General features: G+C 69.0%; 54 protein-coding genes (2 of these 54 cut by a window edge). 28 read left to right on the forward strand and 26 right to left on the reverse strand.

The window, feature by feature from the left end; genetic code table 11:
- A protein-coding gene (locus IT072_RS10805; RefSeq protein WP_223356368.1) for an NAD-dependent epimerase/dehydratase family protein crosses the window boundary here: on the reverse strand, window positions 1-802 show its 5' portion. The gene continues 230 nt to the left of window position 1, outside the view; the window shows 802 of its 1,032 coding nt (coding positions 1-802); it begins with the start codon at window positions 800-802; the stop codon falls past the left edge of the window.
- Between the two features lie 144 nt (window positions 803-946).
- Here IT072_RS10805 and IT072_RS10810 point away from each other — a divergent pair, with 144 nt between their 5' ends.
- Window positions 947-1,831 (forward strand): helix-turn-helix transcriptional regulator, encoded by an 885-nt coding sequence (locus IT072_RS10810; protein WP_223356371.1) that lies wholly within the window; start codon window positions 947-949, stop codon window positions 1,829-1,831.
- Window positions 1,832-1,834: 3 nt separating this feature from the next.
- On the opposite strand, the gene IT072_RS10815 is transcribed toward IT072_RS10810, so the two are convergent.
- A complete protein-coding gene (locus IT072_RS10815; RefSeq protein WP_223356373.1) occupies window positions 1,835-2,827 on the reverse strand; it encodes a LacI family DNA-binding transcriptional regulator in 993 nt (330 codons plus the stop codon).
- A 155-nt stretch (window positions 2,828-2,982) separates the two neighbouring features.
- On the opposite strand from IT072_RS10815, the gene IT072_RS10820 reads away from it, so the two are divergent.
- The 8 genes from IT072_RS10820 (at window position 2,983) to IT072_RS10855 (ending at window position 11,510) form a co-directional block, all read left to right on the forward strand.
- Window positions 2,983-4,869 carry a glycoside hydrolase family 2 protein gene (locus IT072_RS10820; protein WP_327058903.1) on the forward strand — a complete coding sequence of 629 codons (1,887 nt, stop codon included), beginning with the start codon at window positions 2,983-2,985 and terminating at the stop codon, window positions 4,867-4,869.
- Window positions 4,870-4,967: 98 nt separating this feature from the next.
- Window positions 4,968-6,272, forward strand: coding sequence for an ABC transporter substrate-binding protein (locus IT072_RS10825; RefSeq protein WP_223356376.1), 1,305 nt, complete (start codon window positions 4,968-4,970; stop codon window positions 6,270-6,272).
- Window positions 6,269-7,213 carry a carbohydrate ABC transporter permease gene (locus IT072_RS10830; protein WP_223356378.1) on the forward strand — a complete coding sequence of 315 codons (945 nt, stop codon included), beginning with the start codon at window positions 6,269-6,271 and terminating at the stop codon, window positions 7,211-7,213. The genes IT072_RS10825 and IT072_RS10830 overlap by 4 nt, the downstream gene beginning before the upstream one ends.
- Window positions 7,210-8,139 carry a carbohydrate ABC transporter permease gene (locus IT072_RS10835; protein ID WP_223356380.1) on the forward strand — a complete coding sequence of 310 codons (930 nt, stop codon included), beginning with the start codon at window positions 7,210-7,212 and terminating at the stop codon, window positions 8,137-8,139. The genes IT072_RS10830 and IT072_RS10835 overlap by 4 nt, the downstream gene beginning before the upstream one ends.
- Entirely contained in the window at window positions 8,136-8,738 is a 603-nt protein-coding gene (locus IT072_RS10840; RefSeq protein WP_223356383.1) for a hypothetical protein, read from the forward strand. Before IT072_RS10835 ends, IT072_RS10840 begins: the two co-directional genes overlap by 4 nt.
- Window positions 8,735-9,871, forward strand: coding sequence for a Gfo/Idh/MocA family protein (locus IT072_RS10845; protein ID WP_223356385.1), 1,137 nt, complete (start codon window positions 8,735-8,737; stop codon window positions 9,869-9,871). Before IT072_RS10840 ends, IT072_RS10845 begins: the two co-directional genes overlap by 4 nt.
- Window positions 9,868-10,779, forward strand: coding sequence for a PmoA family protein (locus IT072_RS10850; RefSeq protein ID WP_223356387.1), 912 nt, complete (start codon window positions 9,868-9,870; stop codon window positions 10,777-10,779). The genes IT072_RS10845 and IT072_RS10850 overlap by 4 nt, the downstream gene beginning before the upstream one ends.
- Window positions 10,776-11,510, forward strand: a complete 735-nt coding sequence (locus IT072_RS10855; protein WP_223356389.1) for a cupin domain-containing protein — start codon at window positions 10,776-10,778, stop codon at window positions 11,508-11,510. The genes IT072_RS10850 and IT072_RS10855 overlap by 4 nt, the downstream gene beginning before the upstream one ends.
- 125 nt (window positions 11,511-11,635) lie before the next feature.
- Here IT072_RS10855 and IT072_RS10860 read toward each other — a convergent pair whose 3' ends face one another.
- Window positions 11,636-12,484 carry a methyltransferase family protein gene (locus IT072_RS10860; protein WP_327058904.1) on the reverse strand — a complete coding sequence of 283 codons (849 nt, stop codon included), beginning with the start codon at window positions 12,482-12,484 and terminating at the stop codon, window positions 11,636-11,638.
- A gap of 89 nt (window positions 12,485-12,573) precedes the next feature.
- Between IT072_RS10860 and IT072_RS10865 the strand changes: the two genes are divergently transcribed.
- On the forward strand, window positions 12,574-13,098 hold the full coding sequence (locus IT072_RS10865; RefSeq protein WP_223361035.1) for a hypothetical protein: 525 nt from the start codon (window positions 12,574-12,576) through the stop codon (window positions 13,096-13,098).
- Between the two features lie 21 nt (window positions 13,099-13,119).
- Here the strand turns inward: IT072_RS10865 and IT072_RS10870 are convergent, their stop codons facing one another.
- The 3 genes from IT072_RS10870 to IT072_RS10880 form a co-directional block, all read right to left on the reverse strand.
- Window positions 13,120-13,689 (reverse strand): YbhB/YbcL family Raf kinase inhibitor-like protein, encoded by a 570-nt coding sequence (locus IT072_RS10870; protein ID WP_223356391.1) that lies wholly within the window; start codon window positions 13,687-13,689, stop codon window positions 13,120-13,122.
- Window positions 13,690-13,748: 59 nt separating this feature from the next.
- Entirely contained in the window at window positions 13,749-14,174 is a 426-nt protein-coding gene (locus IT072_RS10875) for a MarR family transcriptional regulator (protein ID WP_223356393.1), read from the reverse strand.
- A 62-nt stretch (window positions 14,175-14,236) separates the two neighbouring features.
- Complete coding sequence (locus tag IT072_RS10880) at window positions 14,237-14,983, reverse strand: phosphotransferase (RefSeq protein WP_223356395.1); 747 nt, start codon at window positions 14,981-14,983, stop codon at window positions 14,237-14,239.
- Between the two features lie 155 nt (window positions 14,984-15,138).
- Here IT072_RS10880 and IT072_RS10885 point away from each other — a divergent pair, with 155 nt between their 5' ends.
- Window positions 15,139-16,041, forward strand: a complete 903-nt coding sequence (locus IT072_RS10885) for a patatin-like phospholipase family protein (RefSeq protein WP_223356397.1) — start codon at window positions 15,139-15,141, stop codon at window positions 16,039-16,041.
- Between the two features lie 161 nt (window positions 16,042-16,202).
- Here IT072_RS10885 and IT072_RS10890 read toward each other — a convergent pair whose 3' ends face one another.
- From IT072_RS10890 to IT072_RS10900, 3 genes are all read right to left on the reverse strand, one after another.
- A complete protein-coding gene (locus tag IT072_RS10890) occupies window positions 16,203-17,801 on the reverse strand; it encodes a DUF2142 domain-containing protein (protein WP_223356399.1) in 1,599 nt (532 codons plus the stop codon).
- 364 nt (window positions 17,802-18,165) lie between these two features.
- The gene (locus tag IT072_RS10895) at window positions 18,166-18,579 is read right to left on the reverse strand and encodes an arsenate reductase ArsC (protein WP_442786757.1); all 414 of its coding nucleotides are present in this window, start codon (window positions 18,577-18,579) and stop codon (window positions 18,166-18,168) included.
- A gap of 17 nt (window positions 18,580-18,596) precedes the next feature.
- Entirely contained in the window at window positions 18,597-19,526 is a 930-nt protein-coding gene (locus IT072_RS10900) for a metalloregulator ArsR/SmtB family transcription factor (protein WP_223356403.1), read from the reverse strand.
- Between the two features lie 374 nt (window positions 19,527-19,900).
- Here IT072_RS10900 and IT072_RS10905 point away from each other — a divergent pair, with 374 nt between their 5' ends.
- The 3 genes from IT072_RS10905 to IT072_RS10915 are packed head-to-tail and all read left to right on the forward strand — an operon-like array spanning window position 19,901 to window position 28,274.
- Window positions 19,901-27,532 carry a PA14 domain-containing protein gene (locus IT072_RS10905; protein ID WP_223356406.1) on the forward strand — a complete coding sequence of 2,544 codons (7,632 nt, stop codon included), beginning with the start codon at window positions 19,901-19,903 and terminating at the stop codon, window positions 27,530-27,532.
- Window positions 27,533-27,562: 30 nt separating this feature from the next.
- On the forward strand, window positions 27,563-27,979 hold the full coding sequence (locus IT072_RS10910; RefSeq protein ID WP_263282075.1) for a barstar family protein: 417 nt from the start codon (window positions 27,563-27,565) through the stop codon (window positions 27,977-27,979).
- Window positions 27,972-28,274 carry a hypothetical protein gene (locus IT072_RS10915; protein WP_223356410.1) on the forward strand — a complete coding sequence of 101 codons (303 nt, stop codon included), beginning with the start codon at window positions 27,972-27,974 and terminating at the stop codon, window positions 28,272-28,274. Before IT072_RS10910 ends, IT072_RS10915 begins: the two co-directional genes overlap by 8 nt.
- A gap of 339 nt (window positions 28,275-28,613) precedes the next feature.
- Here the strand turns inward: IT072_RS10915 and IT072_RS10920 are convergent, their stop codons facing one another.
- The 4 genes from IT072_RS10920 to IT072_RS10935 form a co-directional block, all read right to left on the reverse strand.
- Window positions 28,614-30,074: a hypothetical protein gene (locus IT072_RS10920; RefSeq protein ID WP_223356412.1), complete on the reverse strand. Its 1,461-nt coding sequence runs from the start codon at window positions 30,072-30,074 to the stop codon at window positions 28,614-28,616.
- Window positions 30,071-30,409 carry a helix-turn-helix domain-containing protein gene (locus IT072_RS10925; protein ID WP_223356415.1) on the reverse strand — a complete coding sequence of 113 codons (339 nt, stop codon included), beginning with the start codon at window positions 30,407-30,409 and terminating at the stop codon, window positions 30,071-30,073. The genes IT072_RS10920 and IT072_RS10925 overlap by 4 nt, the downstream gene beginning before the upstream one ends.
- Entirely contained in the window at window positions 30,406-31,443 is a 1,038-nt protein-coding gene (locus IT072_RS10930; protein ID WP_223360953.1) for a tyrosine-type recombinase/integrase, read from the reverse strand. Before IT072_RS10930 ends, IT072_RS10925 begins: the two co-directional genes overlap by 4 nt.
- A 357-nt stretch (window positions 31,444-31,800) precedes the next feature.
- The gene (locus IT072_RS10935; protein ID WP_223356418.1) at window positions 31,801-32,394 is read right to left on the reverse strand and encodes a YdcF family protein; all 594 of its coding nucleotides are present in this window, start codon (window positions 32,392-32,394) and stop codon (window positions 31,801-31,803) included.
- 42 nt (window positions 32,395-32,436) lie between these two features.
- Here IT072_RS10935 and IT072_RS10940 point away from each other — a divergent pair, with 42 nt between their 5' ends.
- Window positions 32,437-33,120 carry an NADPH-dependent FMN reductase gene (locus IT072_RS10940; protein WP_327058905.1) on the forward strand — a complete coding sequence of 228 codons (684 nt, stop codon included), beginning with the start codon at window positions 32,437-32,439 and terminating at the stop codon, window positions 33,118-33,120.
- 44 nt (window positions 33,121-33,164) lie between these two features.
- Window positions 33,165-33,701, forward strand: coding sequence for a TetR/AcrR family transcriptional regulator (locus tag IT072_RS10945; RefSeq protein WP_223360955.1), 537 nt, complete (start codon window positions 33,165-33,167; stop codon window positions 33,699-33,701).
- A 247-nt stretch (window positions 33,702-33,948) separates the two neighbouring features.
- Here the strand turns inward: IT072_RS10945 and mgtA are convergent, their stop codons facing one another.
- Genes mgtA through IT072_RS10970 form a run of 5 tightly spaced genes read right to left on the reverse strand, consistent with a single transcriptional unit; the run spans window position 33,949 to window position 39,283 of the window.
- Window positions 33,949-36,582 (reverse strand): magnesium-translocating P-type ATPase, encoded by a 2,634-nt coding sequence (gene mgtA / locus IT072_RS10950; RefSeq protein ID WP_223356421.1) that lies wholly within the window; start codon window positions 36,580-36,582, stop codon window positions 33,949-33,951.
- Window positions 36,579-37,415, reverse strand: coding sequence for a universal stress protein (locus tag IT072_RS10955; RefSeq protein WP_223356423.1), 837 nt, complete (start codon window positions 37,413-37,415; stop codon window positions 36,579-36,581). The genes mgtA and IT072_RS10955 overlap by 4 nt, the downstream gene beginning before the upstream one ends.
- A 16-nt stretch (window positions 37,416-37,431) precedes the next feature.
- Window positions 37,432-37,884 carry a universal stress protein gene (locus IT072_RS10960; RefSeq protein WP_223356425.1) on the reverse strand — a complete coding sequence of 151 codons (453 nt, stop codon included), beginning with the start codon at window positions 37,882-37,884 and terminating at the stop codon, window positions 37,432-37,434.
- 54 nt (window positions 37,885-37,938) lie between these two features.
- Window positions 37,939-38,358, reverse strand: coding sequence for a pyridoxamine 5'-phosphate oxidase family protein (locus IT072_RS10965; protein WP_223356428.1), 420 nt, complete (start codon window positions 38,356-38,358; stop codon window positions 37,939-37,941).
- On the reverse strand, window positions 38,345-39,283 hold the full coding sequence (locus IT072_RS10970) for a universal stress protein (protein WP_223356429.1): 939 nt from the start codon (window positions 39,281-39,283) through the stop codon (window positions 38,345-38,347). The genes IT072_RS10965 and IT072_RS10970 overlap by 14 nt, the downstream gene beginning before the upstream one ends.
- A 131-nt stretch (window positions 39,284-39,414) precedes the next feature.
- Here IT072_RS10970 and IT072_RS10975 point away from each other — a divergent pair, with 131 nt between their 5' ends.
- The 4 genes from IT072_RS10975 (at window position 39,415) to IT072_RS10990 (ending at window position 42,764) form a co-directional block, all read left to right on the forward strand.
- Complete coding sequence (locus tag IT072_RS10975) at window positions 39,415-39,744, forward strand: alcohol dehydrogenase catalytic domain-containing protein (RefSeq protein ID WP_223360956.1); 330 nt, start codon at window positions 39,415-39,417, stop codon at window positions 39,742-39,744.
- Window positions 39,745-39,945: 201 nt separating this feature from the next.
- A complete protein-coding gene (locus IT072_RS10980) occupies window positions 39,946-40,407 on the forward strand; it encodes a zinc-binding dehydrogenase (protein WP_223356431.1) in 462 nt (153 codons plus the stop codon).
- A gap of 84 nt (window positions 40,408-40,491) precedes the next feature.
- On the forward strand, window positions 40,492-42,123 hold the full coding sequence (locus IT072_RS10985; RefSeq protein ID WP_223356433.1) for a GAF domain-containing sensor histidine kinase: 1,632 nt from the start codon (window positions 40,492-40,494) through the stop codon (window positions 42,121-42,123).
- The gene (locus IT072_RS10990) at window positions 42,120-42,764 is read left to right on the forward strand and encodes a response regulator (protein WP_223356435.1); all 645 of its coding nucleotides are present in this window, start codon (window positions 42,120-42,122) and stop codon (window positions 42,762-42,764) included. The genes IT072_RS10985 and IT072_RS10990 overlap by 4 nt, the downstream gene beginning before the upstream one ends.
- A gap of 70 nt (window positions 42,765-42,834) precedes the next feature.
- On the opposite strand, the gene IT072_RS10995 is transcribed toward IT072_RS10990, so the two are convergent.
- Window positions 42,835-43,170 carry a hypothetical protein gene (locus IT072_RS10995; RefSeq protein WP_223356436.1) on the reverse strand — a complete coding sequence of 112 codons (336 nt, stop codon included), beginning with the start codon at window positions 43,168-43,170 and terminating at the stop codon, window positions 42,835-42,837.
- 123 nt (window positions 43,171-43,293) lie between these two features.
- Between IT072_RS10995 and IT072_RS11000 the strand changes: the two genes are divergently transcribed.
- Window positions 43,294-43,854 (forward strand): flavodoxin family protein, encoded by a 561-nt coding sequence (locus tag IT072_RS11000; protein WP_223356437.1) that lies wholly within the window; start codon window positions 43,294-43,296, stop codon window positions 43,852-43,854.
- Entirely contained in the window at window positions 43,851-44,729 is an 879-nt protein-coding gene (locus IT072_RS11005; RefSeq protein WP_223356438.1) for a universal stress protein, read from the forward strand. The genes IT072_RS11000 and IT072_RS11005 overlap by 4 nt, the downstream gene beginning before the upstream one ends.
- A 72-nt stretch (window positions 44,730-44,801) precedes the next feature.
- On the opposite strand, the gene IT072_RS11010 is transcribed toward IT072_RS11005, so the two are convergent.
- Window positions 44,802-44,948 carry a hypothetical protein gene (locus IT072_RS11010; RefSeq protein WP_223356440.1) on the reverse strand — a complete coding sequence of 49 codons (147 nt, stop codon included), beginning with the start codon at window positions 44,946-44,948 and terminating at the stop codon, window positions 44,802-44,804.
- 23 nt (window positions 44,949-44,971) lie between these two features.
- Window positions 44,972-45,892, reverse strand: a complete 921-nt coding sequence (locus tag IT072_RS11015; RefSeq protein WP_223356441.1) for a universal stress protein — start codon at window positions 45,890-45,892, stop codon at window positions 44,972-44,974.
- A gap of 224 nt (window positions 45,893-46,116) precedes the next feature.
- Here IT072_RS11015 and IT072_RS11020 point away from each other — a divergent pair, with 224 nt between their 5' ends.
- The gene (locus IT072_RS11020; protein WP_223356442.1) at window positions 46,117-46,362 is read left to right on the forward strand and encodes a DUF5652 family protein; all 246 of its coding nucleotides are present in this window, start codon (window positions 46,117-46,119) and stop codon (window positions 46,360-46,362) included.
- A 253-nt stretch (window positions 46,363-46,615) separates the two neighbouring features.
- Window positions 46,616-47,230 carry an HdeD family acid-resistance protein gene (locus tag IT072_RS11025; RefSeq protein WP_223356444.1) on the forward strand — a complete coding sequence of 205 codons (615 nt, stop codon included), beginning with the start codon at window positions 46,616-46,618 and terminating at the stop codon, window positions 47,228-47,230.
- Between the two features lie 86 nt (window positions 47,231-47,316).
- On the opposite strand, the gene IT072_RS11030 is transcribed toward IT072_RS11025, so the two are convergent.
- Window positions 47,317-49,314, reverse strand: coding sequence for a S9 family peptidase (locus tag IT072_RS11030; protein WP_223356446.1), 1,998 nt, complete (start codon window positions 49,312-49,314; stop codon window positions 47,317-47,319).
- 10 nt (window positions 49,315-49,324) lie between these two features.
- Window positions 49,325-50,095 carry an SDR family oxidoreductase gene (locus tag IT072_RS11035; RefSeq protein ID WP_223356448.1) on the reverse strand — a complete coding sequence of 257 codons (771 nt, stop codon included), beginning with the start codon at window positions 50,093-50,095 and terminating at the stop codon, window positions 49,325-49,327.
- Between the two features lie 117 nt (window positions 50,096-50,212).
- On the opposite strand from IT072_RS11035, the gene IT072_RS11040 reads away from it, so the two are divergent.
- The 4 genes from IT072_RS11040 to IT072_RS11055 all read left to right on the forward strand — a co-directional run bounded on the left by IT072_RS11040 (window position 50,213) and on the right by IT072_RS11055 (window position 52,934).
- Window positions 50,213-50,728, forward strand: a complete 516-nt coding sequence (locus IT072_RS11040) for an NfeD family protein (protein ID WP_223356450.1) — start codon at window positions 50,213-50,215, stop codon at window positions 50,726-50,728.
- The gene (locus IT072_RS11045; protein WP_223356452.1) at window positions 50,725-51,705 is read left to right on the forward strand and encodes an SPFH domain-containing protein; all 981 of its coding nucleotides are present in this window, start codon (window positions 50,725-50,727) and stop codon (window positions 51,703-51,705) included. Before IT072_RS11040 ends, IT072_RS11045 begins: the two co-directional genes overlap by 4 nt.
- Entirely contained in the window at window positions 51,702-52,454 is a 753-nt protein-coding gene (locus IT072_RS11050) for a glycerophosphodiester phosphodiesterase (protein WP_223356454.1), read from the forward strand. Before IT072_RS11045 ends, IT072_RS11050 begins: the two co-directional genes overlap by 4 nt.
- A 108-nt stretch (window positions 52,455-52,562) precedes the next feature.
- On the forward strand, window positions 52,563-52,934 hold the full coding sequence (locus IT072_RS11055) for an RNA polymerase-binding protein RbpA (RefSeq protein WP_223356456.1): 372 nt from the start codon (window positions 52,563-52,565) through the stop codon (window positions 52,932-52,934).
- Between the two features lie 26 nt (window positions 52,935-52,960).
- Here the strand turns inward: IT072_RS11055 and lnt are convergent, their stop codons facing one another.
- The 3 genes in view from lnt to tatC are tightly spaced (at most 37 nt apart) and all read right to left on the reverse strand, a layout consistent with a single transcriptional unit that may run on beyond the window.
- Complete coding sequence (lnt, locus tag IT072_RS11060; RefSeq protein WP_223356458.1) at window positions 52,961-54,511, reverse strand: apolipoprotein N-acyltransferase; 1,551 nt, start codon at window positions 54,509-54,511, stop codon at window positions 52,961-52,963.
- A gap of 37 nt (window positions 54,512-54,548) precedes the next feature.
- On the reverse strand, window positions 54,549-56,981 hold the full coding sequence (locus IT072_RS11065; RefSeq protein ID WP_223356459.1) for a DEAD/DEAH box helicase: 2,433 nt from the start codon (window positions 56,979-56,981) through the stop codon (window positions 54,549-54,551).
- Window positions 56,982-56,990: 9 nt separating this feature from the next.
- On the reverse strand, window positions 56,991-57,318 hold the final stretch of the coding sequence (gene tatC, locus IT072_RS11070; protein ID WP_223360957.1) for a twin-arginine translocase subunit TatC. 425 nt of this gene lie beyond the right edge of the window; the window shows 328 of its 753 coding nt (coding positions 426-753); its start codon lies beyond the right edge, outside the window — the gene reads right to left on this strand; it ends in the stop codon at window positions 56,991-56,993.

The raw sequence follows: 57,318 nt of genomic DNA on the forward strand, positions 1-57,318 counted from the left end.
TGCTGCGGAGCGCGGCGCCCACGTCGGCCAGGGGCACTGCATCCTCCTGGCTGGTGAGCAGGAGACGTTCGCCTGCTGCGCCGTCCGCCGTGAGCGCGGCGATATGCGCCGCGGCGACATCCCGCACGTCGACGAGCGGCACGGCGACGTCGGGGTAGCCGGGCAGCGCGCCGGTGAGCACGCGGTGCACCAGGTTGTTGGCGCCGGAGAGTCCGTCACCGATCAGGGGGCCGACGACGGCGACGGGGAGGATGGTGGTGAGCTCGATACCCGCCCCCGCCCCGGCGGCGAACTCCCACGCGGCGCGCTCCGCGAGCACCTTGCTGCGCCCGTACGCGTCCATCCCGGGGCCGTCGAGCACGGACCAGTCGTCCTCGGTGAAGGCGCGGTCGAGCGGAGGGTGGCCGAAGCCGACCGCGTGGAAGGCCGAGGTGACGACGGCGCGGCCGATCCCCGCGTCGCGGGCGGCCCGCAACACGCGAAGCGTGCCCTCGCGAGCGGGAGCGATGACCTGCTTCTCGTCGGTCACCGGGCCGAGGTGCACGGGCGATGCGACGTGAAGGACGCCGTCGACCCCCTCCATCGCCCTCGCCCATCCCGCGTCATCCAGCAGATCGGCCGCGGTGAACGCGAGGGCATCGTCCCTCGTCATTCCGGCGTCTCGTAGGGCGGTGCGCACCGCCGGCTCGCGGTCGAGGGAGCGCAGGGTGGCGCGCACCTCCGCCCCGCTGTCGAGCAGTTGCAGGATGAGGTGGCCGGCGATGAAGCCGGAGCCTCCGGTGACGAGGACGCGTCGCGTCATGGGCAGTCCCTTCGTGGGCCGCCCGGCACGGGCGGGTCGGATGTCCCGATCGTCCTGCGTGCGGCCCGGCGCATCCAGGGCTCCCGCGACACTGGTACCCGCGGGGACAGGCACGGCGCACCCGACGATGAGTACCGTGGGGGAATGGACGGCGACACGGACCGCGGCGAGCAGAACCTGCTGGGGCAGTTCCTCCGTGCGCGCCGCGAGCTCGTGGCGCCGGAGACCCTCGGCATCCCTGTGCACGGCACCCGCCGCGTCGCCGGGCTGCGGCGCGAGGAGGTCGCCCTGCTCGCGGGGATCAGCGCCGAGTACTACCTCCGGCTGGAGCAGGGCCGCGACCGGCACCCGTCCGGGCAGGTGCTGCGCTCGATCGCGCGCGTCCTGCAGCTCGACGACGAGGGCACCGCCCACCTGCTGGGACTCGTGCGCGACGACGACCGGCCGCGGCGCCCGCGGCGGGCGCGCCCCGAGTCCGTCCCCCCGAGCCTGGCCGCCCTCGTACCGCAGCTGCCGTTCCCGGCGTTCGTCGAAGGGCGGTATCTCGACGTGCTGTGCGCCAATCCGCTCGCCACGGCGCTGTCACCCCGCCTCGTCGCGGGCCGCAACCGGCTGCGCGACGTGTTCCTCGATCCCGCCGAGCAGGCGCTCTTCCCGCAGTGGGAGGCCGCCTCCGCCGCACTGATCGCCGGATTCCGCCGGTCGGTGGGGGCCGACGCGGGCGACGCGCGCGTGGTCGAGCTCGTGGGGGAGCTGTCGATAGCGAGCCCGACCTTCCGGCGGCTGTGGAGCCGGCACGACGTCCGCGAACGGCAGGGCGGGACGCTGACCTTCCAGCATCCCGTTGTCGGCGCCCTCGCCGTGCACCGCGAGAAGCTCCTGGTCACCGGGACCGATGGGATCGTGCTGGTGCTCTACCACCCCGCCGGCGCAGACGGGGCCGAGCGGCTGGCGCTGCTGGGCGCCCTCGCCGCGGAGCCGGGACCCGTCGCCGATCCGCCCGTCCGAGTGGAGGGCATCCACCGCTGACGCTCAGCGGGCGATGATCGCGTACGGCACACTGTGGTGCGCGCCCGGCGGCAGAGCAGGCGCGCCCAACAGATCCAGGATCGTACCCGCCGCGTCCTCGACGCCCGGATTGACGGTGGAGAACGTCGGGATGTGGAAGCGGCCCTCTTCGATGCCATCGAACCCCATGACCGCCACCCTCTCGGGCACCGCGATGCCCGCCGAGCCGAGCGTGTAGAGCGCGCCGAGCGCGAGACTGTCGCTGAAGCAGAACAGCGCGTCGAAGTCGACGCCGTCGTCCAGGAGTCGCTGCACCGCGCGGGAGCCCTCGGCGCGGTTGAAGTGCTCCACCGTGGCGAACAAGGCGGGATCGAGCGGGATGCCGGCGGTGTCGAGGGCCCGCCTGTACCCGTCGAAGCGGAGTCGGGAGGTCGCGCTCGGTCCGGCCTCCTGCACACCGACGGCGGCGATGCGTCGACGGCCCGCGTCGAGCAGGTGGGCCGTCGCGGCGGCGGCGGCGGTGACGTTGTCGATGCCCACGTGATGCACTCCCGGCCCGACCAGCGCCTCCGCCTGCTCGCCGATCACGATGAGTGGCGGGGATGGGGGGCGGTCGGCGACGTCCGCAGCGGTCAGCTGCAGAGGGCTCAGCACGATGCCGTCGAGCGCCGGGAATCCGACGCCGGACATCATGTCGAGCTCGGCGGCGTGCTCGCCGCCGGTCTGGGCGACGAGCACGGTGAGCGCACGCTGCTGGGCGCGCGCGACGAAGCGGGACGCGAACTCCGCGAAGTACGGCTCGCGCAGGTCGGGGACGACGAGGGCGATCAGACCGCTGCGCCCGTTGCGCAGTTGCCGGGCCGCGAGGTTGGGGCGGTAGCCGAGCTCGTCGATCGCCGCCAGGATGCGCTCGCGCACGGCATCGCTCACCCAGCCGGTCCCGTTGACCACATTCGAGACAGACTTGGCGCTCACGCCCACGCGCTCCGCCACATCGGCGAGCGTCACTCTCGGCATCGAGCCCCTCCCTTCACGTGCCGACGGCTTCTCGACGCGCCTTCCGACGACAACCATTTGACTCTAGTTTATCGTTGAACTATCGTCATGGTTCAACGTGGAACCATTGATTCGGTCCCGCGACGAACACAGCAGCGGACGAAGGAGTCAGACGGGTGTCAGGAACGGTCGACGGGTCAGGGACGGCAGCGCTGCGCGCGAGCCGGATGGAGACAGCGCGTCCGCGCCCCCAGCTGCTGCGCGCCTCCTTCCGGGGGATCGACGGCGACTGGGGATTCGGGTTCGACGACGACGATCGCGGGCTCGTCGACGGCTGGGCGGACGGCCGGGCCCTCCCGCGGACGATCACCGTCCCCTTCCCGCCGGAATCGGTCGACTCGGGCATCAACGACACCGGCTACCACCCGATCGTCTGGTACCGCAGGGAGCTCGCCGCGTCCGACCTCACGGCAGCAGGGCACGTCGCGGGGAATCGACTTCTCGTCCACTTCGGCGCCGTCGATCACCAGGCGCGCGTGTGGGTGGACGGGCAGGAGGTCGGCCGTCACACGGGTGGGCACACGCCGTTCACGGTGGACGTCACCGACGCACTCGACGGCGATTCCGACACGCACGCCCTCGTCGTCCGCGCCGAAGACGACCCGCACGACATCGCGCAGCCTCGCGGCAAGCAGGACTGGCGGGAGTCGCCGCACAGCATCTGGTACCACCGCACCACGGGCATCTGGCAGCCGGTCTGGCTCGAATCGGTACGGCCGCAGCATGTGACCGCCCTCTGGTGGACGAGCGACCAGAGCGTCGGCACCGTCACGGTGGAGGTCGAGCTGAGCCGGCGGGCGGAGGCGGCCATACGGGTGGTCGTCGCCCACGGCGACCGCATCCTGGGCTCCACACGCGCCGTCGTGAACGACACCATCGCGACCGTCACCCTCCCGCTCGCCGGTCAAGGGAACGGTCAGGAGTTCGAGCGGCTGCTGTGGTCGCCCGCGTCTCCCACGCTGCTCGACGCCTGGGTCCACGTCGATGTCGACGGTGTCGAGCAGGATGTGGTGGCGAGCTACCTCGGACTGCGCTCGGTACGCTGCGCGGACGGGGCCTTCCTGCTGAACGAGCGTCCCCTCGTCCTCCGCTCCGTGCTCAGCCAGGGATACTGGCCGGACTCGCACCTGGCCGCTCCCTCGGGCGACGCCCTCCGCCGTGAGGCGGAGCTGATCGGCGAGCTCGGCTTCAACGCCGTGCGCGTGCACCAGAAGGTGGAGGACGATCGATTCCTGTACTGGGCCGACCGGCTCGGACTGCTGGTCTGGGGCGAGATGCCGGCGACCTACGCGTTCGACAGCCGCTCGGTGCGACGGACCATCGCCGAGTGGGGGGAGGCGGTCCTGAGGGACCGCAGCCACCCCAGCATCGTGACCTGGGTGCCTCTCAACGAGAGCTGGGGAGTGCAGCACATCGCAACGCGTCCCGATCAGCGCGCGTTCGCGGAGGCGCTCTACCAGCTGACTCGGGCACTGGACCCCACCCGGCCGGTCATCTCGAACGACGGCTGGGAGCTCGGCACGTCCGACCTGTGGACGCTGCACGACTACGAGCCCGATGGCGACGTGCTGCGGCGCCGCTACGCCGTCGACGACGACGCGCTCCGCACGTACATCGCCGGCATCGGTCCGGCGGGCCGGCGGATCCGCCTCCCCGGGACGGTCGACGACGGCCAGCCGATCATGCTGACCGAGTTCGGCGGCGTCGCCTGGGCGGCCGATGAGAGCCCGGCGGACTCCTGGGGCTACTCCGAGGCGGTCGGCGCGGCCGACTACGCCGAACGCGTCACCGCGATCCTCACGGCCGTGCAGGCATCCACCCGCGGGCACCGGGGACGTCCGGACGGCCTCGCCGGCTGGTGCTGGACGCAGCTCACGGACACGATGCAGGAGCGCAACGGCCTGCTCACGGAGCGGCGGGAGCCGAAGCTCCCCCTGGGCCGCCTCCGCGCCCTGATCTCCGGTGAGGAGAGGACGGCGGCCGGCGTCGTCGCAGGCGGCTGAGCCGCGGCGGCCATCCACAGACCACGACACCGGATGCGTGCGGCGATCCGCCCGCATCCACCAGGGCGGACCCGCCCGACTCGATGAGGAGGAAACACATGTCACGAAGGATCGCAGCGAGCCTCGCGATCGCCGCCGCGGCCGCGCTCGCCCTTGCCGGTTGCGGCGGCGGGGGCGCCGCGAAGCCCGCGGACGTCACATTCGACAAGGACACGAAGGCCGAGATCTCGTTCTCCTGGTGGGGCAACGACGACCGCGCCGCCCGGTTCGAGCAGGCCATCGCGGGATTCAACAAGGAGTATCCGAACGTCAAGGTCGTGCGGAACTTCAACGCGTGGGGCGACTACTGGACCGCCCGCAACACCGAGGCCGCCGGACACGCGCTGCCGGATGTCGTGATGATGGACGCCGGCTACCTGGGGGAGTACGCGAGCAAGGGGCTCCTGCTCGACCTGACTCCCTACCGCGAGAACCTCCTCCCCTTGAAGGGCGTCGCCGACAACGTGCTCGGCTCGGGGACGGTGGACGGCAAGCTCGAGAGCGTCCCGCTCGGCACGAACGCCTGGTCGATGATGTACAACAAGGACATCCTCGACAAGCTCGGCATCGCGTACCCGACGGGCGACATGACCTGGGATCAGCTCGACGCCTTCATCAAGAAGGTCGACGCGGCGGGCGCCTCGTCGGATCCGAAGATCTACGGCGCTGAGGACTACACCGGCGGGTTCCCGAACTTCATCTACCACCTGATGCAGCAGAAGAACCCCGTCTTCAAGAAAGACGGCACCCCCGCTTTCAGCAAGAAGGACGTGATCTCCTTCCTCGACAGCGCCGCGAGCCTGCGCAAAGCCGGAGCCTTCTATCCGATCGACCGGAGCATCGCGCTCTCGCCGTCCGGCGGCTTCCTGGCGGGCGAGTCCGCGCTCTGGTTCAACTTCTCCACCACGGTCCTGCAAGGGATGACGGACGCCGGAACCGAGAACATCGGGATGGTCACGCCGCCGCTCGCCGACGGCGAGAAGACGCACATCCTCGCGCCGAAGCCCAGCATGCTGCTCAGCGTCTCGGCCAACTCGAAGCAGCCGGAGGCGGCCGCGGCGCTGGTCGACTACCTCGTCACATCGCCCGATGTCGCGAAGATCTTCGGGACGTCGCTGGGGACACCGGCGACCCAGGCGGGTCGCGACGCGATCGACCAGCAGCCCGCCGACACGGTGAACCTCGACTATCTCGACTCGATCTCGAAGGAGCTCACCGCGAGCTATCCGATCCTGCCCTCCGGGTACGGCACGATCGAGGCGAAGTGGGGCGACCTGCACGAGCAGCTGCAGTACGGGCAGATCACCAGCAAGCAGTTCGCCGACGAGCTCTTCTCCGAGATGTCGCTGGCACTCGGCTCATGACGACGGCAACGGCTCTCCGTGCCGCGCCACAGCGGCGCGGCACGGCCCGCACGCGACGCGAGGCGCGGGCCGGATACGCGTTCCTCAGCCCCTGGCTGATCGGATTCGTGGCGCTGACCGCCGGCCCGATGCTCGCCTCGCTGTACCTGTCCTTCACGAACTACAACCTGTTCGCGGCCCCGACGTTCATCGGCCTCGACAACTACACCCGGTTGTTCGCCGATCCCAACTTCCTCCAAGCGGTGAAGGTCACGGGGCTGTACGTGCTCGTCGGGACGCCGCTGAAACTGCTCGCGGCCCTCGCGGTGGCGATGCTGCTGAACCAGCCGCGGCGCGGGCAGGGGTTCTACCGCTCGGCGTTCTACCTGCCGTCCCTCATCGGCGGGAGCGTGTCGATCGCGATCGTGTGGAAGGCGATGTTCATCGACGATGGGATCGTCGCCCAGATCGGCTCGTTCTTCGGCGGACCTCCCGCCGCGGAGGGCGGCTGGGTGGGCGATCCCTCCCGCACCCTCCCGATGCTGATCCTGCTCACGGTGTGGCAGTTCGGCGCCCCGATGGTGATCTTCCTCGCCGGACTGAAGCAGGTGCCCGCCGAGCTGTACGAGGCGGCGGCGGTGGACGGCGCGGGACCGGTGCGCCGGTTCTTCTCGGTGACCGTCCCGATGCTCTCGCCGGTGCTGTTCTTCAACCTGCTGCTGGAGACGATCCACGCTTTCCAGGTCTTCAACTCGGCCTACATCATCTCCAACGGCAGCGGCGGGCCCGCGGGCTCGACCCTCTTCTACACGCTGTACCTCTACCTGCGCGGCTTCCGTGACTTCCAGATGGGCTACGCGTCCGCGATGGCGTGGGTGCTCGTCGTCGCGGTCGGCATCGTCACGGTCATGCTGTTCCGGACGTCGAAAGCGTGGGTGCACTATGCGGGAGACGAGCGATGAGCGCAACGCACACCGAGACCACGGCGGTCGTCGCAGCCGACACCGCTCAACGCACTCCGCCCGGCATCACCCCGCCGAGACGCCCGCGCCGGCGCGGTCTCGGGAAGTCGGTGGTGTTCCACGTCTTCGCCGTCGCCGTCCTGATCGTGATCCTCTACCCGGCGGTGTGGATGCTGATGTCGTCTTTCAAGCCGGGGAACGAGATCATCGGCTCGGTCGATCTCATCCCCAAGAACGGCGGGCTTCAGAACTACGTCACGGCATTGAAGGGCATCGGCGGGGTCTCGTTCTGGACCTTCGTCGCGAACTCGCTGATCCTGGCCGTGGCCTCTGTCGCGGGCGTCGTGCTCTCCTGCTCCGTGACGGCGTACGCGTTCGCACGGATCAGCTTCCCGGGCCGAGGCCTGTTCTTCGCCTGCATGATCGCGACGATGCTGCTGCCGTTCCACGTCGTGATCATCCCGCAGTACATCGTGTTCAACCAGCTCGGCATGATCAACACGTATTGGCCGCTGCTGCTCGGCAAGTTCCTGGCGGCGGACGCCTTCTTCGTGTTCCTCATGATCCAGTTCATGCGCGGGTTGCCGCGGGAGCTGGACGAGGCGGCGCGGATCGACGGCGCCGGGCACGTGCGCACGTTCACGTCGGTCATCCTGCCGCTCATGAAGCCGGCGCTCGTGACCAGCTCGATCTTCGCGTTCATCTGGTCGTGGAACGACTTCTTCGGGCCGCTGCTCTACCTCAAGGACCCGGGCACGTACACGATGCCGCTCGCTCTGCGGCTCTACGTCGACCAGACGTCGACCAGCGACTACGGCGCCCAGATGGCCATGGCCATCCTCGCGCTGCTGCCGGTCGTCGTGTTCTTCATGGCCTTCCAGCGCTACCTCGTGGCCGGGGTCGCGACGCAGGGGCTGAAAGGATGACACGGGTCGACGACCTGCGCCGGTTCGGCGGCCGCGGCGTCGGAGCCTTCGGGGAGATGCTCGTCATCGGCCTCGGCATCACCGCGCTCTCGCTGCCGATCGTGACCATCGTGCCCGCGCTGGCCGCGGGGACCCGCCACCTGGACGAGCACGTGTCCGCAAGGCGGGACTCGGTCCGCGAGCTCGCGTCGCTCGGATGGGCCGCGATCCGCGGCGGCTGGCTGTTCGGCATGATCGCGGCCGCGGTGGTCGCGCTGCTGCTGCTCAATGTGGTGCTGGGCGTCGAGGGACTCGTCCCCGGGGGCGGCGTCCTGGCGGCCGTCAGCGGTGCGCTGGCCGTCGTCGCCGCCGTCACGGTCGGACGGGTGGCCGCCCGCTGGCAGCCCGGAGCCCGCTGGTCGCAGCTCTGGCGACGGCACCGGACCGATGCCATCACCGACCCGGTCGGGAGCCTGTTCGTGGTCGCCGGCCTGCTCGTCGCGGTCACCGTCGTCTGGATGCTCCCGCCCCTCATCGTCATCGCGCCCGGCCTCGTGGCCGTCGCGCTCGTCGCAGCGGAGCGACGTCGTCGCGCCGCCGCACAGGAAGGACACGAATGAACGCGCCTGAACCGGCGGGCGGCTCGCGCCCCGCCCCGATCCGCTCCGCGATCATCGGCACCGGCGGCATCGCCCACGCACATGCGCAGGCGATCGCCGCGCTCGGCGACCGGATGCGCCTGGTGGCCGTCTCCGACATCGACGAGGACCGTGCTGCAGCGTTCGCGGCCTCCGTCGGCGTCGAGCGCACCTATCCGTCCGCGACGGCACTGCTGGCCGCCGGGGGAGTGGATCTCGTCCACATCTGCACACCGCCGCAGACGCACGCCGCGCTGGCGATCGAAGCCATGCGGGCCGGGGTGCCCGCACTCGTGGAGAAGCCAACGGCCCTCAGCCTGGCCGAGGTCGACGAGATCGCGCGGGTCGAGTCGGAGACAGGGGTGCCGACGCTGACGGTGTTCCAGCACCGTTTCGGCGCCGCGGTGCGCCATCTCCGGCGCATGATCGCGGACGGGGAGCTCGGCCGAGCACTCGTCGCCACTTGCGAGACGCTCTGGTACCGTACCGACGACTACTTCGCGGTGCCCTGGCGCGGGCGCTGGGAGGTCGAGGGCGGGGGCCCGACGATGGGCCACGGCATCCACCAGTTCGACCTGCTCCTCGCGGTCCTCGGCCCGTGGGCGGAGGTCTCCGCGATCGCGGCGCGGCAGTCGCGCCCCACCGACACCGAGGACGTGTCCGCCGCTCTCGTCACCTTCGAGAGCGGTGCCGTCGCGACCGTCGTCAACTCGCTCGTCTCACCGCGGGAGAGCTCGCGTCTCCGCTTCGACTTCGAGTTCGCGACCGTCGAGGTGGAGCACGTGTACGGGTACACGACAGGTGACTGGACGCTGACGCCCGCGCCCGGGCATGAGGAGCTCGCCGCCCGCTGGGCCGCCGCCCCGCCCGCCGAGGAGACCAGCTCCCACCGGGACCAGTTCGCCGCGATCGCCGACGCCCTCGCGTCGGGCGAGCATCCGACGGTGGCCATCGACGATGCGCGCCGCACCCTCGAGTTCGCCGCGGCGACGTACGCGTCCGCCTTCCTGCGCACACCGATCGCGGCGGGCGCCATCGCCGACGACGACCCGTTCATGACGTCGATGAGCGGTGGACGCGTCCCCTGGGCGCCGGTGAAGGAGGTCGCGCGATGACCGCGCTGCGCGCCGTGCACGAGGTGGGCACCGCCGTGGCAGTGCTCGACGGCGACGTCGAGCTGTTCCGCTACGTGTACCGGCCCGAACATCCCCAGGTCGAGTCGCCGCGGCCCTACCTGCACCCGTTGCGCACGCGGAGCGGCGCGCTCGTCAGCCTCTACCGGCCGCACGACCACGTGTGGCACAAGGGCATCACCTGGTCGCTGCCGGTCGTCGAGGACGAGAACTTCTGGGGCGGTCCGACGTACGTGCACGGTCGCGGATACACCGCGCTCCCGAACAACGGCTCGCAGCGGCACCGCGGCGACCTCCGAGTGACCGCCGAGGGGGACGCCGTCGTGCTGGATCACGAACTCGACTGGGTGACGCAGTCCGGCGAGCTCTGGTTCGCCGAGCGGCGAACGCTGAGCGCGACTCCGGTCTCGGATGACGCCTGGGCGCTGACGTTCGCGACCGCACTGCGCAACGTCCGCGGTGCCGCCATCTCCCTCGGCTCGCCCACGACCCGAGGGCGCGAGAACGCCGGCTACGGCGGGCTGTTCTGGCGCGGTCCGCGGTCGTTCACCGGTGGCACCCTCGTCGCGCCGGGCGTGCGCGGCGGGGATGAGCTGCGCGGCCAGCGGCACGAGTGGATGGCGTTCGCCGGCCGGCATGACGAGACGGACGACGCGTCCGTGCTGCTCATGCTCGACGACGCCTCCAACGTGCAACATCCCCCGCAGTGGTTCGCCCGCACCGCGGAGTTCGCCGCCCTCAATCCGGCGCAGTTCTTCAGCGAGGAGCACGTGGTGCCGGCGGACGGCCTCCTGCGGCTGCGCTACGGAGTCGGCGTCGCGAGCGGCACCGCTGATGACGCGCCCGCTCTCGCCGCAGCCGTCCGGCAGGCGCTCGCGGCACGCCGATGACGCACCCCACCTTCCCCGGCGCGACCGGTGTCTCGCGTCTCGACGTCTACGACTCCCTCGCACCCGACGGGCTGGTCGGCGGCACACCGCACGTCCACCTCGTCTCCACCGAGGCATACGTGGTGACGGCCGGGCGCGGCAAGCTGATGACGATCGACGGCGCCGGCCTCCGGGAGACTTCTCTCGCAGAGGGAGCGGTCGTCTGGTTCACGCCGGGCACCATCCACCGGGCGGTGAACGAGGGCGGCCTGCGCGTCGTCGTGCTGATGAGCAACGCCGGACTGCCCGAGGCGGGGGATGCCGTCATGACGTTCCCTCCCGAGGTTCTGGCCGATCCGGTCAGCTACGCCGATGCCACCTCCCTGGGAGACGGGGACGACGAATCCCGAGCGGCTCAGGCGACCCGCCGCCGGGATCTCGCCGTCGCGGGCTTCTCCATCCTGCGCGACGCGGCGGAGGCGGGCGACCCGGCACCGCTCGCCGCCTTCTACACCGCCGCCGCCCGCCTGGTGCGCGGCCGGGCACACGACTGGTCCGCCCTGATCGAGCGGGGGCCGCTCGCGCAGGCGAACCGGTCGCTCGAGCGGGTGCGCGCCCTCGCCGACGGCCTCGTCCCGTCCTACGACGATGCGACCGTGCAGACCGCGCCGCCCTCACCGGGAGCGCGCGGGTTCGGGATGTGCGGGCGTCTGCGCACCTACGATCTGCGCGGTGGGCCACGCCCCCGGTGACTCGGCGACGCCGCCGTCTCCTCCCCGGGCGAGGTCCGAGGCCGTAGACGATCCGGCCCGCGACCGGGATCACGAGGAAGAAGATCCAAGCCCGGCCCCGTCCGGTGTGCGTGGGCCTCGGATCGTCAGGGCGAGTGTACGGACTCGGGGGCAGGCGACCAGGGGGTGAGTCGTGGCAGCCAGCACCGCACCTGAGCGCGGTAGCGGACGAACTGCCCGCCGAACCGCTCCTCGAGATCCAGTTCCTCGAACGGCCGCACCAGGTAGTTCCAGACGAGGGAACCGGCGATCGCATAGGCGAGGACGAGCCAGGAGCCGACGAGGAGGCCCACCGCCACGCCCTGCGCGATCCCGGCGAGCGCCATCGGGTTGCGCAGCAACCGGTAGGGCCCGGCCACGACGAGCCGGTTGGGCATCGCCGCGGGCAGGGGAGTGCCGCCACCCCGCGTGGACATCGCGATCGCCGCCCAGATCCCGAGGGCGCTCATCAGCACGAGGAGAGCGACGCCGACCGGTACCAGAACGGCGGAGGGCAGGGGCACGCGCAGGCCCCAGCGGTTCTCCGCCGCGGCGATGAGGAACGGCAGCACCACCAGGAACAGGCCCCAGAAGAGAACGATCTGGCCGAACGTCGCCGCGACGTGCGCTGCGACCGAGCGCCGCACGCGCGCGGGGCGGAATGCGAACGGCCCCCGCACGAGCCACTCCGCGGGCAGCCTGCCGAGCAGGACCGCGCAGGCGGCGGCCACCGAGCATCCCGCGGCGGCGATCATGAGCAGCACGCCCCAGCCTGCCTCGCCGGTGACGGTCGCGAAGAGCGCGAGAGCCGCCGTGACGACGACCGTCCATCCCGTCGCGACCGCGACCGCGACGCGGACGCCCGCCGCGGCGAGCGCCGATGCCCCGACGAAGAGCGGGATGTCGAGCACCGCGACAGCGATCGGGTCGAGGCTTCCCACCGTCGCCGAGCGCACCCATGGGACGCTGAACACCGCGACCCACCAGGCCGCACCGGCAACCGGCCTGCAGCGCGAAGTAGGCCCGGCCCCACCGGGCCGGCAGCGTGAACGAGACCCCCACCGGCCACATTCTGGCGGCGACGCCCTGCCCGCGCAACGCGGCCCGCCGTCAGTGCGACGCGGCCATCCTCGGTGGTAGCGTGCGGCGTATGCACCCGTGGGGGAGACGAGGACTCGCGCTGGGCGCCGTCGTGCTCGCCTCCGTGGGGCTCGCCGGCTGCGGTTCCATCGGTCGGTGCGGGCAGGCGATCAGTCCTCAACCCGACATCGAGGTGGACGTCCAGCCCTGGATCGACGCCCATCCGGGAACGAATGTGCGGGTGTGCGTCGGCGGCGATTGCACGACCGGCTACGCCGAAGTGTCGCTGTACGTACCCTTGTCGACACCGTGGGCCACCACCGGAACGTCGATCGAGGTCACCGCTGACGCCGTGCAGGGCGCCACCGTCACCTCTACGACCAGCACGAGCGCGACGCTGCGCGATCTCGGCTGCGGGCAGCTCGGCGCGCGGCTGGAGCTCGACCGGCAGGGCGTGCTGCGCGCCGCGCGAGCGACTGCCGCTCCGTGAACCGGAGGGCGCTGCCGTCGCTCAGCAGGTCCGCGTGCCCGCCAGTGTTCCCGAAGCCAAGACGTGGCCTGCCACGGCGGCCGGAAGACGGTCCGGAGATCCGACGGCGGCCATGTCGACCGGAGTGTCGAGCGCATACAGGTGGAAGCGGTACCGGTGGGTGCCGTGGCCCGGTAGCGGTCGCGGACCGGCGTACTTCGCACGGCCGAACAAGGTGGGCAGGAACCGGAGGGTGGGGTCGTCCGTGCGGAGCGCGCCCTCCGGGATCCCACTCGGTCGGGGCGCGAAGGCGACGATCGTGTGCAAGGCGGGAGCCGACCGCGGCGCGTCGAGGTCTTCGAACACCAGCAGGAGATCCACGGTCCCCTCCGGCAGCGCGCTCCACGCCAGCGCGGGGGAGAGGTCCTTACCGATGAGCGGGCCGCAAAACCTCGCGGGGATAACCTCGCCGTCGCGATAGGCGGGGGAGGTCAGCTCGATCGTGCGCGCCGCGCGGAACTCCGGCGCCTCGGCGAGACTGCGTGCGGCGTCCGGCCGGACGGAACGGAGGGTTCGGCCGAGCGGCCAGATGAGGGCTTCGACGGGATGCATGGTCCTTCTTCCAGGTTTTCAGGGAAACGTTCGTCAGAGGGGTGTCGCGGTGTGCGGCTTCACGAATCCGCGAGCCGGAGGAGCAGAGCGGCGGCGCGCAGGATGTCCTGCCGCTCGTCGGCCGTGAGCTCCGCCAGCCGGGCGTTGAGCCAGTCGCGCCGGTGTCGCTGGGAGGTCGTCGCCGCCGTCGTTCCCGCAACGGTGAGCGTGAAGATCACGCGGCGACGGTCCTCCGTGTCACGCGCCTTGGACACCAGGCCCTGCTGTTCGAGCCGTCGTACCGTCTGGCTCATCGAGCCGAGGGTCACCCGGCCCGCCTCGGCGAGCTCGCTCAGGCTCTTCGGCCCCTGCTTCAGCAGGACGAGAAGGACGAGCAGTGCAGCATCGGGCACCTCGCCCTCCACCCGCTCCGACCGGAAGCGACTGTGCAGTCGTGTGACGGCCCGGCGCAGGTCTGCAGCGACCTCCTCGATATCCGTGCTCATGAGGCCCCTCTCGCTCCGGCTCCTCCGGATGCTGAGTACACCTTAGCAGTTAATAAGTACTACTAAGCAATTGCCGCCCGCCATACGGATTGGTGGGCGGCGACGTAACGCGTCACCGCCTCCCAGTGCGCCCCGTGTCCGCTCGTGTACATCGTTCCCCACGGCTCCCGGCCGGTCTCATGGGCCGACCTCAGCAGCTCGTGCATCGCCGCCGCCCGCTCGTGCATGGTCCGGGGGAGGAGCTCCCGCATCCGGGCACTCGCGCCGTATCCGTCCACGAAGGCAGCGAGGCCGCGCGCTGCCTCGTGCGGCGGAGCGGTCACGTCGTTGAGCGTGAACGACTGGGCTGCGTACGCGAGATCCCAGAGCGCGCTGCTCGGACCGGCGCCGTCCCAGTCGATGAAGACCCAGCGCTCTCCGATCAGGAGGTTCCACGGCGCGAGGTCGTTGTGGCAGATCACGGAGGCGTCGGGCGGTGGCAGGAGGGTCTCCCACACGGCGTCGCGTCCGGGTGCGAAGTCGGCGCTCGCGTCGTGAATGGCGCGGACGAGCGCGCCGACCCTGCCGAGCTCGCCGAGTGTCAGCGGGGGAGCGTCGAGAGCCAGCCGACCCGGCACGAACTCCGTGATCTGGCGGCCCTGCTCGTCGCGCCCGAGGGGAGCGGGGGCATCCACCCCCGCGGCTCGGAGGTGGGAGACGAACTCCGCGACGTGCGCCGAGGCCGCGGTCCACGACTTGCGCACCGTGCCGCCCACGCGGACGACGGGTCCGCTCGCGTTGCCGCCGGTGAGCTGCTCTTCCTCGTTCACCTGACCCACAGTATGCTCGTGCGAGAACGTGACACGATCCGAGGAGGTGAGCCCGATGCTCGAACAGTCCATTCCGGGCGCTCCGCGGAGTTCACGATCGCGCGACTGAGGTAGCCGTCGCGGGAGCGCCTTCCTGTCTTCAGAAAGCTGCGCTCATGACCTCTTCGCAGAACGAACACCCCACCGGCACCGCCCTCGTCCTCGGCGGGGGCGGATCCGCCGGCAACGCCTGGCTGATCGGCGTGCTCGCCGGCCTCGCCGAGGGCGGCGTCGACGTGACGGACGCCGACCTCGTCGTCGGAACCTCCGCCGGCGCCACCGCCGCCGCCCAGCTCGCCGGCACCGACCCGCGTACACTGCTCGCCGCCATCTTGGACGCCCCGCCCGTCCGGACCGACGGCCGACGAGGCCCGCGCCCGACGGCCTCGACGCGGCCGGTCTCGACGCACCTCGAGCGCACCGACGCCCTCATCGCCGCAGCCTCGGACCCGGCCGACATGCGCCGACGGATCGGCGCGGACGCGCTTGAGCTCGCCGCCGCGAACCCGGCCCTCCGGGACCGGTGGCGCTCCACGGTCGCAGCGCGCTTCCCCGGCCACGACTGGCCGGAGCGCCGCCTGCTGCTCACGGCGGTCGACGCCCGCTCCGGGGAGCCGATCGTCTTCGACCGGGCAAGTGGAGTCGACCTCGTGGACGCGGTCGCGGCCAGCACCTCCGGCGTCGCCGGCTACCGCATCGAGGAGCGCGACTTCGTCGACGGCGGCTACCGGACCAACGCGGACAACGCGGACCTGGCGGCGGGATACGACCGCGTCCTCATCCTGTCGCCGTTCGGAGGTCGCACCCGCCTCCCGCTCGCGTGGGGGCTCGATCTCGCGACTCAGACCGAGCGGCTCCGCGCCGACGGCAGCCGTGTCGAGACGATCTTCCCCGATGCCGCCGCCCGCGCGGCGTTCGGGGACGACATGATGAATCCGGCGACCCGGCCGCCCGCGGCGCGCGCGGGTCAAGCCCAGGGGAGGGTGGCGGCCGATCTGGTCAGGGAGCTGTGGGGGTAAACGCCGACGCTCCGCGGGACTGCCATCGGACCACGGACACTCAACTTGCCGCAGAGGCCGCCCACGTGCAGCGCTCGGGCACGTTGAGGCGTCGTACTACGGCGTCGGGGACTGCTGGTGCCTCTGCTGCGACGGGTCCCCGACCACGTGAAGCGCAAAGCTCATCCACGGTGCGTGACACTGTCCGCGCGGCGCTCCGCGTCGGACTCGGCCGGCTGTGCGTCGGAAGACTCCGGTAGGACGAGGACCGTCTCCGGAAGGCACGCATCGCCGCGGGGAGACGCGCCGTCCCGCCACCCGTAGAGCACGGCTGCCGCGCAAACGAATGCGAAAGACAGTGTCCCGATGATCCACAACGGCATCGGTCCGATCGGCAGGCCCCACCACCACTCGATGTTCTTGTCGAGGTTGGGCCAGAACTCGTCCAACCCGGTGGTGAAGCGGCGGAGGGTCACCCACTGGATGGTGAGATCGCCGAGGAGGGCGGCCACAGCCACGAGGATCATGTGGACACGACGGAGCCCGGCGTTGGCGCGCCGGAATCCGAGCAGGCTGACTCCGGCGAGGATGATCAAGATCGGGTAGAGGTAGCGCGACTGGACCTGCTGCCCGACGAGGATGTGGTCGCGCATGAGCCACAGCAGCGGCAAGAGCACGAGCAGCCCGACGAGTATGGCGATACTGAGCCCCTTGCGCAGGCTGAGGCGCCGGAGCCCGAGGAACACCACACCGCCGAAGGCGAGCAGCACGGGGAACCAGATCATCCCCGGCACGGCGGTGCCCAGCCAGAGCGAGCGTCCCGCCACGGGCGCTCCGAACGCTCCCGCCCACAAGTCGGGAAGGCGGATCAGGTTGTTCCAGAGCAGGTCGGTCCAACTCGTCGGCACACTCCCGATCGGGCTCGAGATGTTCTCCCCGCCCAGGTTGACCGCTCGAGTCTGACTCGAGGTGAGGTAGCTCGCGCCGGCGATGCCGACGAGGATGACCGGGAAGATCGCGCGGACCAGGAAGGCGCGCGTCGGGCGGGCTTTGAGGATTCCGACCAACACGATCGCCACCGCGGCGTAGGCGGCGGAATCCGCCCGCGAGCCCGCGGCGATCACCATCGCGATGAGAGCCAGTGCCGCCAGCCCCACACGGCGTCCCCGTGACTCCGTCTCGAAGTATCCCAGCACCGCCAGCCAGAGTGTCGTGGCCGAGAGCACACCCCATCCGCTCGGATTGATGCTGGCGATCAGGAAGACGCCGAAGGGGACGACGGTCGCCAACGACGCCCACACCAGGAGTCCCCGCCGCGGGCGCGGAAGCAGGAGGAAAAGCCCTGTCATCACCACGACATAGAGCAGCGAATTGAACGCGCGCATGAGCAGAACCGATGTCGAGATGTTCGTACTCGCGAAGATGCTCATGGTGGCGTAGAAGACGGGTGGGTAGGAACCGGTGAAGTTGCCTCGGTCCGTATCCGTGAGCACCGACGACGGTGTGGCGGGGCACGACGCGGACTGATCGGGGAGGTTGTTGAAGCACTGACTCGCCACGAGAAGCTCGACCGGCACGCGACGATGCGCGTCGTCAGATCCTGCTTCGCAGAGGCCGTCCCGCACGCCCAGGCCGCACCAGGAGCTCGTGAGGTGGAAGTCCTCGTCGGCGCTCGAACCGACCGGGGATGACGCACTCCAGCTGAGGAGGGCGACGAGCAGAGCGAGGGGGGCGAGGCAATAGGCAACGATCCGGAGGATCCGGGAGGGTCGCTCGATCACTGTGAAATCCGTTCGATTCGGCCGGCAGGAGGCGCCGGGGCGCCCACCGAATCTACTACGTGGTGCGGAGTCCGCCTTCCGCCGCAGGGCGGTCCGGATCTGCGGCGTCGCGGCGCGCAGCGGGACTCGGGGTCGGATGCCCCCTCGACCGCGGCGATCTCGAACCGGCTCCCGTCTCGCCGCTCGGACGATACCGGCCGTTTTCGGGAGTGGACATCAGGGGGAGGACGGCCGATGGAGGGTGGAGCGGCTGGACCGAAGATCCGCACGATGAGGCCGGTCGGCGGGTGGGTCCTCTGCGCTGTCGGAGCGGAAAAGGCGTCCGCCCGCGCCGTGACAGCTCACGGACGCGCGGCGGCACCGCTCACGCCGTCGCGGGCAGCAGCTCGTCGAGAAGATCCTGCACGCGCCGCTTGATCTCGTCGCGGATCGGGCGGACCTCCTCGACCGGGCGCCCGGCGGGGTCGGTGAGGTCCCAGTCCTCGTAGCGCTTTCCGGGGAAGACCGGGCAGGTCTCGCCGCAGCCCATCGTGATCACCACGTCCGATTCCTTGACGGCCTCGGCGGTGAGGATCGTGGGCTGCCCTCCGGCGATGTCGATGCCTTCTTCGGCCATGACCTGGACGGCGACGGGGTTGATCTGGTCCTTGGGCTCGGAGCCGGCGGAGAGGACCTCGACGCGTCCTCCGGAGAGTTCGCGCATGAAGCCGGCGGCCATCTGGGAGCGGCCGGCGTTGTGGACGCAGACGAACAGGACAGTAGGAGGGGAGGAGGTCACCCGATTAACATAGACGCTCATCTATGCAATGGGGAAGGGGCGCGTTCGTCGCGGCACGGCCATTCGCTCTCGATCCGGCCCAGCAGTTCCCGGACGCGGTGCTCGATGTCGTCGCGGATCGCCCGGACGGCGGTGAGAGGCCGTCCGACCGGGTCGGGGATGTCCCAGTCCAGGTACTCCCGCCCCGGGAGGATCGGGCACGCATCGCCGCAGCCCATCGTGATCACGTAATCCGCCGCCCGGACGGCCTCGTCGGTCAGCGGCTTCGGGAACTCGCCGCCCAGCGGAGTGCCCACCTCATCGAGCACAGTCACGATCGTGGACCGCACCGCGTCCGCCGGATCGGAGCCGGCCGTCCGCACGACGACCCGATCACCGGCGAGCTGGCGCAGGATCGCCGAGGCGAGCTGAGAACGTCCGGCGTTCTGCACACAGACGAACAGGACGCGCGGCACCGCGTGCCGCTCCCGGCGGACCGACAGCACCGCATCCAACCGGTCGACGGCGAACGCACTGGCCGACGACGCCCGGTTCGGCCGACCGTCGAGACGGTCATAGCTGTCCGCGACGCACTCCGCGACGGTCTCGCGCGAGAGGATGCCGCGGTAGCGCTCGGTGAGGTCGGCGACGATCCGGGGGAGCGCGGCCGCCTGATCCGCCGGCCGGCCGTCGCCCCCGACGATCTCCGCGACACGGCCGGCCGCCGACGGCGTGACCGAGTACCAGGCGATCCGCCCCTCCTTCGTCCGCTCGACCAGGCCCGCCTCGCGGAGCAGTCCCAGGTGGTGGGAGACAGTCGGCTGCTGCAGGCCGAGCCGCTCAGCGAGAGGCGTGACCGCCTCTCGACCGTCCGGCGCGTCGAGCAGCATCCGCAGGATGGCCGCGCGGGTGGGATCGCTGATCCGCTTCAGGTCGCGCATCGCAGCGTCGTCCGGTCTCCGATCCATAGCGGGGAGTCTATGCGTGCGGGAGGGCGGTGAACCGGCCGAGCGCCCGTCTGCGGCGGCGCGCCACCGCGGTCGCGGCAGTATGGGACGGGTTCGATGCGCGGGTGGACGCGGGCACGTCGGGCGGGTGAAGGTGGATCGCTCGTGAAATTTCAGTCGGCGCGACGGGGTACACCGAGGAGGGGCGATGATCCGTGACAGGCATCGCACCGGCGAGATGTGGACGATGATCAGCAGGTCATCGAAGCACCTTAAGTTGCGATCTCGGTCGTGTACGTTTTCTCATCGACTCCTACTTCTCTTGCAGGTTCTCGCACCCCTAGATTTTTCCTACGCTCGACAGTTCGGGGCGTGGGGCTGGCGAGGGGGATTCCATGGTGCGTGGTGGTCGCTGGGTTGGGTCGGCGTTGGTCGCGACTGTGGTGGCTTGCGTGCTGGTGGTGTCGTCCGTTGTGCCGGCGACGGCTGAAACCTCGGCGCGATCGTTCAGCGAGTCGGTCGATTCCCCGACCGGACTTCCACCGTTGGTAGCTGGTGGGGCGGGGGTCTCACCGGGCACCGTTGAGGACCTGGGGGCGAAGCCATTGGAGTCGGAGCCTGCCGCGAAGCCGAAGTCGCTGAAGGAGGCGGACGCGCCCGCAGAGTCGGGTTCGCCCACCGATGTGACCGGTGCGACGGTTTCCGGCCGCGACGACTACACGACGACGTACACGAAGTCTGATGGTTCGCATGTGACGGAGGTGTCGCCGACCCCGATCAATCTGATGGAGGACGGTGAGTGGAAGGCATCGTCGACGATTCTGAGGGACGACTCGGCGTCGGGTGGCATGTCTGTACCCGACAACATCCTCCACCCCGTGTTTAAGGACGATGTGACGGCAAACGATGCCGTGTCTGTGGAGAAGGACGGCTACTCCGTCTCGTACACGTTGGAAGGTGCGGATTCGTCGCGGTTGAAGCGTCCGCTTCCGATGGCGGTGCGCAACGGTCAGGGTGCGGATGAGGCGTCTTACCCGGATGTGTTCGAGGGGGCCGACCTGGACTATCAGGTTCAGCCGTCGGCGGTGAAGGAGACGTTGACGCTGGATTCGGTGCCCGATGCATCGCAGGGTTCGTACTCGTGGAAGGTGAAAGCCCCCGGATTGGTGTTGGCGGTGAACCGGGATGGGGGCGTCGATTTCAGCGATTCCAATGGCACGGTGCGGTTCCGGATTCCGACGCCGCTGATGTGGGATTCGTCCGGGGTGGAGGGTGAGTCCTCGGATGCGACGACGAATGTTCCGTTGACGGTGGGGCAGGTCGGTGCAGACTGGAGCATCACGTTGACGCCGTCCCGGTCATGGTTGACCGATGCTGCCCGCGTGTACCCGGTGTATCTGGACCCGACGACCTGGGGCGGTGGGGCGCAGGACATTCATTCGTACAAGTCCGACGGCACCCTGCGTACAGACACAATTCTGGTCGGGAATGCGCGGGATCCTGGAGACCACTATTGGCGCTCGATCGTGCACTTCCCGTACGAGCAGCTGTTCGGCAAGCAGATCCTGGACGCCCAGATCTCGGTGGCGATGAACGGGATCGTCGGCACGACGGCAGGCCCGTACACGGGTGGCGTGTACTACGCGAGCTCGTTCGGCTACGGGGGAGTCGGGAGTGGGCTTTTGGCCTATTTGCCTGTGACGGATTCCGGTGCGACCAGCGCCGGTGGGGCGTTGCCGGGTTGGATCTCGAACTGGGTGAATGCAGGCTCTTCCGGCAACTATCTGATGCTGACCGGTCAGGAGCAGGCGGGTGCGTACACGCTGAAGAGCTTGAACGCAGCCCTCTATGTGGCGTGGAAGGACTACCCGGCAACGCCGGCCGCTGTGACGCCATCGCCGACCGGGGGAGCGCGGTCGGGGTTGACGCCGACGTTGAAGGTGTCGTCGTCTGATCCGGAGGGGACCGGTCTGGGTTACTACTACCGCATTGCGACCGGTGCGGACGCTGAGACAGGCGTCGCGTGGCAGTCGGGGTGGACGTCGAGCAACCCGGTGACGGTACCCGCGACGTATTTGCAACCGAATACGACGTACTACTATCACGTGTTCGTCAAGGACGCTTATTGCAACAGTGACAACGCAAACCCCGCCGGTTCGTGCTCGCAACGCGTCTCCCCGGTGTACTCGTTCAAGACCAACACCCCGGGCGTGGTGGCGCAGGCGAATACGTCGCCGTCTGATGGGTCGGTGATCGTTACACCGACTCCGACTCTCGCGTCGTCGGTTGCGGGTACGGATGCCAACGGTGACACGTTGAAGTACCAGTTCCGGATCACGACCGGTTCGGATGGGGCCAGTGGTGTGGTCGCACTCTCTGACCCCATCACCACGGGCCCGATCTCCTGGCAGGTCCCGGACGGGATCCTGCAGGACGGAGTCACGTATTCGTGGGTGATCGTCGTCGATGACGGGTTCGACAAATCGCCCGGCACGTGGGTGAACCATTTCCGGTATACCGCCCGGGCGGGCAGTGGCGGGCCGTCGCCGAGCGATAGCGCTGGGGGCGTTACGGTCAATCTCGCGAACGGCAACGCGAATCTGTCGTTCGCTTCGCCGACGGTGTCGACGGTGGGTGGTCCGATGGGGTTGTCGTTCACCTATAACTCGCAGCAGCCCTCGACACGGGGGCTGACGGCGACGTATTACGATGTGTCGGATTCCTCGGCGTCGGCCAGCAGTTTCGATCGGACGGATCTGACGAGTCGCATTCGACTGGTCCGTACCGACCCGGTGCTGAAGATGGAGTGGGGTACCGCCGCACCTGGGCCGGCTGTCCCGAACAACAACTTCCTCGCGCAGTGGAATGGGTTCATTACCCCGCCCGGTCCTGGTTCCTACACGTTCGGGTTCGTGCGGGACAACGGCGCGAAGCTCACCATTGGCGGTTCGACGGTTCTCGACCAGCTGACGGACACTTTCACGACGTCGACGTCGTGGGGGTCTGCCCTGAACATGGACCTGAAACCGGTCCCGATCAACGTCAAGTACTTCAACCACACCGGTCCGGCGCAGTTGGAGCTGTGGGTGAAGGGGACCTACACCGACGCGAACGGTGTCCAGCAGACTCTCGGTCAGACGATCGTGCCCGGCACGTGGTTCAGCAAGAGCGTGGAGACCCTGCCGCCGGGGTGGGGTGCGTCCACCGCGCTGAACGGCACGAGCGCGGTCTACGTCCGTGCCGAGGTGAAGGAGGGGTCGGTCGCGCTGATCGACACCAGCGGGGCCGCCCACACCTACACGAAGGCCGCCGGAGGTGCGTACACACCGCCGCCGGGGGAGCAGGGGGTGCTCATCCAGCGGACGCCGACCACCGACGATCCCTCGACCTACACCCTCACCGATGAGGCCGGCACGATCTACCAGATCAACACGGCAGGGAAGATCACGGCCATCACCCAGGCGATGGATGCCAAGAAGCGCGCCACGCCCGTGTTGGCATATCGGACCGGGACGAACCAACTGGACTCGATCACCGACCCCCTCTCCGGGACCGGGAGCACTATCCGGCAGGTGAAGTTCGCGTACGCGGGGGACACTGCCGCCTCCGTCGGGCTGTCGGCAGCTGACACGGATGGGTCGGGGCTGGCCTGCCCGGTGCCGTCGGGATTCTCCACCGCTCCCGCGGGGATGATCTGCCGGATCATCTACCCGGGCCATGTCGCCGGGGCCGCCGACACCACCCAGCTGCTCTACAAGGCTGCGGATGCGACGGACAACCCGAACCAGGTCGCCCTGCCGGAGTCGGCGGGCGGGAAGTTCCTCTCCCGGATCATCGACCCGGGCAACGAAACCACGGACTTCGGGTACAAGAACGGGTTGCTCTCCGCGATCCGCTCTGCGACGGTCAACGACTGGCTCGTAGCGCACCCGGACAAGAACGCGTCCGCACCGGAGGTGCTGACCCAGATCGGATACACCGGAACCAAGGTCTCGAGCCTCACCCTGCCTGCCCCCGACGGGGTGACCGGCTCGCTGCGGCCGCAGAAGACCTACACCTACACCACCAACCCGGACGGGTCGGGCGTCACCTTCGTGGACGCGGCCGGCCTGACCCCCTCCAGTACCGCACCTGCCAACGGGCACGCGGCCACTGCGTCCTTCGATACCGCCTGGCGACGCACCACTACTCTGAGTGCCACCGGTCTGGCGAGCTCGACGACGTGGAACGTCCGGGACCAGCAGGCCACGGTGACCGACGCGGCGGGACGGAAAGCCACCACGCTGTACGACCAGCTCAACCGGCCGACCGATGTCTACGGTCCAGCGCCATCCTCCTGCTTCGGCGCCGATCTGCGGCCAACGGCCGGCTGCGCGATCACTCCCGCGCACACCTCGACCGCCTACGACGAAGGGTTGAAGGGGCTGGGCGCCACCTACTACGCGAACTCCACCCTGTCCGGCCTGCCCAGCAATTACGCCCTCGGCGTGGGAACCGCCGACGGATCGGTGAACGCCAACTGGGGCACCGGCGCACCATACAGCGGCGGTCCGGCCGACAACTGGACCCTGAGGCTGACCGGCACGATCACGTTCCCCAACGCCGGCACGTACAAGATCAACACCAACGCCGACGACGGCTCCCAAGTGTGGCTGAACGACGTCCTGATGATCAACGACTGGGTGTCCGGCGCCGCCCACCTCTCGCCCACCGCGAACGTGACCGTAACTGCAGGCCAAGTGATGCGGATCCGTCTGCAATACAAGGAGGACACCTCCACTGCCAGCCTGCAACTGCTTTGGACACCCCCAGGAAGCTCGCAAGCGGTCATCCCCGGCACAGCCCTCTCGCCCGCATACGGGTTGGCGACGAGCTCGCAGACCGACGATTCCGCACCCGCCGGGAACCCGAACGTGTCCAATTCGCAGGTCCCCGCACTGAAGTCGGCGACCGGTTACGGATCGAACCCGTGGCTGGGCATGGCCACATCGACCAGCGCGGATCCGGCCGGACTGAACCTGACCACCACCAACACATACGAGCCCTACGGATCCACCGGATACCTCCGCCAACTCTCCCAGACCCTCCCCGCAGGCAACACCACCACCACGAACACCTACTACACGGAGACCGGCGGCTACGCCACACAGGTCAACGGCGGAACCGCAGTCTGCGGGCTACCAGCATCCACCCCGCAGTACGGGCAACTGATGACCTCCACCGGAGCTACGCCTGCCACCGGTGCAGCGATCGTCACCAGCTACGTCTACGACCTGCTCGGTAGGGTCGTCGCCACGAAGAGGACAGGCGACAATGACTGGTCCTGCACGACATACGATGCACGGGGCCGGGTCACTCAGCAAAGCTACGCGGCGACGTCGACCTCAGCCGCTCGTACAGCGGCGTTCGGATTCGCATCGTCCTCGGGAGACCCGCTCACATCCTGGGCACAAGACGACGCGGTGCCCGGGTCACCCACCAGCGGCCGAATCACCACGGTGTCCGACCTGCTCGGCCGCACCCTCTCCTACACGGACGTGTGGGGAACGGTGACCACGAACACATACAACCTTCTCAGCCAGCTGGTCACTCAGACAAGCACACCGGTCGGTCAAACCGCCCAGGGCGAATCCTTCACTTACAACGACGACGGCCAGGTGGCCACAGTTAAGGACCTTTCCGGAAAGACGCTTGCGCAACCCGCCTACACAAACGGGGAGGTCACCTCAATCGTCTACCCGGCCGGAGCCGGAAGTGCTGGGCCGGGTGTCACCGGTTCGATTGATCGGAACCCGGCGGGCGCGGTCCAATCACTCGGCTGGGCCTTCCCGAGCGGGCAGGCCGGCGTGACGGACGCCGTCGTGCGATCCCAGTCCGGCCGCATCCTCACCGACATGCTCACCGATGGGACCTCGTCTTACGGGTCCTCCTATACGTACGACGGCGCGGGTCGGTTGACCTCGGCCACGATCCCGAATCACACCCTCGCCTACGGTTTCGGCACCGCCGCCTGCGGTGCTGACCTGAACGCGGGCAAGAACGGCAACCGCACCTCGTTGACCGACACCTACACCACCCCCGGTGGGGGATCCCCCTCGGCATCCACCACCACGTATTGCTACGACAACGCAGACCGGCTCACCTCAACCACCGCACCGGCAGGACCGTCACAACCAGCGCAGGCACTCGCCATCGACGCGCAGGTCTCTGCCGATGGTGCCGACCTGGCTTCCGCGGTGACCGTGAACGCTCTGACCACGACGAAGTCCGGGGACGTGCTGGTCGCCCTGGTCAGCGCCGACGGTCCCGGCCAAGCGGCAGGGCAGACCGCCACCGTCACCGGAGCCGGTCTCACCTGGAGTCTCGTCAAGCGAGCCAACACCCGCTACGGCACCAGCGAGATCTGGACGACCACAGCACCCGGGACCCTTTCCAACGCCTCTGTCACCGCGACCCTCTCAAACACGAACGGCTACCACAAGTCGATCAGCGTACTCGCGTACTCCGGCGCTGCCGGGATCGGCGCCAGTGCTGCCGCGGGCGCGGCCTCGGGTGCACCGTCCGTCACCCTGACCACGACGACTGCCGGCTCTCAGGTCGTGGGTGTCGGCAACGACTGGGACGGCGCGACCGCACGCACGCTGGGTGCAGGTCAGACCGTGATCCACGAGTTCGCCGATGCTGCCGTCGGCGACGACTTCTGGATGCAACGCACCAGTGGAACAACCGGGACGGCCGGTACCGCGGTCACCATCAACGACACCGCGCCGACCGGCGACCAATGGAACCTTGCCGCAGCCGAGGTGACCCCGGCCGCGGCCCCTGCTCCGACCGGATCACCAATCGCGACCACCAGCCTCGGGGCCGGCACCCTCGCCTACGACGTGCACGGCAACACGACGACGTTGGCCGACCAGACGATCGGCTACGACCAGTCCGACCGTCACATCTCCACCACGACTGCGGGCGGTCCGACGGTCGGCTATGTCCGCGACGTGACCGGGCGGATCGTCGCCCGCACCGTGACCCCGGTCTCTGGTCCTGGCAACACGATCCGCTACAGCTTCAGCGGTGGTGGAGACAGCCCCGACTGGACTCTCACCACCGGAGGTGGCATCACCGAGCGCACCCTCGCACTTCCTGGCGGTGTGGTCGTCTCCCTCCAAGCGACCACGTCTGCCTGGTCGTTCCCGAACATCCACGGCGACGTCATCGTCACCACCGACGGGACAGGTGCCCGGCAGGGGCAACTCGCGCAGTACGACCCGTTCGGTGACCCCATCGACCCCACCACCCGACTCGTAGTAACGCAAAGAGCCGACGACGCGGTGCCAGCGAACACGCCGCAAGGTGCAACATACGGATGGGAAGGGTCAAACCAGAAGCTTTACGAGCACGAAGGCTCCATCGGGACCGTCGAGATGGGGGCCCGCCAGTATGTGGCACTTCTGGGTCGGTTTCTCTCGACGGACCCTGTCGTCGGGGGCAACACGACCGCTTACAACTATCCAAACGACCCCGAGAACGTGAGTGATCTCAGCGGCAAGTGGTCGCTCAAGCTGAGCGACGGCGGTCCTCATGGTGGAAGCATTTCACCGGCCCAACTGGCGCGCGTCAACGCCGCGTACCGTGTGCTGGCTCGAATTGACGGTCACGGTTCGTCCTTTCCCGGATACGTTGGAGGTCGTTCCTTCGGTAATCGGGAAGGGCTGCTTCCGAAATCAACATGGGACAACAACCCAATCAAATATAGAGAATGGGACATTTCGGAAAAGATTCCAGGGATCAATCGAACGGCCGAACGACTTGTCACCGGAGACGATGGTTCGGCCTATTACACGGATGACCACTACAAGTCTTTCACACGCATACGTCTCCCTTTCGATATGGGGCCGCTCAAGGGCGTCGGCGGTTCATCCATCCCAGGGGGAGTCATGCCGGGAGAAGACGACGGACTTACCGAGCGAGGCCCGTTCGATTTCGGCGAGGATTTCGGCGAGGATCTGGTCGAGGGTTCCCTCGAGTAGAACTTCAAGAGGAGTGATCTAATGAGTGAAATGGTGTACCCGAGGTGGACGTGGTGTGCGGAAGCCTGCCCCGCTTCAGAACTTCTAGGAGTAGTGAGTCATCGAGTCCAAGGTGCAAGCATGCTGACCGTGGCCGGCTTGTTCAATGAGTTCGCACAAGCCTTGGCTTTCCCAAGCTACTTTGGACACAACTGGGATGCGTTCGAGGAGTGCTACCGGGACGCTGAGTGGTTCGGAAATGAGACCGCGGCAGAGCTCATCATCGACGACGCTGATCTGGTGCTCAGCAAGGGGGGGACTTCGGATCTGGACACTTTTCTTTCTATTCTCAATGGCGGAGTAGAACGCCCTGAACGGGACGATCAATTCGTGGTGAAGTTGCTCTCTCGAACACCATTTCCCCCTCATGCGTGGACGGCGCTGATTCCGAGTCTCCGCGTTGACTGATCGGCTGATCGGGACACACGGCGACGTCGTCATCACCACCGACGGGACAGGCGCCCGGCAAGGACAACTCGCCCAATACGACCCCTTCGGCAACCCCGTCGAGTCCGCTACCCGACTGATCGGAACACAAGGAGCCGACGACACGGTGCTGGCGAACGCCCCCCAAGGGGCAACCTACGGATGGGAAGGGTCCAACCAGAAGCTCTACGAACACGAAGGAACCATCGACACCATCGAAATGGGATCACGACAGGACGTGCCACTGCTCGGGAGGTTCCTCTCGGTCGATCCCTAGTGGTGTGGATGCATATTGATGAGCGGCGTATTCGTCTATTCGGAGTCGTGAATCTGTCCTGATCCGACGATGTGTGGTCCTTCGAGGATGTCGAAGATAGTTCCTGGGGTCAGGGTGCTGTAGTCGATGTCGTAGGGCAGGTCGAGGAGGACTTCGGCGTCGTCTCCGGGACCGAGGGTGGTGGCGGTTTGCGTGCTTCGGATTATGATGCCGAGATATGTTCCGTCACCGCCGCGGATTACGATGTGTGGTCGGTAGGAACCAGTTAGCGAGATTGGGGAGCGTCGCCCGCTGTCGTTGGCTGGTCGGAGGCGGATGGTCGCTTGGAGTGGTTCCATCTCAGGATTGTGGCATGGGCCGTTTGCTGAGGTAGTCGATGAATTGGGCGCCGGCGTTGCGGCGGTGTTGTTCGGTGACGGTGTAGCTGTAGTTGAACGAGTCCGCGACGATCGGTGCGGGCATTTGGAGCACGAGTTCGCGGAGCGCGGCGTTCTTGGCGCCGCGGAGGTCGATGCCGGCATCGCGTAGCAGATTCATCAGCGTGTTCTGGTGGATGTGTTGGCCGGGCTGACCGCCGGGGAAGAGCCAGTCGTTGTCTCGGTGCGCTGTGGTGTTGAGGTTGGGAAGCTCGTCGAGATGCGCGCGGATGACGCCGGCGAAGGGTTCGGGGATGCGGAGCCGGTCTGTGGCGAATCGGATAGTGATGCCGTGATCGATGGTGTGGAGTTGGTCCAGTCGCATCCGGGCGATCCGTGCCAGCGGCTGCCCATAGAGCAGAAGCAACAGGGCCGCGGCCCGTTCCAGCGGACGCAGCGCGCGCTCGGGATCGAGCAGCCGCTGGATGTGGTGGAGGCGTTGTTTCTGGGTGATGACGGGTGTCGTCTTGGCGAGTCGGTAGGGGATCTCGATAGCAGGGAGGTGCCCGTGTTGCATGGCCCAGCGGATGAACCCGCGGGCCAGGCTGCGGGTCGTTGGGCCGCCGGTGAGCCAGTCGTCGATGTCAGCTTGAGCGCAGTCAGCCGGCGCCGTTCCCCGTTCACGGAGGTAGCCAAGGAAGTCGAGCGCGACGGTGGTTGATTGCTTGGCGGAGAGGAAGGTTCCCTTCTTCATTTGGCCGTTCTCGACGAGGTGGTGCATGCGGTTGAGGTGAACCCAGCGCCCGTATTGAGTGATCAGCCGGCCGTCGTCCGGGTGCGCCAGCGCCGCTTTCCGGGCCAGCCAGGCCTGGAAGCGTTCGATGTCGAGGTGCACGGGCTCCAGTAGTCCGTGCTCGATGCAGAGCTCGCGGAGGAAGGTGACCTTGCTCGCGGCGGGGTGCTCGGTGAAGGTGGCGTGATCGAGCGTGGCCTCGCCTCGAGCGAGCGCCCGGATGAGGGCGGTGACGTCGGGGTTGGTGATGAGCCAGATCTTCGCGCTGCGGGCGTGCTTCTGGCTTGTCAGAGCGTCGAACAAGGGATTCAGATGCGCGGCGATCTTGCCGTCGCCGTTGTCGAAGAGGTGGGTGAGGTCGTCGGTCAGGCAGCAGTGGGCGCAGAGGCCGGTGCGGACCGGTTCGTCTTCGCGGCCGCAGCGGGTGCAGTGGAAGTCTTTCGGAATGCCGGCGCAGTCGCCGCAGGCAGGAGCCCCGTCGATGAGTCCGGGCAGGAGCCGCTCAGTGCTGCAGCCCGGGCAGAGGCCGTGGATGCGGGTGGCCCGTTGGTAGCACCGTCGGCAGATGCGTCCTTCCGGCCAAGTCGTGGCGAACCGGACGCCGGCCCGTTCGCAACGCGCGCAGCCGGCCTGGGTGCGGGGCCCGATCAACTGGGTCGGTGGATCCGCGCTCGAGCAGGCCGGATCCCGTCGGCGCGGGCGAGGGCCGCCGCGTCGGTGGTTCCGGTGGCGCGGGTGCGGGTCTCGGTGGCGGTGACGGTGACCGGGACGAGCTCCTCGAAGCTGCAGTCCAACGTGTCCAGGATCGCCCCGAGCAGGGTGAGGTTGATCCGCTCGGGGGTTCCGCTGAGAAGGCGATAGAGCTGCGAGTCGGAGAGGGCGATGCCGCGGTCGGCGAGGTGGGGGATGAGGTCAGAGATGGTGGTCATCCCGCGGGCGGCCATGAGCTCCCGGAGCCGCCAGCCGTGTTCAACGCGTCGAATCATGAAATATCACTCCTGGGGGTGAGGGCTTGTGCGGCTATGCGGGCGATCGCGTCGTCGACGACGCGGGCCCGGTAGTCGGGGGAGAGGCCTGTGTAGATGGAGGTGGTGGAGGCGTGTTCGTGGCCGACCTGTTGCTGGATGAAGAACGCGTCGTAGCCTTCCTCGACCAGGTGGGTGACGTAGGAGCGGCGCAGCGAGTGGAAGTCAAGTTCGTCAGTCAGACCGGCTTCGCGTTTGACCTCGGCAAAGGCGCGGCTGATCTGACCGGCGGTGATGATCTGGTTGCCGCGCTCGCTCGGCCAAAGGCTGGTGGAGCCCGGTGGTGCATAGAGTGGCCGGATCTCGTCGCGCCATTGCTGCAAGCAGTCGACCGCCCAGGAGAACTCCGGCAGGGTCAGCACGGTGCGTCGTTTCGGGGGAGAGCCCTTCATCGCCTTCCCGAACCGGACATAGATGATCCCGGCGTCACCGAACTGGCGGGCCCGCGGGTTGGAGGCCAGGTCGACGAGGTCGAGCTGGCGGACCTCGTTGCGGCGCAAACCCCAGGCGTAGGCGACCTTCATCAGCGTCGCGATCCGGAACGCCGGCAGCCAGCCCTTCACCCCGGAGCGGCGGATCCGCAACACCCGCTCGTCAGCGCAGTCGAACAGATCCTCTAGCTCGTCCCGGGTGTAAGGCCGCTTGCCTGGTTCGGCGATTGACTCGGCCGCGTGCCGGGCCGTATTCCAGTCGTGGAACACCTGCGCCGGATGATCACCGAAGCGCTCCCAGCACTGCTCACTCCAACCGTAGGCCGGATCGGTCAGATACTCCAGGAACATCCGTAACGCGTTCTGATAACCCAGCACCGTCGAGCGGGAAGCACCACGGATGCCGCGCAGCTCCATGAAGAACTCGTTCACCAGCCCCGCCGTCCAGGACCACGGATAGGACTCCGCAAAGGCGCGGAATCGCAGCACGATCGACCGGCGAGCATCAACCGTAGACGGGGCAAGGTTGCGAGCGAACTGCTGCGCCCGCCAGCCATCCAGCATCGCCAACCAGACATTCTCGGCCTCATTCAGGACCGCCGAACCGGACCGTAAGTAGGCTGGGGCGACGCCGGGAACCGACTCATCAGACACTCGCATAATACGCGAAAGCTTCGCATTAACTGCGAAATCATCGCAAGTTGCGCCCGAAAACACCCGATCAGCGGCAAATCGATAGCAACCAACGGCTGGCGCAACTGTAATGAAACCACCGTCCAGCAAGCTCACCAAGGCTGCTTCTCCGGACTCACCAAGGGGAGTCGTGCCGGGTGTCGTATTCGCATCCAGTGGGGACAAGCCATCTTTAAACTGACATAATGTGCATTATCGGCGCTAAAACGATAGCTGCTTGCCACCGAGTCACCTGGCGTGTAATGCGAACAGGTTGTGCAGGCCGATGACGGCGGCGAGTGGTTTGATCAGCGTGATCTCACCGACTCGGTACTCACTGCCGCGCGCAAGGCGCTCGGCGAGGTCTGGGCGCTGCTTCCAGAGGTAGGCGCGACCCTTCTCAGCGTGCAAGGAGTTCGAGACGACTTTGATCGATTCCGCGTCCTCGATGAGAGGAATCGCGTTCTGGATGTTCTCCCAGGTCGACCGACTGGTGACATCGAGACGGATCGGGCCGGTGTAGCGGAGAACCTCTCGTGCGTAGTTCTCCATGAGCTCAGCCTCGGGGGTTCGTCCGGCGACCGCCCCACCGCAGAAGACGAGCGTGCTTGCCTCGGCGGCGGAGTCGATCGACCGAAGTCCAGCGCGCACTCGGTATCTGTTCATGAAGTTGGCGCGAGTGCCGGCGTTCTTGTAGCCGAGAACGACGATGGCTTCCGTACGTCCCGGGCTTTCGCCGTTCCCAAGCCTTCTTCGACTTGCGCACCAATGCGTGGCTTCTCCGAAGGCGAGAATGACGCAGATCAGTCCGCCGAGGGCCGTTGCGATGGGGCGAAGTCGCATCCATCCAGGATAGGAGCCTGCTCCCCCGGGTACAGGCCGCTGGTGGGTCCCGCATCCGGCGCCGACCCGGAATGGCCTTCAAGGCGCTATTTGATTGACTGGCGGTCAGTCATATGTAAGGCTGGTCACATGGAACTCGTCTCCGATCAGACGTCGCGCTTCGACGTCGGCGTGATCATCGGGAGTCTCCGCGCTGAGTCTGTGACTCGTCGGCTCGCCGAGGCGCTGATGCTCCTCTCCCCCGTGTCGCTGTCCATGCGCGTGATCGAGATCGGCGACCTGCCCCTCTACAACGAAGATCTCGACATCGAGATCGCGAGCGAGGCCCCACCGGCCTGGACGCGGTTCCGTCACGAGGTGAGTCAGTCCGATGCGATCCTGTTCGTCACCCCGGAGTACAACCGGTCGGTCCCCGCTCCATTGAAGAACGCGATCGACGTCGGGTCCGCCCCCCACGACCAGAACGTGTTCGCCGGGCTGCCTGCCGCGATCGTTTCCGCCTCCCCTGGCCGGATGGGGGCGTTCGGTGCGAACCATCATCTGCGACAGTCGCTCGTCTTCCTCGACATGCCCACGATGCAGCAGCCCGAGTTGTACCTCGGCGGCAGCTACAACCTCCTGGATGGCGACGGGCGGGTCTCGGACCCGAAGGTCACGCAGATGTTGACGCGCTACGGCGACCGCTTCGCGGCCTGGGTCCAGCAACACGCGACGGTGTCGGCGTGAGTGCGAGCATCGGTCGGCGGGCGCCCGAGGCCCGCCGGAATGCCGTGATCGAAGCAGCACGTGCCCTGTTCGTCGAGAGCGGGCAGGAGAACACGACCGTCGACGCGATCGCGAGACGTGCCGGGGTGGCGAAGGGCACCGTCTACCTCTATTTCCCGTCGAAGAGTCACATCGCCCAAGCCATTGAGGAACAGTTCAATGCCCGCGTGCTCACGCGTGTGCAGGCTGCGGCGCGCGAAGCCGTCGCCGCGGGGCACCCGCCCGCGGTCGCTTGGTGCGGGGCACTGATCGAGGCGTACCTCGATGAACTCGACACCCACGACATGCTGTTCACCGGCCGACCCCAGACACGGGATGCCGTGGACCCGCTCCTCGACGACCTCACCGCACTGCTCGCAGCACAGGGTCACCCCGATCCGGAACGCGTGGCGGCGTTCCTCCTCGGTGGCACGACGCTCCTGGCCGACCGCGCCATCGCCACCGACAGCAGGATCGACGCGGGTGAGCTCACGCACGTACTGGTGGCTCTCGACGAAACCGTTGGTGTCACGCGAACACAGAACACCGAACCCTCCCGATAGCCGGGCGATCAACGGGACGCCGAGGAGCCCGACCCCCCGGTCCCGATGGATCAGGGGTAGCCGCATGCCAGTGGTCCTCGTGAGGCCTGCCCGCACGTGCGCGCGATGACCGCGTGCGAAGTGACCGGCCCCGGGGCAGGAGATCGAAGAGCCGAGCGGACGCGCGCTGCCCGACAGCGGACCCTGCGGTTACCGATCGGTCGCGGGCTCTGCGGGCGTGCGCAGGTCCCCGAGTACGCCGCCGCGGTCACGGTCGATGAGGCGTCCGGACCGTGAATCGTGCCGCCCGTCGCGCGACCCGATGTCTGTAGGTCCGACGTCGCGCGGTGGGTTCGACCGGCTCCGCGAGCCGGGCGTAATAGAACGTCTTGCCGAGTTCGACCAGCACCAGATAGAGCAGCACCAGGCCGACGAGTGCGAGGAAGAACAGCGGCGGCAGCGGCGCGAACCCGAGCAGGTCCGCCAGCGGTGAGTATGGGAGCCAGCACCCGATGGCGACCACGGCCACGACGGCGACGGCGAGCGGCAGGGAGGGGCGGCTGCGGATGAAGGGAACGCGTCGGGTTCGGATGGCGAACACGATGAGCGTCTGCGTCGCGATCGACTCGATGAACCAGCCGGAGCGGAATTCGGACGGCGCAGCACGGAAGACGGCGAGCATGAGCCAGAACGTGGCGAAGTCGAACAGGGAACTGATCGGCCCGAAGAGCAGCATGAAGCGGCGGATGGTGCCGATGTCCCAGTGCGCCGGCGCCCGCAGCTGCTCCGGATCGGCGCGATCGGTGGGGATCGCCAGCTGGCTCGAGTCGTAGAGAAGATTGTTCAGCAGGATCTGTCCGGGGAGCATCGGCAGGAAGGGGATGACGACCGACGCCGCCGATGCGCTGAACATGTTCCCGAAGTTGCTGGACGTTCCCATCAGGACGTACTTGATGGTGTTGGCGAAGATGCGCCGCCCCTCCGTCACCCCGTCTGCGAGGACCCCGAGATCCTTGTCGAGCAGGAGGACGTCCGCCGCGTCTTTGGCGACATCGACAGCGGTGTCGACCGAGATGCCGACATCGGCGCGATGAAGTGCGAGGGCGTCGTTCACTCCGTCGCCGAGGAATCCCACGGCACGCCCCTTCTGGCGCAGCGCGCGGATGAGCCGGGCCTTCTGCTCGGGCGACACCCGGGCGAAGATCGTCGCCTGCCGTGCGGCGGTCGCGAGCTCGTCATCGCCGAGGCCGTCCATCGCGTCGCCGGTGAGCGTGCCACGCGAGGTCATGCCGAGCATCGAACAGACGCGCTCCGCCACCACGGCACTGTCACCGGTCGCCACCTTCACCTCGACGCCGAGACCGGCGAGACGGTCGAGCGATGAGCGCGCATCGGCTTTGACGCCGTCGACGAACGCGAGGAAGCCGCGCAGGGTCAAGCCGTCCTCGGGGAAGGGCGCGTCCGGACTGCCGGGCGCCTCCCGGCTTCCGACGGCGACGACCCGGGCACCCACGGCGTACAGGTGGGCGAGGATGTCGCCCGCACCGGGGTCGGCCGCCGAGCACAGGGGAAGCACCGACTCCGGGGCGCCTTTGACCACCACGATCGGAGCAGCGCTCGTCTCCGTCACCAGCGCCGCGACCCGGCGCGTCTCATGGTCGAACGGTCGCACCGCGAGTCGATGGAAGGCCGCAGCCGACGATGCGGCCGTGCCCGCCGAAGCCCAGAGCGCGGAGTCCAGTGCGTCGAGCCCGACGAGATCCGGTGCTTCGGGGTCCGCCTCCGTCGACAGCAGTCCGAGCACCACGAGATCCTCCTCCGTCGTCTCCCCCAGCGGCACCGCACGGTCGAACTCGATCCTGCCCGTCGTCAGGGTTCCCGTCTTGTCGGTGACGAGCAGGTCCAGATCGCCCAGGTCCTCGATGCACACCAACCGCTTCACGAGCACCCTCCGCTGAGCGAGCACCCGGGAACCTGCCGCGAGGCTCGTGCTCACGACAGCAGGCAGCAACTGCGGGGTGATTCCGACGGCGATCGCCAGCGAGAACAACAGCGACTCGAGCAGCGGGCGCCCGAGCGCGACGGCGACGACGAGGATCGCGGTGGTGAGGATGAGCGCAACCAGGAGGAGGAATGTCGAGAACCGAGCCAAGCCGCGCTGGAATTCGGTCGGGGGCTCCTGCAGGCCGAGGCCGACCGCGATCCTCCCGAACTCGCTCGCAGCGCCGGTCGCCACGACGACACCGCTGCCCTCCCCCGTGTGCACGACCGTCCCCATCAGCGCGCAGCAGCGCAACTCGCCGATTCCGACCGACCTTTCAACCGGATCGGCCGTCTTGGCCACGGCGCGAGCCTCACCCGTGACGATGCTCTCGTCGCACGACAGCCCGCTCACCTCGAGCAGTCGCAGGTCCGCCGGGACGACCGACCCCACGGTCAGGAGCACCACATCGCCGGGGACGAGCTCGGTGACGTCGACGCTGAGACGCCGTCCGCCGCGCAGCACCACGGCCGAGTGGCGGAGCCGGTCGTGCAGCGCATCGGCCGCGCGCTCCGCACGGAATTCGTTCACGAAACCGAGTCCGACGCTGACGATGAGGATGAGCGCGATGATCGCCGCCTCGACCGCGTCCCCCACGAACGCGGACACGAGAGCGGTCGCGAACAGGAGCAGGAGGAGAGGGCTGCGAACCTGGCGGCCGAGGACCCGCCACGGGTGGGCTCTCCGCCCGCGCACGGCATTCGGGCCGTAGCGGGCAAGCCGGAGGGCGGCCTCCCCGTCCCCGAGACCGTGGATCGTCGACCCGTAGGCGGCGAGCACGGCGAGACGATCCGTGAGGGCGGCGGCCCGCACCGCGCTGTCGCGGCCGGCCGGGGCCGTCCCGACGACGGCGCGGGTCACGTGTCGCGCCGGTTGCGCGCGACCACGACAGGAGCCCGCACGTTCAGGAGCACATCATGAGCGACCGAGCCGAGCATGAGCCGTTGGACGCCGCACCGCTCATGCGTACCCACGACGAGCAGGCGATGACCCCGGGCGGCATTCACCAGTCCGTCCGCCGGGGCCGCCTCCACCACCGTCGTGGCGATGTCGAGATCATTCCGCAGCTCCCGGGCGAACTCGGCCGCTGAGCGCACGATGCGTTCGCGGTGGTCGCCGACCGACACTTCCGGGACGAGGCCCGTGAGCAACGGATTCGCGCTGAAACCTGCGCAGACGATGTCCAGGCGCTCGCGCAGTCGGAATGCTTCCTCGGCCGCGAACGCGACGGCCGCCTCCGACGGTGGCTGGCCATCCACGCCGACGGCCACGCCGAGTCCTCCCCCTGTCCAGTCATGCGGGACGACCGCGACCGTGCACGCTGCCGCAGCGGCGACGCGGACGGCGAGCGAACCCCGGAACGGGCGATCGCGGTCCGTCCCGCGCCCGGTCCCCACGACGAGGAGATCTGCGTCCTCCGACTCGGACACGAGCTCCGCGCCGACATGGCCGTAGCACAGACGCGTCGCGGCATCCGAGATCGCCGCCGTGTGCCCGAGCACGTCCGCGAGGATCGCCTCGCCCGCTGCCCGGAGCGCCGGCGACGGCTCGTCCAGCGCGTCACCCCACGAGCGCTCGATCACGAACACGAGGACGAGCCGCGCCCGATCGCGGATCGCACGTGCGGCGGCCCACTCCACGGCGCCGCGATGACTCGGGTCACCGTCGACAGCGACCATGATCGTTCCGGGCATCGGCGACTCCTGTTCCTCAGTGGATGACGAGCACGGGGCAATCCGCGTGCTCGACGCAGGCCCGCGACACGGAGCCGAGAAGGAGGCCGGTGAAGCCGCCCAGTCCTCGGCTGCCGACGATCAACATCTCTGCGCCCTCGGATTCGGCGATCAGCTGCCGCGCGGTGGACCCGCTCCGGATCACCGACGAGTACCACGCGGGTGCCGCCGGGCCGAAGACGTCCGCCGAAGCCTCGTCCGCAATGCTGCGCGCATCCGCTTCCGGCGACCAGCCCGACATCTGATAGCCGGGCCAGGACGCGGGAAACTCCCACACGGTCACCCCCACGAGACGGCAATCGAGCCGCTCGGCGATGCGTGCGCCCCGCCGCAGCGCCGACAGCGATGAGGCAGAGCCGTCGACGCCGACGACGATCCTTCCACCCGGGTGGATCTGGTCGTCGATCGCGGCGATCGGTGTCTCGGTCATGGGATCCTCCTCGTTCTCTTGCCCCGCCGGTCCCGGCAGGACGTCAGGACTCTGCTACCAGCGGTCCGGCTCGGCCAGGCGCAGGAACCTCCGCCCGCTGAGCCGCTCGATGTCGATGTGCACCCAGCGATACTTGAGCGTCGGGATCCAGGGTCGCAGGGGTGCGCGTTCCGCGTCGGCGATCTCCTGCTGACGCTCGAGTTCTCGCGCGCGGCCATGGACGACGACGCTCCAGGCCTCGTCAACGGTGAACCCATCGGTCTCGAAAGCCACGACATCGTGAACGGTCAGCTCCAGAAGCTTCGTTCCCGGCGCGGTGCGGAGCAGGATGCTCTGGCCGTCCGAGTAATAGTTGACCGGGAAGATGTCGGGCTCTCCCCCGACGGCGGTGGCGAGTCGGCCGAGCTCGCCCTGCTTGAGCAGCTCGCGGCATTCGTCGCGGTCCAGTTCACGGAACGGCTCATCCGGCGACATGTGCGCCTCCCGTCATGCCTTGGGCACTCGAAGCGTCCTCCGTCGCGATGGCATGGACGACGAGGGTGGGCGAGGTCAGGTTCAGGAGCACGTCGTACGCGACCGATCCCAGCCCGCCGGGCTGTGCGAGGGTGCGACGCGAGTCCCCGACGACCAGCAGCGCGGCTCCGCGCGCGAACTCGTTGAGCGCGGCGCCCGGAGGCCTCCGGACCACGCGACTGCGGATCTCGATACGCGGCTGACGCGCGCGCGCACGGGCGACCGCTGCGGCGAGCACCCCGCGCGCCTCCTCGTCGCGCGCCTCCTCGTCGCGCGCCTCCTCGTCGCGCGCCTCCTCGTCGCGGGGCTCGTCGGCGGGAGTGGAATCGAGCGGCGAGCGCGCCTCCGACGACCGGACGGCGAGCAGCTCGCACTGGTTCTCACAGGCCAGATCAGACGCCAGATCCAGTGCGGCGCGTCCCGCGGGGGTGTCATCCACACCGACCACGACGCCGCGCCGGAGGCGAGAGGCCGCTTCCGGGATGACGGCGAGGGGGCCGACCACGAGGTTGGCGAGCTGCAGACTCCGTGAGCCGAACGCGCGCCCATAGTGGAAGCCCGTCTTGTGCGTCCCCACCACGATCATCGTCTTCGGCGCGCTCGCGGATGCCAGTTCAGCCATGGGACTGCCGCGCCGCAGCTCTCCGCGGACCTCGACGTTCCCGCCGAGCGAACGCGCGTAGGCGACGTCGTCCGCAAGCAGCTTCTGAGCGCCCGCGTCCACTTCGTCGATCAGGCGATTGCCGACCGCGCCCCACTCGTCGTCGGCTACGTGGACCAGGGTGACGGGCACGTGATCGCGTCGCGCCGACGCCACCGCCCACCGGGTCGCCGCCCGCGCTGGCACGGAGCCGTCGACCCCGACGACATACTGTCGAATCACCATGTCCACCTCCTGTCGCAGTGTCCGCCGGGCCCGTGGAACACCGACAGGGTCGTTGGTCCCACGGGACCTTCGGCCCGCTCGTCGCGCCTCCCGGTCGCTTCACTCGGAGCGGGAGGCGGAGGATGACGATGATGGATGCGTGGCGGACGACCGGCGTTCTCGGAGGGATCGAACAGGTCCGCATCACCAGACCCGAGCCGGCACCCGGCGACGTTCAGGTACGTGTGGACGCCTGCGGCATCTGCAGAACCGATCTGCACGTCGTCGACCACGAGATCCCGGTCCACCGCCCGCTCGTCGTACCCGGACACCAGGCGATCGGGAGCGTGAGCGCGGTCGGAGAGGGCGTCACGTCCTTTCGTGTCGGTGACCGTGTCGGCGTCGCCTGGCTGCGACGCACCTGCGGCGAGTGCCCGTTCTGCAGACGCGGGGCGGAGAATCTGTGCGCGCGTTCCGAGTAGACCGGCTGGGATGCGGACGGCGGGTTCGCGCAGTACCTGGTCGCACCTGCCGCTTATGTCTACCCTCTCGCTCCCGAGCTCGATGTCCTCGAGACCGCGCCCCTCCTCTGCGGCGGCATCATCGGCTATCGCGCCCTCGTGCGAGCGCAGCTGCCGCCCGGCGGGAACCTCGGCATCTACGGGTTCGGATCCAGCGGACACATGACCGCACAGCTTGCGATGGCCATGGGTGCCAGGGTCTTCGCCCTCAGCCGCGGAGAAGCCAACCGGCAGCTGGCCCGCCGCCTCGGCGCCGTGTTCGTGGGCGACGAGGCGGCGGAGGTTCCCGAGCCGCTCGATGCGGCGATCGTGTTCGCGCCCGCCGGGCCCCTCGTTCCCGTCGCCCTCGCAGCGACCGCGAGCGGCGGCACCGTCGTGCTCGCCGGGATCGAGATGAGCGACATCCCGCCGTTGGTGTACAGCGCCTCCCTCTTCCGGGAGCGCGACCTGCGCACGGTCACAGCGAACACCCGGGAGGACGGCGCACGCTTGCTCGCGCTCGCGCGCACGCTCCACCTCCGCCCGCAGGTCACGGCGATCCCGTTCGACGGCCTTGCCGACGCGCTGGACGACCTCCGCAGCGGCCGGGCCTCCGGCTCACTCGTGCTCCGGGTCGCCTCCTGACGCGGAGTCCTCGCCGCTCCGGAGCGCGTTAGACTCCCGCCGAGAACCTTCCGCCACGCCGTGCCCAGCCTGCAGAGGAGGACCGTGCTCCACGACGACGAGCCGATCACGTTTCCGGACGCTCCACGCGCCGAGTTGGACCGCGCTCTCTCCGACCTCCTCGATCAGGCCCGCAAAGTCCTTGCGACCCAAGGTCGACTCCGTACCCTCGTGCAGGCGAACCGGGCCGTCGTGTCGCACCTCGAGCTCCCGGCGGTGCTCCGCACGATCGTCGAGTCGGCCGTCGAACTCGTGGGCGCGCGGTACGGCGCTCTGGGCGTGATCGCCGAGAGCGGCGGACTCGAGCAGTTCATCCATGTGGGGATGAACGCCGCGGATGTGGATCGGATCGGGCACCTTCCCGAAGGGCATGGCCTGCTCGGCGCGCTGATCGACGACCCGCGGCCCATCCGCATCGAGGCGATCGCCGAGGATCCCCGCTCGGCAGCATTCCCACCCGGCCACCCGCCGATGAGCGCGTTCCTCGGTGTCCCGATCACCGTCCGTGGCACCGTCTACGGAAACCTGTACCTGACGGACCCGGTGTCCGGCGGGTTCTCGGAGGACGACGAGCAACTCGTCCGGGACCTCGCGGCCAGCGCGGGCCTCGCGATCGACAACGCTCGGCTGTTCGCCGACTCGGCGGCGCGGCAGTCGTGGAGCGCCGCGGCAGCCGACCTCACGGGAGGGATTCTCGGCAGCGATCCCGCGCAGGCCCGGGAGGAGTTCGTCACGCACCTCCGTCGGCTCCTGGCGGCGCGGGTCGTCGCGGTCCTGCCGAACGCCCGCCTCGACGACGCGCGGCTTCGAGGCGTCGTCGAAGGAGGACAAGCGACACGGGTCGACGAGCTGACGGATTTCCCCACGGACGGGGATTGGTCGCCGGGACCGGCTCTCCTGATCCCCTACGACGGCACGGTGGGGAGGCCTGGGCTTCTCGTCGTCCTCCGCGCCTCCGGCGACGCGGCCTTCACGGCGTCCGAGCTCGAGCGTGCCGTCGCCTTCACCCGACAGATCGAGGTCGCCTCCGAGCTCGCCGCCGCACGCGCCGACCAGGAGCGGATGGTCGTCCTCGAGGATCGCACCCGGATCGCTCGCGATCTGCACGATCACGTCATCCAGCAGCTCTTCGGCACGGGACTCGAATTGCAGAGCATCCTTTCGGCGCTCGACGCGGGATCGCTCGCGGCCCGGCTCGAGACCTCGATCGCATCGCTCGACGAGGCGATCACGCAGATCCGGACGATCATCTTCGCGCTCTCCGCTCAGGGCAACCACCCCGACAGTCTGCGCCATCGCATCCTCGACACCGTCGAGCAGGTCGGCGGCCCCTGGTCGGGATCCGCCACGGTGTCGTTCTCGGGTCCGGTCGATCTGATCGTCGACGCCGACGAGGGCGACGACATCATCGCGTACGTCCGAGAGGGTCTCACGAACGTCGTCCGGCATTCCGGTGCGGAATCGGCCGCCGTCACGGTGATCGCGACGGCGGATGCGATCACTGTCGATGTCGTCGACGACGGGCACGGCATCGGCGACGTCTCGCGTCGCAGCGGCCTGCGCAATCTGGTGGAACGCGCCGAACGCTGCGGCGGCCGGCTCGACATCCGGTCGGGGCCAAACGGCACGGCCCTGCGCCTTCGACTGCCGCTGCCGTCCGAAGGAGGGAATCGATGACACCCGACCCGATCCGAGTCTTCCTGGCCGACGATCACGAGATCGTCCGCCGGGGTGTCGCCGCGCTCGTCGACGGTCAGGACGACATGGAGGTGGTGGGCGAGGCCGCGACGGCTGCGCAGGCGCAGGCGCGCATCATCGCGGTCCTCCCGGACGTGGCTGTCCTCGATGTCCGCCTCCCGGACGGAAGCGGGATCGACGTCTGCCGTGCCGTCAAGCAAGCACAGCCGGGGATCCGCTGCCTCATGCTCACCGCCTACGACGACGAGGACGCGATCCGATCCGCCGTCATCGCCGGAGCGGACGGGTACGTGGTGAAGGACATCCGAGCCGGTAAGCTCCTCGACGATATCCGCGCAGCAAGCCGGGGCCGCACACTCATCGATCCGCGCGTCGCCGACCGCGTCACCGCCCGGCTGCGGGAGCCCGCAGACGACCCTCGCTTCGCGTCGCTGGGCCTGCGCGAACGGCAGGTCCTCGCCCTCATCGCCGACGGCCTGACGAACCGGCAGATCGCCCAGAGGCTCGGTCTGGCCGAGAAGACAGTGAAGAACTACGTGAGCTCGCTCCTCTCGAAACTCGGGCTCGAGCGCCGCACGCAGGCCGCGGTCCTCCATCTCAGCCAGCACGATCGCACCTGAGGTCGCCGGATCCGAGGGACTTTCGGCCCATCAGCGCGTGGCCGGTACCAGCACGACGGCTCCGGGGTCGTCATCGTCGCCCGGCCGCTGCGGCCACCCTGTCCTGTTCGTGTCTGTGCTGTTCGTGCAGGTCGTCGAGACCCGTGAGCCACCATCGCGCGGCGCCGCAACTGCGCACGTCGAACACATGCGACTCTCCACGGGGGGACGAAGCGACGATGCGCCATCCGGTCACCTGCGCGGGGTCGGGTCGTCGTCCCTCCGGTGTCACGACGACCCGCCCGCGCGGCTCGGGTGGTCCGTCGACGTAGTAGCGCTCACCGTTCCAGTCCAGCCGAACGGGCACGCGGGCCTCCAGCACAACGGTCACCGGCTCCTTCAGCGCGGTGTCGGTCTCGGTGAGCATTCGCCGCTCCTCTCGTCTGCACCGAGACTCTCACCCGCGCTCGGGGGTCACCAGAGTCGAAGGTCCCGCACCACGTGACCTTCGACTCTGTTCGCCCTCGTCCCGGCCGGAGAGGCTGAACGCATGAGCGAGACCCCAGAGACCGCACGCGCGGTCGTCGTGTACGAATCGATGTTCGGAAGCACCCGCCTGATCGCCGAAGCGATCGCAGACGGTCTGCGCGAATCCGCCGATGTCCGTGTGCTGCCCGTCCGTGAGGCACCGGAATCCTTCCCCGACTGCGACCTGATCGTCCTCGGCGCACCCACGCACGTGCACGGGATGAGCCGTCCGGCCACCCGTGCGGAAGCCGGCCGCTGGGCCGACGATCCGCACCGCGCTCTGACCCTGGAATCCGGCGCCGAGGGCATCGGCGTGCGAGAGTGGCTCGAGACGTGCGGTGACCTCCCCCATCTGTACGCCGCGTTCGACACCCGCGCGGACATGACCGAACTTGTCACCGGCTCCGCGGCGGCGATCCTCGACCGCCGGCTGCGCAAGACGGGCGCGCGAAAGCTCGCCGACCGCGCCAGTTTCCTGGTCGACAAGCAGAACGCGCTCGTCGGAGGTGAGATCGCTCGTGCCCGCGACTGGGGGCGTGCGGTCGGTGAGGCGCTGCTCTCGCAGGCGGAGGTGCGGAGTTGAACGTCCTCGGCCGTACCGTCCTCTGCTGGGACGGGTCGGAGCCCGCCGAGGCCGCCGGCCGGTGGGCGGTCCGGCGCTGGGAGAACACGGGTGCCGACGTCGAGTTCGTCGATGTGCTCGATCGGGGCCTCTTCGCAGGCGACAGGTCCGCGCTGGAGCGGGCGACGGTCGAGGAGGAGCGCCGGCTCGCGGATCGAGTCGGCGAGTTCACCTCCGCACACCCCGGCGTCGTCGCCGGGAGCACCCTGCTCGTCGGTGATCCCGTGGATGTCCTTTCCGAGCAGACGCGTCCGGGCACCCTCGTCGTCGTCGGGACGCACCGCCGAGTCGGTCCCCGCGGGCGATACGGCTGGTCGATGGGGGCTCGGCTGGCAGCATCCGCCGACGGACCGGTCGCCATCGTGCCGGTCGACGATTCCCCCGAGCGTCACACATCGACAGAGGTCGTCGTCGGCGTCGACGGGTCCGACACCGGACGTCGCGCGCTGCACTACGCCGCTCGGGAGGCCGCTGCCGCCGGTATGCGCCTGACCGTGGTCCACTGTTGGCAGGAGCCTCTCGCCGGCGAGCCGTTGATCGTTCCCGACGACGATTTCGTGGACGCGCAACAGACGGCGCATCAGGAACTGCTGGACGATCACGTCCGGGTCGTCCGGCTGCGTCATCCGTCCCTTCGGGTCGACCCGGTGCTGCTCCGTTCCAATCCGATCTCCGGGTTGCGCAATCGCACCGCCGACGCCGCGCTGCTCGTCGTGGGCAGCCGGCAGCTCACAGGCTGGAAGCGCGCGTGGCTCGGATCGGTCTCGCACGGGCTGGTGCTCGACATCAGCGCGCCGACCATCGTGGTCGGCCCGCAGACGCTGACCGGCGCCTAGAACCTCGTCAGACGAGCGCGCCCGGCGACACCACGATGGTCGGCACCGTGATGTCGAGGATCATGGCGTGGCTCACCGACCGGGCGCCGCCGTCTCCGTCTCTTCGATGTCGATGAGGAGGATGCCGTCCTGCTCCGCTTCGGCGCGGGCCACTGCCCACGTCAGCGCCAGGTCCGCCGCCGGCGAGCCGTCCCAGCCGACGACTGTGTTGTCGCTCACACCTGCTGTCTCTTTCGTGTCTCTCATCGTCGATCGGTGTTGTCGTGCCCCGACGGCACATTCCCTGCTGCCGCTTCGTCCGGGACGGTGAAGACGTACTCGCGCGGTGTGACCAGGACCGGGCACGGGATGTCCACGAGGACGTCATGGCTGACCGATCCGAGGACCGCCGCAGCGAACCGTCCGCGGCCTCGCGTGCCGACGACGAGCGCCACCGCGCCCGCACCACGCTCCACGAGCGCCTCAGCGGGGTTCTGTCGCACGACCACCTCCTCGATCGCGACGGACCGCGCGAGCGGGACGTCGTCGATGACGTCCCGCACCACGTGACGCTCACGCTCGACGACAGCCGGGTCCAGGTCGTCGCCCGGCGCGAGAGACCGGGCGAACGCCTCCGGAACGTCCCACGCGTGCGCCGCCTCGACGGTCGCCCCGTTCCAACTCGCCTCCGTCACGGCCAACGCGAGCGCCGATCGAGCGCGTGCCGAGTCGTCGATCCCCACGACAACCACCGACCGCTCCGCTCGTGGAGCGTCGGGGATCACGGCCACGACGCACTCCGCCGCTGCGGCAAGCCTGAGCGGCAGGGAGCCGATGCGCGACCCCTCACCGCGTGGGCCCCGATCGGTGCCGACGACGAGCAGCGACGCATCCTGGGACGCGGCGATCAGAGCGCGTTCCGCCGGCCCGTCCACCCACCGCGCGTCGATCAGCGCCTCGGGCGCGAGTGCCCGCGCGTGACGCTCGGCGAGCCGCAGGTCGTCTTCGACGCGTCCGACGATGTCGGCGTCGCGTCCCAGCATCTCCTCACCGATGGTGCGGTCCACCGCGCGGAGGATCTCGAGTCGTCCGCCCCGCACCGCGACCCGGTCAAGCGCCCAGTCGAGTGATCGCCACGACGACGGAGTCCCCTCGAACCCGACGATCGTGCGCCCGTCACTCATGGCTGCTCCCTTGTCTCCGGACCGTGCCCCGGGACGCCCCGCGCCCGTGGGCCGCACCGCGACATCCGACGTGGACGCCGGGCGACGAGCGGTGCTCACGCGATGCTATCCACGGTGATGCACACGCCCGCGGGCCTTTGGTCCCCCGGGCTGTCCGGCTTGGACGCCGGAAGTCGGGACCTTCGACTCTTCGCATTCGTCCGCCGCTCGGGTCGGATGGGCGCATGAACAGCAATCACGGCAGAGCGCGACACCCTCTGCACGATCTCACTCCATCGGGTCGTGCTCTCGTCGTCGCGGCGGTGGCCTGGAGCCTGGCCTGGAAGGGCGCGTCGATGTGGCGTGCTGCGCGCAACGGCAGCAAGCCGTGGTTCACGGCCCTCCTGCTGACCAATACCGTCGGCGTCCTGGACGCCGCCTACCTCTTCGGCGTCGACCGCCGCGGGCGACGGCGGGAGGTCGCGGAGTAGACGATCCTCGAGGGCACGGGAGAGCCCGCGCAACTCGGCCGAACACAGGAGACGTGACCTCCGGCTCGGACGGCGGACGTGCCCGGCAACGTGGACGTCGCTCGAGCGATCGCCTGATTCTCCGCAGGACCCATCGAACCCGCTGGCCCACGCAGGACACGCCGACGGACGGAGGCCTTCGGCCGCACGCCGCGGAGCGCTAGTGTCAGGGCTGGAACGCATCCCCCGCGCCATCCATCGAAAGGGTTAACCGATGTCCACCACCGATCCCGTCGACGCCGTCCTGCACGATTTCTCGCTCGACGCGAAGAACCTCACCCGCTCCGCGATCAACGGCATCCGTGCGACGCTCGGGATCAGCGGCGCCGTCGCTGTGATCCTCGGTGTCGTGCTGCTGTTCTGGCCGGTCAAGACCATCGAGGTGGTCGCGATCTTCCTCGGCATCTACTTCCTCGTCGCAGGCATCATGCGCATCGGCATCGGAATCTTCAGCACGGGCATCAGCGGCGGCCTGCGCACGCTGAGCATCCTCCTCGGCGTTCTGCTCGTGGTCGCGGGCGTCGTCGCAGTGAAGAACGTCTCCACCGCGGCGACCGTGCTCGTGATCTTCGCGATCGCGTTCGTCGGCGTCGGCTGGATCATCGAGGGCGTCATGGCGCTGGCCGAGTCGGGCCGCACTCCCAACTCGGGCTGGGCGATCGCTTTCGGCATCCTCAGCATCCTCGCCGGCATCGTGGTGCTGGTGCTTCCGGCGTCGTCCGCGGCCTTCCTGCTCCTGTTCGCCGCGATCGCCCTGATCGTGCTCGGCGCGATCGGGATCGTGCGCGCCTTCACCTTCGGCCGGGACGTGCTCGCGGCAGCGAAGTGACCGACCCCGGGCGCCGACGGCCCCGATGACGACGGCCCCGCCTCCGTGGAGGTGGGGCCGTCGTCATCCGCGGAGCCCGCCGTGCGCTACGAGTGGTTGTGCGCGGAGGGCAGGCGCTCGGCCCACCAGTCCAGGATGATGTCGAACCGGTCGCGGCGATGGCGGGGGCGCCCGCTGCGGCTCAGCTCGTGGTCCTCACCCGGGAACACGACGAGCTCGGCCTCTGCCCCGTTGCGCTTGAGGGCGGCGTAATAGCGCTCGGCCTGCGGGAGGGGGCAGCGCAGATCGTCGGCGGAGTGCATGACCAGGGTCGGCGTGCGCACCTGTTCGACGACGGCCTGCGGGCTCTGCGAGCGGACCAGTTCCGGGTCTGTGCCGGTGTACTCGTCGCCGAAGAAACTGCCGATGTCGCTGGTGCCGACGAACGCTTCGGGGTCCAGGAAGCCCCGCTCGACGATGGCGGCGGCGAAGCGATGGTCGTGCGCGATCGTCCAGGCCGTCAGGTAGCCGCCGTACGAGCCGCCCATGATACCGACGCGCTCACCGTCCAGGCCGAGGGTCTGCTCCACGACGCCGTCGAGGAAGTCGAGAACGTCCGCCATGTCGACCGTGCCCATCCGCTGCCGGATCACACGGCCGTGCTGCTGCCCGTAGCCCGCGGCACCGCGCGGATTGGACATCACGACCGCGTAGCCGGCGGCGGCGTACACCTGCGCCTCGTCGAACAGCGCTCCGGTGTACGCCGCGTAGGGACCGCCGTGGATGTTCAGGAGCACAGGATGCGGTCCCTCCCCCTCCGGCACCACCACCCAGCCGTGAACAGGGTAGCCGTCGCGCGCGGTGACCGTGATCTCCCGTGGGGCGATCACGCCGGCGGCCCGGAGCGGAGCGGAGAAGTCCGTCAGGCGACGCACGCCGTCGGGTCCGAGAACGGCGACATCGCCCGCGGTCGAGGCGTCCGCGATGCTCAGGACCACGACCTCACCGGCCGCGGCGACGCCGCCGACCACGGTCGTGTCGTTGGTCAGCCGGGTCGACTCCCCCGCCGCGGTGACCTCGGTGAGGACGAGAGCGCCGCGGCGACGGTCGCGGACCAGCACGGAGTCGTCGCGATAGGCGACGATATCCGACTCGGTGAAGTCCTGCGTCTCGGGATCGGTGAGGCGCCGCGGTGCCGCACCCGGCACGTCGATCACGGAGAGGGCGGCGTTGCGGGCGACGAAGTCGCGACCGGACTCCCCCACCTCCTGCGCCAGGAAGTACAGCGCGCCGTTCAGACCGTACGAGACCCCGGCCACCGACAGATCACCGTGCGCGCCGGTGGCATCGACCGGGTCGCGGGACCCGTCGACGGGCACCAGGAAGACGCTCGACCGGAGGTCGTCGTCGCGGGAGGCGTGACGCGCCGAAACGAAGGCCAGCGTGGACCCGTCCGGCGAGAACGCGATCGACCCGTCGTCCCACGGGCCGTCGGTGAGCTGTGCGGCTTCGGGCACGCTCGGGGCGGGCGCGCTGGACCCGTCCGCCTCGGCGATCGGCATCACAGCGGGCTCGGCCCAGACGTCCGGCACCGGCACGAGGAAGATGTGCGCCCGGCGGTCGGTGATGTAGCCGAGGCCGTTCGCGCGGTAGTTCAGGATGTCGAAGCGACGGGGACGCTCGCTCGCCGCGTCGATCCCCTCGACGGTGCCGTAACGGCCCTGCTCGGGCACCCGGCTGACGAACGCGATGGAGCGGCCGTCCGGTGCCCAGACGAACTCCGAGACGCCGAGCCTGCGGTCGGTGACCTGCACCGGCTCACCACCCGCCGCGTCAGCCACGAACACCTGCGGCGCGGCAGCGGGTGCGGACCGCAGGAACGCGAGAAGACGACCGTCGGGAGAGAAGCGGGGCGCGGTGTCGCGGAAGCCGCGGGTCAGCCGGCGGGGCGCGGCGTGACCGACCAGCGGGATGGTCCAGAGCTGTCCGACCGTGGCGTCGGCGGCGAGGGAGGGATGCGTCACCGACACGACCGCGCGCCCACCTCCGGGGTGCACGGTCGGGGCGGAGACGGCGGTCAGCAGTTCGAGGTCGGCGGCCTTCACATCCGCCTCCTTACTCGTCGACCGGGGTGAAGCCGGCGACGTCGCCCACCAGGCGCGTGTGGTCGGCCGGGATCGGGTCGACCGCCGCCGCCGCGACCTCTGCCGCGAACTCGCTGACGTTGTAGAGCTTGCCTGCGGCCTCCTTGCGGGCCTCGATCGCTCCCGGATTCAGCCGGTTGAGCAGGGTCGCCGTGATGGTGCCCTCGATCATGTCACCGGAGACGACGACGAACTCGACGCCCTTCTCCTCCAGGGTCGGGAGCAGGGCGCGCAGGGCGTCCTCGCCCGCGCGCTTGCTCAGCGCCACCGCCTCGTACTCGGGCATCGTCGGCGTGGTGCGGATGAAGTGCGCCTGGTGGCTCGTCACGAACACGACGCGCGAGCCCGCACCCAGAAGAGGGAGCGCGGCCGTCAGCGTGTTGACCTGCGCGTCGCGGTTCAGCTGCATGGCGTAGTCCTCGGCCATGCCCGACTCCATGCCGCCCGAGGCGTTCAGCACGAGGACGTCGAGGCCGCCCCACTCCTGCGCCACGGTGTCGAACATCGCGCCGACCGAGGCCGGATCGGTGAGGTCCGCACCGACGGTGAGCACCGTCGCGCCCTCGGCGCGCAGGGCGTCGGCGAGCTTGACCGCGCGCGCCTCCTTGTTGCGGTAGTTGATCACGACGCTCGCGCCGGCGCCCGCGAGGTACTGCGCGGTGTCGGCGCCGATACCGCGGGACGAACCGGTGACGAGGGCGCGCTTTCCAGCGAGCGAGCCGGGGGCGAGGGGGTTGGACACGAAGACTCCTAGAGTGTGCGGAAAACTGCATCCTGAGACTACCAAGTGGGTTCGTGTCGCCCACTCCCGCACCTGATAGGTTCGAGGCGGGACGCGCGCTGGGAAGGGGGCCGGACGATGGACATCACATCCTTCGCGTGGATCGCCTGGCTGGTGCTGATCCTGATCTTCGTCATCATCGAGATGCTCACCCTCGACTTCGTCTTCCTGATGATCGCGGTGGGCAGCGTGGGCGGTCTGCTCTCCGGCCTCGTGGGAACTCCGTGGTGGGGCCAGCTGATCGTCGCAGCGGTGCTCTCGGTCCTGCTCCTCTTCTTCATCCGTCCCCCGCTGCTGCGGCTGCTCAAGCGCGGCGGCGACCCGGCCAAGAGCAACGTGGCCGCGCTGATCGGGATGGGCGGCCTCGTCGTCTCGACCGTCTCGCGCACCGGTGGGCAGGTGAAGCTCGCCGTCGGCGAGACATGGACGGCGCGGCTGTCGCAGCCCACCCCGCTCGTCGTCTCCGGCGCGGCGACGGAACTCGTCCCCGGCGAGCACGTCGTCGTCGTCGCCATCGAGGGCGCCACCGCCGTCGTCGTCCCCGCCCCGGTGTCCACAGGCACCGACGGCATCACCGAGAGGAGCGCGTCGTGACCGATGCCAGCCAGATCGTCGTGACCGTCGTGGTGATCGTGATCGTCGCGATCATCGCGATCTTCGTCCTGGTCACCCTCTTCCGGGCGATCCGCATCATCCCGCAGGCCCGCGCCGGCGTGGTCGAGCGGCTCGGCCGCTACCACAAGACGCTGACGCCCGGTCTGAACGTGGTCGTCCCCTTCGTCGACAAGGTGCGCCCCCTCATCGACATGCGCGAGCAGGTCGTGTCGTTCCCGCCACAGCCCGTCATCACCGAGGACAATCTCGTCGTCTCGATCGACACGGTCGTCTACTTCCAGGTCACCGATGCACGCGCTGCGACATACGAGATCGCCAACTACCTGGGCGCCGTCGAGCAGCTCACGACCACCACGCTCCGCAACGTGGTCGGCGGTCTCAACCTGGAGGCGGCGCTCACCAGCCGCGACAACATCAACGGTCAGCTTCGGGTCGTGCTCGACGAGGCGACCGGCAAGTGGGGCATACGCGTCTCCCGGGTGGAGCTGAAGGCGATCGATCCGCCGCTCTCGATCCAGGACTCGATGGAGAAGCAGATGCGCGCCGAGCGTGACCGCCGGGCGCTCATCCTCACCGCCGAGGGCACGAAGCAGTCCGAGATCCTCAACGCGGAGGGTCTGCGTCAGGCCGCCATCCTGCGCGCGGAGGGCGACGCCAAGGCCGCCGTCCTGCGTGCCGAAGGAGAGGCGCAGGCGATCACGACCGTCTTCAGCGCCATCCACGAGGGGAACCCCGACAACCTCCTGCTCGCCTACCAGTACCTCCAGACGCTGCCCAAGCTGGCCGAGGGCGAGGCGAACAAGCTCTGGATCATCCCGAGCGAGCTGACGGAGGCGCTGAAGGGGATCGGAAAGGCGTTCGGGGAAAAGGGCGCACCTGCCGCCGCGGCCGGACCGGAGGTCGAAGTCACCGCGGCCCCGTCGAGCACCACTGCTCCGTCCGCTCCCCCGGCGTGAGCTTCCTGGATGGACCGGGCCCTCGCGTCATCGCGCATCGCGGGCTCGCGATCGAGGCGCCCGAGAACACACTGCTGGCGTTCCTCAAGGCGCTCACGGCGGGGGCGACCCACCTCGAGACGGACGTGCACGCCTCCGCCGACGGGGTCGCCGTCGTCTGCCACGACCCCGACCTGACCCGTGTGGCGGGCCGGCCCGCCCGCGTCGCCGATCTGCGGATGTCGGAACTCCGGCGCATCGACCTCGGAGGCGGGCAGGTGTTCTCCTCGCTCGCCGAGACGCTGGACACCTTCCCGGAGGCGCGCTTCAACCTCGACATCAAGGACGAGCGCGCCGCCGCGTCCGCCGTCGACGCCATCCGCTCCACCCGGGCGATCGACCGCGTGCTGGTGACGAGCTTCTCGCGACGGCGGCGCGAGTCCGTCTCCGCACGGCTGCCCGGCGTCGCGACCTCCCCCTCGGTCCCGGAGTTCGCGCCCGCACTGCTCGCCGCGAAAGCGGGACTCACCCCACTGGTCCGGCGGGCGCTGCACCCCTTCGTGGCCGTGCAGGTGCCGGAACGACAAGGACCGCTGCGGGTGATCACCGCCCGCACGGTGCGCGCCGTCCACGCCGCCGGCGCCGAAGTGCACGTGTGGACGGTGAACGACGTGGCGGACATGGAGCGTCTGCTCGACCTCGGCGTCGACGGCATCGTGACCGATCGCTGCGACGTCCTGGCGGCGCTCGTCGCCTCCCGTGGCCTGTGAGTCTCCTGGGACGCTGTGAGCGTCCTGAGAGATCGACTCCACAGGAAAGACAATCCCCAGCTTGACGGTTTATAACTGTGAGGATTCGCGCGAAGAGGAGACCACACGATGGCAGATCGCAGTTTGCGCGGCATGAGGCTCGGCGCCCAGAGCTTACAAAGTGAAGAAGGCGTCGTCTACTCTCCGCGCACCCGTTACACCTACCTGTGCACAGAATGCGGCCAGGAGACCGAGACCGTGTTCTCGGCCGAGGCCGAGGCACCCGACGCCTGGGAGTGCCGCCACTGCGGGCACGAAGCCCGGCTGCTCGTCGGCGACACCCCTGTCGAGGTCGACCACTCCGACGTCAAGGCGCCGCGCAGTCACTGGGACATGCTCCTGGAGCGCCGCACCCGCGACGAGCTGGAGGAGCTGCTGGAGGAGCGTCTGCAGTACCTGCGGGCGCGCCGCGGCACCGGGGAGCGCAAGCACAGCGCCTGACCCCCGGCTACGACTCGAGGCCGCTCTCACCACACCGGTGGGAGCGGCCTCTTCGCGTGCGGGAACGGGTTCCTGCGTGCTCCGAAGGCGACCAGCAGCCCGAAGAGACCCAGGCCGGCCGCGAGGTACTCGATCCCGCGGCTGAGCAGCGTCGCCGGCGTCGTGGTGGTGCCGAGCGGAACGTCGGCGATCATGTGGCCGGGCTTGAATGGCGCGATCTCCGAGATCGTCCGGCCGTCCGGCCCGATGATCTGGCTGCTGCCGACCGTCGAGATGTTCACGAGCGCGCGGCCCGACTCGATCGCGCGCAGACGGGCGATCGCCAGCTGCTGCTGGTTCTCGTCCGTCTCGCCGAAGTCGGCGTTGTTCGTCTGCGCCAGGATGACCTGAGCGCCACCCTGCATCATGTCGGTGAGGAGCTGGTCGTCGACGATGTCGAAGCAGATCGAGATGCCGGCGCGAACACCTCCGATATCGAACACGTTGTCGCGCGTGCCCGGCGTGTAGTCGCGACCGATCAGGTCGATCAGGCCGGGCGCGAACGGCCGCCAGAACGCGCGATCGGGCACGTACTCGCCGAACGGGACCGGGTGCTTCTTGTCGTAGTAGTCGACGGCCCCCTTGCCCGCCTCCCACTGCAGGGAGGTGTTGAAGTACTTGCCGTCGCGGTAGGTGATGGTGCCCACGACGAAGGTCGCGTCCATCCTCCGGCTGAGTGCGTCGAGGATCGCGGCCGACGACGGATCGCGCGTGGGATCGGGCAGCGCCGCCCCTTCCGGCCACACGACGATGTCGGCCTTCTGGTCCGCGATCTTCAGCGTCTCGGCGACCTGCGCGTCGAGCACCGCCCCGACCGGAGCGTCGTCGAAGTAGCCGGCCGGACCGTTGCCCTGCACGGCCGCGATACGCGTCGTCCCGTGCGTCGGCGTCGGCCATGACGGAATGGCGAGGACGAGCGCCACCGCGGCACCGGCGACGAGTGCCCGCGGCGTCGTCCGCAGGTCGATCGCGAACGTCAGCTCGATCAGGAGCGCGATCAGCCACACCATCAGGAAGCTCAGGCCGGAGATGCCGAGCCACGCGGCGAGCGGCGCGAACGGGCTCTCCGACTGGGACTCGGCCACCCTCCCCCAGGAGAACCCGCCGTACGGCCAGGTGCCGGTCACGTACTCGCGCAGCACCCACAGTCCCGACACGATCACGGGCACGAGCCCGAGGCGGCCGCCGACCCCCGGCCACGCGCGCGGCACCCAGCGGTAGGCCAGTGTGATCAGGACGCCCCCGACGCCCCAGAACAGCGCTTCCAGGGTCGACAGCGCGACCCACGGGACCGGCCCGAGGTAGAGCGCGGTCCACGCCACATGGACCAGGTAGAACGACTCCCCTGCCAGCCAACCGACGAGGAAGGCGGAGCCGGCCCGGCGCCCGCGCTGCGCGAGCAGCACCATCGCGATGCCGACGAAGGTGAGCGGCCACCAGTCCTTGTCCGGAAAGCCGGCGTCGAGCACCGGCCCGGCGGCCACCGCCAGGAGGATCGCGAGCCAGAGCGGGAACGGGGCGCGCGGCGATCGGGTCACGAAGGGAGAGCCTAAGGCATCCGGCTCGGCGCCCCGCTCAGGCAACAGCGGAGTACGCGACGATGCCCCGGCGGATCGCGTCGAGCGCCTGCCGCGCCGTGCGGCCGACATTTCCGGGAGCGACGAGCGAGAGCTGGTCGAGCAGGTCGATCGTCTGCTTGGTCCACCGCACGAAGTCACCGGCGGCCATATCCGCCTCCCGCAGCACGGCATCCAGTGCGGCGCCGCGGGCCCACTGGTGCATCGCGAGGGAGAGCGCTATCGAGGGAGGCTCGCTGCCCGGGAGCCGGTTCTCGCGCTCCAGGTCGTCCAGTCGGCTCCACAGGTCGATCGTGCGGTCGAGAGCCGGCCGGAAGGCGCCGCGCGGCAGCGACCGCTCGTGCGCGAGGCCCTCGTCACGGCGCGGTTCGAAGACGAGCGCGCAGGCCATCGCGGCCAGGCTCGGCGCGTCGAGTTCCTTCCACGCTCCGCGGCGCAGGCACTCCGCGACCAGGAGGTCGCGTTCGCCGTAGATGCGCTTCAACGTCCGCCCGTGCACGGTGAGAGCAGTCGTCCCGTCCTCGTCTACGAGGTACCCGAGTTCCAGCAGCACGTCCGAGACCCGGTCGAACACCTTCGCGACAGCGCCCGTGCGCGACTGGATCTGCGCGCTCAGCCGGTCGGTCTCGCGCTTGAGCGTCCACCACCGCTCCGCCCAGCGCGCGTGCTTCTCCCGATCCGGGCACCGGTGGCAGGGGTGGTCCTTCATCCGCTTGCGCAGCGCCGCCAGCTGCCGTTGCCGCTTGTCGCGGTCGGCACGCGACGCGTTGTCCATCTTCGCTCCCTTGCACTCCAGGTCGGTCAGCTCACGGCGGATGCGCGAGTACTCGCGGAAGTCGCCCAGGTGGCAGGTCATGGCCTCCTCGTACCCGGCGAGGGACTCCTCCTGCTGGCGCACCTTGCGCGCCAGGTCGACCACGGCGCGGTCCGCCTGGAACTGGGCGAACGACGACTCGAGGATCTCGCGTGTGCGCACCCGGCCGAACTGGTCGATGAGGTTCACGGCCATGTTGTAGGTCGGCCGGAAGCTCGAGTTCAGCGGATAGCTGCGCCGGGAGGCCAGCGAGGCCACGGACTGCGGATCGAGCCCGTCTTCCCACTGGATGACAGAGTGCCCCTCCACATCGATGCCGCGACGACCGGCCCGCCCGGTGAGCTGGGTGTACTCCCCCGGCGTGATGGGCACACGCGCCTCGCCGTTGAACTTCTCCAGCTTCTCCAGCACCACCGTCCGGGCGGGCATGTTGATGCCGAGCGCGAGGGTCTCGGTGGCGAAGACCACCTTGACCAGCTTGCGCCGGAAGAGCTCCTCGACGACCTCCTTGAACGCCGGAAGCATGCCGGCGTGGTGCGCGGCGACCCCGCGCTCCAAGCCTTCCAGCCACTCCCAGTAGCCGAGCACGGCGAGGTCCTCGTCGAGCAGTGTGCGGCAGCGCTCCTCGACGATCGCGCGGATCTCATCGCGCTCGTGCTTCTCTGTGAGCCGGACGCCGGTCCGCAACGTCTGACGCACCGCAGCGTCGCAGCCGTTGCGGCTGAAGATGAAGAAGATGGCGGGCAGGAGGTTGCGCTCCCGCAGCAGCTCCACGAATGCGGCACGGTCCATCCGGAACGAGTCCGGCCGGCCGCCCTTCGAGTGGTAGCGACCCACGTCGCGCGTCTGCCTGCTGCTGAGTGCGCGGCCGCCGTAGCGCGCCATCTGCACCAGCTCCGGGTTCACCCGGTTGGTGGTCGCGAGCCCCGACGAGTCGAACAGGTCGATCAGCTTCGACCGCATCAGGATGTGCTGTTCGAGCGGGACCGGCCGCTCCTCCGACACGATCACGTCGGTCTGCCCGCGCACGGCCTGCAGCCAGTCGCCGAACTCCTCGGCGTTCGACACCGTGGCGCTGAGCGACACCATCCGCACCTCGGACGGCAAGTGGATGATGACCTCCTCCCAGACCGCGCCGCGGAAGCGGTCCGCGAGGTAGTGCACCTCGTCCATGACCACGTACGCGAGGTCGGTCAGGAGGTCGGAGTCGGCGTACAGCATGTTGCGCAGCACTTCGGTCGTCATCACGACGATGCGCGCGTGCGAGTTGACATTGGTGTCGCCCGTGAGCAGGCCGACGGACTCGGGTCCGTACACGTCGACGAACTCCTGGAACTTCTGGTTGCTGAGCGCCTTCATCGGCGTCGTGTAGAAGACCTTCGCGTTGGCCTCCCGCATCGCCAGGAACACGGCGAACTCGGCGACGATGGTCTTACCCGCGCCGGTCGGCGCCGCGACGAGAACGCTGCGCCCGGCCTCCAGGCTGGCGCACGCCTCCCGCTGGAACGGGTCGAGGTCGAACCGCAGGCCGCCGCGGAACGTCTCGATGAGCGGCTGGCTGGCGCGCTGGCGCGAAGCGGCGTAGCGCTCGGCCGGGGAGAGCTGCTGGTCGGTCACCCGTCCAGACTATGCCGCCAGCTCGGCCTCCAGCCGATCCGCGGTCTTCGCCACGCGGCGGTCGTGCAGCCAGGCGACGCCGTAGGCGGCGAAGTACAGCCCGACCATCGGGATCGCCAGCAGGAACATCGAGAGCACGTCGGCCGCCGGCGTCGCGATCGCCGTGAACAGGACGATCAGGATGAGGGCCCAGCGCCACGACGCGATGATCGACTTCGCGCTCAGGATGCCGATGAAGTTGAACAGCACGAGGAACACCGGCAGCACGAAGGCGATGCCGACGGCGAGCACCAGCTTCATGATGAAGTCGAAATAGGTCTTCGCCCCGATGATGGCG

Source organism: Leifsonia sp. ZF2019, from assembly GCF_019924635.1.
Taxonomy (GTDB): Bacteria; Actinomycetota; Actinomycetes; order Actinomycetales; family Microbacteriaceae; genus Leifsonia.

Excerpts from the sequence above, each read along its gene's own strand:
- IT072_RS10810 (WP_223356371.1), top strand. The coding sequence starts at position 947 with ATGGACGGCGACACGGACCGCGGCGAGCAGAACCTGCTGGGGCAGTTC.
- IT072_RS10815 (WP_223356373.1), bottom strand. The coding sequence starts at position 2,827 with ATGCCGAGAGTGACGCTCGCCGATGTGGCGGAGCGCGTGGGCGTGAGC.
- IT072_RS10825 (WP_223356376.1), top strand. The coding sequence starts at position 4,968 with ATGTCACGAAGGATCGCAGCGAGCCTCGCGATCGCCGCCGCGGCCGCG.
- IT072_RS10830 (WP_223356378.1), top strand. The coding sequence starts at position 6,269 with ATGACGACGGCAACGGCTCTCCGTGCCGCGCCACAGCGGCGCGGCACG.
- IT072_RS10835 (WP_223356380.1), top strand. The coding sequence starts at position 7,210 with ATGAGCGCAACGCACACCGAGACCACGGCGGTCGTCGCAGCCGACACC.
- IT072_RS10840 (WP_223356383.1), top strand. The coding sequence starts at position 8,136 with ATGACACGGGTCGACGACCTGCGCCGGTTCGGCGGCCGCGGCGTCGGA.
- IT072_RS10845 (WP_223356385.1), top strand. The coding sequence starts at position 8,735 with ATGAACGCGCCTGAACCGGCGGGCGGCTCGCGCCCCGCCCCGATCCGC.
- IT072_RS10850 (WP_223356387.1), top strand. The coding sequence starts at position 9,868 with ATGACCGCGCTGCGCGCCGTGCACGAGGTGGGCACCGCCGTGGCAGTG.
- IT072_RS10855 (WP_223356389.1), top strand. The coding sequence starts at position 10,776 with ATGACGCACCCCACCTTCCCCGGCGCGACCGGTGTCTCGCGTCTCGAC.
- IT072_RS10870 (WP_223356391.1), bottom strand. The coding sequence starts at position 13,689 with ATGCATCCCGTCGAAGCCCTCATCTGGCCGCTCGGCCGAACCCTCCGT.
- IT072_RS10875 (WP_223356393.1), bottom strand. The coding sequence starts at position 14,174 with ATGAGCACGGATATCGAGGAGGTCGCTGCAGACCTGCGCCGGGCCGTC.
- IT072_RS10885 (WP_223356397.1), top strand. The coding sequence starts at position 15,139 with ATGACCTCTTCGCAGAACGAACACCCCACCGGCACCGCCCTCGTCCTC.
- IT072_RS10900 (WP_223356403.1), bottom strand. The coding sequence starts at position 19,526 with ATGGATCGGAGACCGGACGACGCTGCGATGCGCGACCTGAAGCGGATC.
- IT072_RS10905 (WP_223356406.1), top strand. The coding sequence starts at position 19,901 with ATGGTGCGTGGTGGTCGCTGGGTTGGGTCGGCGTTGGTCGCGACTGTG.
- IT072_RS10910 (WP_263282075.1), top strand. The coding sequence starts at position 27,563 with ATGGTGTACCCGAGGTGGACGTGGTGTGCGGAAGCCTGCCCCGCTTCA.
- IT072_RS10925 (WP_223356415.1), bottom strand. The coding sequence starts at position 30,409 with ATGATTCGACGCGTTGAACACGGCTGGCGGCTCCGGGAGCTCATGGCC.
- IT072_RS10930 (WP_223360953.1), bottom strand. The coding sequence starts at position 31,443 with ATGCTGGATGGCTGGCGGGCGCAGCAGTTCGCTCGCAACCTTGCCCCG.
- IT072_RS10935 (WP_223356418.1), bottom strand. The coding sequence starts at position 32,394 with ATGCGACTTCGCCCCATCGCAACGGCCCTCGGCGGACTGATCTGCGTC.
- IT072_RS10955 (WP_223356423.1), bottom strand. The coding sequence starts at position 37,415 with ATGCCCGGAACGATCATGGTCGCTGTCGACGGTGACCCGAGTCATCGC.
- IT072_RS10960 (WP_223356425.1), bottom strand. The coding sequence starts at position 37,884 with ATGACCGAGACACCGATCGCCGCGATCGACGACCAGATCCACCCGGGT.
- IT072_RS10965 (WP_223356428.1), bottom strand. The coding sequence starts at position 38,358 with ATGTCGCCGGATGAGCCGTTCCGTGAACTGGACCGCGACGAATGCCGC.
- IT072_RS10970 (WP_223356429.1), bottom strand. The coding sequence starts at position 39,283 with ATGGTGATTCGACAGTATGTCGTCGGGGTCGACGGCTCCGTGCCAGCG.
- IT072_RS10975 (WP_223360956.1), top strand. The coding sequence starts at position 39,415 with ATGGATGCGTGGCGGACGACCGGCGTTCTCGGAGGGATCGAACAGGTC.
- IT072_RS10980 (WP_223356431.1), top strand. The coding sequence starts at position 39,946 with ATGACCGCACAGCTTGCGATGGCCATGGGTGCCAGGGTCTTCGCCCTC.
- IT072_RS10990 (WP_223356435.1), top strand. The coding sequence starts at position 42,120 with ATGACACCCGACCCGATCCGAGTCTTCCTGGCCGACGATCACGAGATC.
- IT072_RS10995 (WP_223356436.1), bottom strand. The coding sequence starts at position 43,170 with ATGCTCACCGAGACCGACACCGCGCTGAAGGAGCCGGTGACCGTTGTG.
- IT072_RS11000 (WP_223356437.1), top strand. The coding sequence starts at position 43,294 with ATGAGCGAGACCCCAGAGACCGCACGCGCGGTCGTCGTGTACGAATCG.
- IT072_RS11015 (WP_223356441.1), bottom strand. The coding sequence starts at position 45,892 with ATGAGTGACGGGCGCACGATCGTCGGGTTCGAGGGGACTCCGTCGTCG.
- IT072_RS11020 (WP_223356442.1), top strand. The coding sequence starts at position 46,117 with ATGAACAGCAATCACGGCAGAGCGCGACACCCTCTGCACGATCTCACT.
- IT072_RS11025 (WP_223356444.1), top strand. The coding sequence starts at position 46,616 with ATGTCCACCACCGATCCCGTCGACGCCGTCCTGCACGATTTCTCGCTC.
- IT072_RS11040 (WP_223356450.1), top strand. The coding sequence starts at position 50,213 with ATGGACATCACATCCTTCGCGTGGATCGCCTGGCTGGTGCTGATCCTG.
- IT072_RS11055 (WP_223356456.1), top strand. The coding sequence starts at position 52,563 with ATGGCAGATCGCAGTTTGCGCGGCATGAGGCTCGGCGCCCAGAGCTTA.